Origin of the sequence: Vibrio sp. G-C-1 (assembly GCF_021728015.1) — a bacterium.
GTDB classification, from domain to species: domain Bacteria; phylum Pseudomonadota; class Gammaproteobacteria; order Enterobacterales; family Vibrionaceae; genus Vibrio; species Vibrio splendidus.
Genome location: NZ_JAKKCR010000007.1, coordinates 1 through 56,173 on the forward strand (window position 1 = coordinate 1; position 56,173 = coordinate 56,173).

General features: G+C 44.1%; 60 protein-coding genes and 1 other RNA gene (1 of these 61 cut by a window edge). 22 read left to right on the plus strand and 39 right to left on the minus strand.

Annotated features, from left to right (window positions below):
• Positions 1–646 precede the first annotated feature (646 nt).
• Positions 647–1,624 (plus strand): GIY-YIG nuclease family protein, encoded by a 978-nt coding sequence (locus L3V36_RS11695; protein ID WP_208775013.1) that lies wholly within the window; start codon positions 647–649, stop codon positions 1,622–1,624.
• Between the two features lie 231 nt (positions 1,625–1,855).
• On the opposite strand, the gene L3V36_RS11700 is transcribed toward L3V36_RS11695, so the two are convergent.
• The 6 genes from L3V36_RS11700 to L3V36_RS11725 form a co-directional block, all read right to left on the minus strand.
• Positions 1,856–2,059 (minus strand): hypothetical protein, encoded by a 204-nt coding sequence (locus L3V36_RS11700; protein WP_004736343.1) that lies wholly within the window; start codon positions 2,057–2,059, stop codon positions 1,856–1,858.
• Between the two features lie 381 nt (positions 2,060–2,440).
• The gene (locus L3V36_RS11705) at positions 2,441–2,893 is read right to left on the minus strand and encodes a hypothetical protein (RefSeq protein WP_050712177.1); all 453 of its coding nucleotides are present in this window, start codon (positions 2,891–2,893) and stop codon (positions 2,441–2,443) included.
• A gap of 354 nt (positions 2,894–3,247) precedes the next feature.
• Positions 3,248–4,261, minus strand: coding sequence for a manganese-dependent inorganic pyrophosphatase (locus L3V36_RS11710; RefSeq protein ID WP_102572624.1), 1,014 nt, complete (start codon positions 4,259–4,261; stop codon positions 3,248–3,250).
• Between the two features lie 478 nt (positions 4,262–4,739).
• Positions 4,740–5,192 carry a septal ring lytic transglycosylase RlpA family protein gene (locus tag L3V36_RS11715; protein WP_208775015.1) on the minus strand — a complete coding sequence of 151 codons (453 nt, stop codon included), beginning with the start codon at positions 5,190–5,192 and terminating at the stop codon, positions 4,740–4,742.
• Between the two features lie 349 nt (positions 5,193–5,541).
• Complete coding sequence (locus L3V36_RS11720; protein ID WP_102572622.1) at positions 5,542–6,918, minus strand: nucleobase:cation symporter-2 family protein; 1,377 nt, start codon at positions 6,916–6,918, stop codon at positions 5,542–5,544.
• A gap of 280 nt (positions 6,919–7,198) precedes the next feature.
• Complete coding sequence (locus L3V36_RS11725) at positions 7,199–7,690, minus strand: VOC family protein (protein ID WP_208775017.1); 492 nt, start codon at positions 7,688–7,690, stop codon at positions 7,199–7,201.
• Positions 7,691–8,156: 466 nt separating this feature from the next.
• Between L3V36_RS11725 and ahpC the strand changes: the two genes are divergently transcribed.
• Positions 8,157–8,714 (plus strand): alkyl hydroperoxide reductase subunit C, encoded by a 558-nt coding sequence (gene ahpC / locus L3V36_RS11730; protein ID WP_017078889.1) that lies wholly within the window; start codon positions 8,157–8,159, stop codon positions 8,712–8,714.
• Between the two features lie 227 nt (positions 8,715–8,941).
• On the plus strand, positions 8,942–10,534 hold the full coding sequence (gene ahpF / locus L3V36_RS11735) for an alkyl hydroperoxide reductase subunit F (RefSeq protein ID WP_208775019.1): 1,593 nt from the start codon (positions 8,942–8,944) through the stop codon (positions 10,532–10,534).
• 179 nt (positions 10,535–10,713) lie between these two features.
• Here ahpF and L3V36_RS11740 read toward each other — a convergent pair whose 3' ends face one another.
• Positions 10,714–11,313 (minus strand): LysE family translocator, encoded by a 600-nt coding sequence (locus tag L3V36_RS11740; protein WP_004736366.1) that lies wholly within the window; start codon positions 11,311–11,313, stop codon positions 10,714–10,716.
• Between the two features lie 122 nt (positions 11,314–11,435).
• Here L3V36_RS11740 and L3V36_RS11745 point away from each other — a divergent pair, with 122 nt between their 5' ends.
• Positions 11,436–11,921 carry an Lrp/AsnC family transcriptional regulator gene (locus L3V36_RS11745; RefSeq protein WP_208775021.1) on the plus strand — a complete coding sequence of 162 codons (486 nt, stop codon included), beginning with the start codon at positions 11,436–11,438 and terminating at the stop codon, positions 11,919–11,921.
• Positions 11,922–12,034: 113 nt separating this feature from the next.
• Here L3V36_RS11745 and L3V36_RS11750 read toward each other — a convergent pair whose 3' ends face one another.
• The gene (locus tag L3V36_RS11750; protein ID WP_208775023.1) at positions 12,035–13,405 is read right to left on the minus strand and encodes an L-serine ammonia-lyase; all 1,371 of its coding nucleotides are present in this window, start codon (positions 13,403–13,405) and stop codon (positions 12,035–12,037) included.
• 26 nt (positions 13,406–13,431) lie between these two features.
• Positions 13,432–14,973 carry a sodium/solute symporter gene (locus L3V36_RS11755; RefSeq protein ID WP_208775025.1) on the minus strand — a complete coding sequence of 514 codons (1,542 nt, stop codon included), beginning with the start codon at positions 14,971–14,973 and terminating at the stop codon, positions 13,432–13,434.
• A 348-nt stretch (positions 14,974–15,321) separates the two neighbouring features.
• Here L3V36_RS11755 and L3V36_RS11760 point away from each other — a divergent pair, with 348 nt between their 5' ends.
• The 4 genes from L3V36_RS11760 to L3V36_RS11775 all read left to right on the plus strand — a co-directional run bounded on the left by L3V36_RS11760 (position 15,322) and on the right by L3V36_RS11775 (position 20,385).
• Positions 15,322–16,617 (plus strand): MFS transporter, encoded by a 1,296-nt coding sequence (locus tag L3V36_RS11760; RefSeq protein WP_017092550.1) that lies wholly within the window; start codon positions 15,322–15,324, stop codon positions 16,615–16,617.
• A gap of 162 nt (positions 16,618–16,779) precedes the next feature.
• Positions 16,780–17,796, plus strand: coding sequence for a nuclear transport factor 2 family protein (locus L3V36_RS11765; RefSeq protein WP_208775026.1), 1,017 nt, complete (start codon positions 16,780–16,782; stop codon positions 17,794–17,796).
• Positions 17,797–17,995: 199 nt separating this feature from the next.
• Positions 17,996–19,090 (plus strand): porin, encoded by a 1,095-nt coding sequence (locus L3V36_RS11770; RefSeq protein WP_102462587.1) that lies wholly within the window; start codon positions 17,996–17,998, stop codon positions 19,088–19,090.
• A gap of 263 nt (positions 19,091–19,353) precedes the next feature.
• Entirely contained in the window at positions 19,354–20,385 is a 1,032-nt protein-coding gene (locus L3V36_RS11775; protein ID WP_050652338.1) for a LacI family DNA-binding transcriptional regulator, read from the plus strand.
• A 147-nt stretch (positions 20,386–20,532) separates the two neighbouring features.
• On the opposite strand, the gene L3V36_RS11780 is transcribed toward L3V36_RS11775, so the two are convergent.
• Both L3V36_RS11780 and L3V36_RS11785 read right to left on the minus strand, forming a co-directional pair.
• On the minus strand, positions 20,533–22,035 hold the full coding sequence (locus tag L3V36_RS11780; protein ID WP_017078883.1) for an arylsulfatase: 1,503 nt from the start codon (positions 22,033–22,035) through the stop codon (positions 20,533–20,535).
• Positions 22,036–22,044: 9 nt separating this feature from the next.
• Positions 22,045–22,434, minus strand: a complete 390-nt coding sequence (locus L3V36_RS11785) for a DUF4345 domain-containing protein (RefSeq protein WP_017087160.1) — start codon at positions 22,432–22,434, stop codon at positions 22,045–22,047.
• A 137-nt stretch (positions 22,435–22,571) separates the two neighbouring features.
• Between L3V36_RS11785 and L3V36_RS11790 the strand changes: the two genes are divergently transcribed.
• Complete coding sequence (locus L3V36_RS11790; protein ID WP_017095862.1) at positions 22,572–23,339, plus strand: hypothetical protein; 768 nt, start codon at positions 22,572–22,574, stop codon at positions 23,337–23,339.
• Between the two features lie 96 nt (positions 23,340–23,435).
• On the opposite strand, the gene L3V36_RS11795 is transcribed toward L3V36_RS11790, so the two are convergent.
• From L3V36_RS11795 to L3V36_RS11805, 3 genes are all read right to left on the minus strand, one after another.
• Positions 23,436–23,855 carry a globin gene (locus L3V36_RS11795; RefSeq protein WP_029406066.1) on the minus strand — a complete coding sequence of 140 codons (420 nt, stop codon included), beginning with the start codon at positions 23,853–23,855 and terminating at the stop codon, positions 23,436–23,438.
• 121 nt (positions 23,856–23,976) lie between these two features.
• Positions 23,977–24,357 carry a VOC family protein gene (locus tag L3V36_RS11800; protein WP_017092556.1) on the minus strand — a complete coding sequence of 127 codons (381 nt, stop codon included), beginning with the start codon at positions 24,355–24,357 and terminating at the stop codon, positions 23,977–23,979.
• Between the two features lie 76 nt (positions 24,358–24,433).
• Complete coding sequence (locus L3V36_RS11805; protein ID WP_208775028.1) at positions 24,434–25,318, minus strand: LysR substrate-binding domain-containing protein; 885 nt, start codon at positions 25,316–25,318, stop codon at positions 24,434–24,436.
• A 104-nt stretch (positions 25,319–25,422) separates the two neighbouring features.
• Here L3V36_RS11805 and L3V36_RS11810 point away from each other — a divergent pair, with 104 nt between their 5' ends.
• The gene (locus L3V36_RS11810; protein ID WP_208775030.1) at positions 25,423–26,751 is read left to right on the plus strand and encodes a 6-phospho-beta-glucosidase; all 1,329 of its coding nucleotides are present in this window, start codon (positions 25,423–25,425) and stop codon (positions 26,749–26,751) included.
• 131 nt (positions 26,752–26,882) lie between these two features.
• On the plus strand, positions 26,883–27,647 hold the full coding sequence (locus L3V36_RS11815; protein WP_208775113.1) for a carbohydrate deacetylase: 765 nt from the start codon (positions 26,883–26,885) through the stop codon (positions 27,645–27,647).
• Between the two features lie 16 nt (positions 27,648–27,663).
• Here the strand turns inward: L3V36_RS11815 and soxR are convergent, their stop codons facing one another.
• From soxR to L3V36_RS11835, 4 genes are all read right to left on the minus strand, one after another.
• Complete coding sequence (soxR, locus tag L3V36_RS11820; protein WP_017095859.1) at positions 27,664–28,104, minus strand: redox-sensitive transcriptional activator SoxR; 441 nt, start codon at positions 28,102–28,104, stop codon at positions 27,664–27,666.
• A 164-nt stretch (positions 28,105–28,268) separates the two neighbouring features.
• Complete coding sequence (locus tag L3V36_RS11825) at positions 28,269–28,790, minus strand: NAD(P)H-dependent oxidoreductase (RefSeq protein WP_102575173.1); 522 nt, start codon at positions 28,788–28,790, stop codon at positions 28,269–28,271.
• 325 nt (positions 28,791–29,115) lie between these two features.
• Positions 29,116–30,678 carry a glutamate synthase-related protein gene (locus tag L3V36_RS11830; protein WP_208775032.1) on the minus strand — a complete coding sequence of 521 codons (1,563 nt, stop codon included), beginning with the start codon at positions 30,676–30,678 and terminating at the stop codon, positions 29,116–29,118.
• 226 nt (positions 30,679–30,904) lie between these two features.
• A complete protein-coding gene (locus tag L3V36_RS11835) occupies positions 30,905–31,462 on the minus strand; it encodes a DUF1439 domain-containing protein (protein WP_102320548.1) in 558 nt (185 codons plus the stop codon).
• Between the two features lie 162 nt (positions 31,463–31,624).
• Here L3V36_RS11835 and L3V36_RS11840 point away from each other — a divergent pair, with 162 nt between their 5' ends.
• From L3V36_RS11840 to L3V36_RS11855, 4 genes are all read left to right on the plus strand, one after another.
• Complete coding sequence (locus L3V36_RS11840) at positions 31,625–32,011, plus strand: DUF393 domain-containing protein (protein ID WP_208775034.1); 387 nt, start codon at positions 31,625–31,627, stop codon at positions 32,009–32,011.
• 385 nt (positions 32,012–32,396) lie between these two features.
• A complete protein-coding gene (locus L3V36_RS11845; protein ID WP_208775035.1) occupies positions 32,397–33,716 on the plus strand; it encodes an AarF/ABC1/UbiB kinase family protein in 1,320 nt (439 codons plus the stop codon).
• Positions 33,717–33,838: 122 nt separating this feature from the next.
• Positions 33,839–34,384, plus strand: coding sequence for a glutathione peroxidase (locus L3V36_RS11850; RefSeq protein ID WP_208775037.1), 546 nt, complete (start codon positions 33,839–33,841; stop codon positions 34,382–34,384).
• Positions 34,381–34,848: a DUF3429 domain-containing protein gene (locus L3V36_RS11855; protein WP_208775039.1), complete on the plus strand. Its 468-nt coding sequence runs from the start codon at positions 34,381–34,383 to the stop codon at positions 34,846–34,848. The genes L3V36_RS11850 and L3V36_RS11855 overlap by 4 nt, the downstream gene beginning before the upstream one ends.
• Before the next feature lie 42 nt (positions 34,849–34,890).
• Here L3V36_RS11855 and L3V36_RS11860 read toward each other — a convergent pair whose 3' ends face one another.
• The 6 genes from L3V36_RS11860 to L3V36_RS11885 form a co-directional block, all read right to left on the minus strand.
• Positions 34,891–35,325, minus strand: coding sequence for an N-acetyltransferase (locus tag L3V36_RS11860; protein ID WP_108189049.1), 435 nt, complete (start codon positions 35,323–35,325; stop codon positions 34,891–34,893).
• A gap of 39 nt (positions 35,326–35,364) precedes the next feature.
• Positions 35,365–36,141, minus strand: a complete 777-nt coding sequence (locus L3V36_RS11865) for a phosphotransferase (RefSeq protein WP_208775040.1) — start codon at positions 36,139–36,141, stop codon at positions 35,365–35,367.
• A 37-nt stretch (positions 36,142–36,178) separates the two neighbouring features.
• The gene (locus L3V36_RS11870) at positions 36,179–36,793 is read right to left on the minus strand and encodes a LysE family translocator (RefSeq protein WP_208775042.1); all 615 of its coding nucleotides are present in this window, start codon (positions 36,791–36,793) and stop codon (positions 36,179–36,181) included.
• Positions 36,794–36,923: 130 nt separating this feature from the next.
• Positions 36,924–37,277, minus strand: coding sequence for a hypothetical protein (locus tag L3V36_RS11875; RefSeq protein ID WP_102450214.1), 354 nt, complete (start codon positions 37,275–37,277; stop codon positions 36,924–36,926).
• A 116-nt stretch (positions 37,278–37,393) separates the two neighbouring features.
• Positions 37,394–38,830, minus strand: coding sequence for an oligosaccharide flippase family protein (locus L3V36_RS11880; protein ID WP_102500413.1), 1,437 nt, complete (start codon positions 38,828–38,830; stop codon positions 37,394–37,396).
• Between the two features lie 16 nt (positions 38,831–38,846).
• A complete protein-coding gene (locus L3V36_RS11885; protein ID WP_208775045.1) occupies positions 38,847–39,773 on the minus strand; it encodes a glycosyltransferase in 927 nt (308 codons plus the stop codon).
• A gap of 295 nt (positions 39,774–40,068) precedes the next feature.
• On the opposite strand from L3V36_RS11885, the gene L3V36_RS11890 reads away from it, so the two are divergent.
• Entirely contained in the window at positions 40,069–41,217 is a 1,149-nt protein-coding gene (locus tag L3V36_RS11890; RefSeq protein ID WP_208775047.1) for a glycosyltransferase family 4 protein, read from the plus strand.
• Positions 41,218–41,401: 184 nt separating this feature from the next.
• On the opposite strand, the gene L3V36_RS11895 is transcribed toward L3V36_RS11890, so the two are convergent.
• The 5 genes from L3V36_RS11895 to L3V36_RS11915 form a co-directional block, all read right to left on the minus strand.
• Positions 41,402–42,175, minus strand: a complete 774-nt coding sequence (locus L3V36_RS11895) for a ribonuclease H family protein (RefSeq protein WP_208775049.1) — start codon at positions 42,173–42,175, stop codon at positions 41,402–41,404.
• A 192-nt stretch (positions 42,176–42,367) separates the two neighbouring features.
• Positions 42,368–42,859, minus strand: coding sequence for a DUF2059 domain-containing protein (locus L3V36_RS11900; RefSeq protein WP_017065236.1), 492 nt, complete (start codon positions 42,857–42,859; stop codon positions 42,368–42,370).
• A gap of 319 nt (positions 42,860–43,178) precedes the next feature.
• Positions 43,179–43,508, minus strand: a complete 330-nt coding sequence (locus tag L3V36_RS11905) for an AzlD domain-containing protein (RefSeq protein WP_017078861.1) — start codon at positions 43,506–43,508, stop codon at positions 43,179–43,181.
• Between the two features lie 2 nt (positions 43,509–43,510).
• On the minus strand, positions 43,511–44,239 hold the full coding sequence (locus L3V36_RS11910) for an AzlC family ABC transporter permease (RefSeq protein ID WP_004736409.1): 729 nt from the start codon (positions 44,237–44,239) through the stop codon (positions 43,511–43,513).
• A 177-nt stretch (positions 44,240–44,416) separates the two neighbouring features.
• Positions 44,417–45,250, minus strand: coding sequence for an AraC family transcriptional regulator (locus tag L3V36_RS11915; protein WP_004736410.1), 834 nt, complete (start codon positions 45,248–45,250; stop codon positions 44,417–44,419).
• 237 nt (positions 45,251–45,487) lie between these two features.
• On the opposite strand from L3V36_RS11915, the gene L3V36_RS11920 reads away from it, so the two are divergent.
• The gene (locus tag L3V36_RS11920) at positions 45,488–45,826 is read left to right on the plus strand and encodes a hypothetical protein (protein WP_017087188.1); all 339 of its coding nucleotides are present in this window, start codon (positions 45,488–45,490) and stop codon (positions 45,824–45,826) included.
• Between the two features lie 33 nt (positions 45,827–45,859).
• Here the strand turns inward: L3V36_RS11920 and L3V36_RS11925 are convergent, their stop codons facing one another.
• A complete protein-coding gene (locus L3V36_RS11925) occupies positions 45,860–46,777 on the minus strand; it encodes a LysR family transcriptional regulator (protein WP_102446980.1) in 918 nt (305 codons plus the stop codon).
• Positions 46,778–46,867: 90 nt separating this feature from the next.
• On the opposite strand from L3V36_RS11925, the gene L3V36_RS11930 reads away from it, so the two are divergent.
• Together L3V36_RS11930 and L3V36_RS11935 are read left to right on the plus strand one after the other, a co-directional pair.
• Positions 46,868–47,500 (plus strand): LysE family translocator, encoded by a 633-nt coding sequence (locus L3V36_RS11930; protein ID WP_102446979.1) that lies wholly within the window; start codon positions 46,868–46,870, stop codon positions 47,498–47,500.
• A gap of 253 nt (positions 47,501–47,753) precedes the next feature.
• The gene (locus L3V36_RS11935) at positions 47,754–48,515 is read left to right on the plus strand and encodes a transporter substrate-binding domain-containing protein (protein WP_004736414.1); all 762 of its coding nucleotides are present in this window, start codon (positions 47,754–47,756) and stop codon (positions 48,513–48,515) included.
• 104 nt (positions 48,516–48,619) lie between these two features.
• On the opposite strand, the gene ffs is transcribed toward L3V36_RS11935, so the two are convergent.
• Positions 48,620–48,716: signal recognition particle sRNA small type (gene ffs / locus L3V36_RS11940), an RNA gene on the minus strand.
• Between the two features lie 196 nt (positions 48,717–48,912).
• The gene (locus L3V36_RS11945) at positions 48,913–49,656 is read right to left on the minus strand and encodes a hypothetical protein (RefSeq protein WP_017080372.1); all 744 of its coding nucleotides are present in this window, start codon (positions 49,654–49,656) and stop codon (positions 48,913–48,915) included.
• Positions 49,657–49,707: 51 nt separating this feature from the next.
• Here L3V36_RS11945 and L3V36_RS11950 point away from each other — a divergent pair, with 51 nt between their 5' ends.
• The gene (locus L3V36_RS11950; protein WP_004736416.1) at positions 49,708–50,010 is read left to right on the plus strand and encodes an MGMT family protein; all 303 of its coding nucleotides are present in this window, start codon (positions 49,708–49,710) and stop codon (positions 50,008–50,010) included.
• Between the two features lie 75 nt (positions 50,011–50,085).
• Here L3V36_RS11950 and L3V36_RS11955 read toward each other — a convergent pair whose 3' ends face one another.
• A complete protein-coding gene (locus L3V36_RS11955; RefSeq protein ID WP_029222253.1) occupies positions 50,086–50,526 on the minus strand; it encodes a YbaY family lipoprotein in 441 nt (146 codons plus the stop codon).
• A gap of 168 nt (positions 50,527–50,694) precedes the next feature.
• On the opposite strand from L3V36_RS11955, the gene tesB reads away from it, so the two are divergent.
• Entirely contained in the window at positions 50,695–51,555 is an 861-nt protein-coding gene (gene tesB, locus L3V36_RS11960; RefSeq protein ID WP_026012255.1) for an acyl-CoA thioesterase II, read from the plus strand.
• 140 nt (positions 51,556–51,695) lie between these two features.
• Here tesB and L3V36_RS11965 read toward each other — a convergent pair whose 3' ends face one another.
• Both L3V36_RS11965 and L3V36_RS11970 read right to left on the minus strand, forming a co-directional pair.
• The gene (locus L3V36_RS11965) at positions 51,696–52,361 is read right to left on the minus strand and encodes a hypothetical protein (protein WP_102566359.1); all 666 of its coding nucleotides are present in this window, start codon (positions 52,359–52,361) and stop codon (positions 51,696–51,698) included.
• Positions 52,362–52,451: 90 nt separating this feature from the next.
• Positions 52,452–52,925, minus strand: a complete 474-nt coding sequence (locus tag L3V36_RS11970; RefSeq protein ID WP_017078855.1) for an Lrp/AsnC family transcriptional regulator — start codon at positions 52,923–52,925, stop codon at positions 52,452–52,454.
• Positions 52,926–53,054: 129 nt separating this feature from the next.
• Between L3V36_RS11970 and L3V36_RS11975 the strand changes: the two genes are divergently transcribed.
• Positions 53,055–54,122, plus strand: a complete 1,068-nt coding sequence (locus L3V36_RS11975; RefSeq protein WP_121603492.1) for a PLP-dependent cysteine synthase family protein — start codon at positions 53,055–53,057, stop codon at positions 54,120–54,122.
• Positions 54,123–54,221: 99 nt separating this feature from the next.
• Here L3V36_RS11975 and L3V36_RS11980 read toward each other — a convergent pair whose 3' ends face one another.
• The 4 genes from L3V36_RS11980 to L3V36_RS11995 all read right to left on the minus strand — a co-directional run.
• Entirely contained in the window at positions 54,222–54,494 is a 273-nt protein-coding gene (locus L3V36_RS11980; RefSeq protein ID WP_208775051.1) for a hypothetical protein, read from the minus strand.
• Between the two features lie 84 nt (positions 54,495–54,578).
• Positions 54,579–55,127 carry a DUF3332 family protein gene (locus tag L3V36_RS11985; RefSeq protein ID WP_208775053.1) on the minus strand — a complete coding sequence of 183 codons (549 nt, stop codon included), beginning with the start codon at positions 55,125–55,127 and terminating at the stop codon, positions 54,579–54,581.
• A 16-nt stretch (positions 55,128–55,143) separates the two neighbouring features.
• The gene (locus L3V36_RS11990) at positions 55,144–55,815 is read right to left on the minus strand and encodes a hypothetical protein (protein ID WP_102575187.1); all 672 of its coding nucleotides are present in this window, start codon (positions 55,813–55,815) and stop codon (positions 55,144–55,146) included.
• A 175-nt stretch (positions 55,816–55,990) separates the two neighbouring features.
• Positions 55,991–56,173: the end of a DUF302 domain-containing protein gene (locus tag L3V36_RS11995; RefSeq protein ID WP_102452864.1), read on the minus strand. It continues 684 nt past the right edge of the window; the window shows 183 of its 867 coding nt (coding positions 685–867); its start codon lies beyond the right edge, outside the window; it ends in the stop codon at positions 55,991–55,993.

The window sequence follows — 56,173 nt, forward strand, 5'->3', positions numbered from 1 at the left end:
GGCTTCACCCATACTAACGTGACTGATTAGAGATCTAAGACTCATTGTTCAACGTCGCCGTAGCAACCTCTCAGCTTTAAGGTTTCAAGATACTTTTTCTAATATCAGTTAAGTGAATTAGAGTTTTTGATCTAACGCGTTTTTGTCCAAAAGCTTCTCAGTTTGAATTTTTACCCGTGGCACTTTCTAACTCGAAAGTGCCACATTCTTCGTTAAAGTGGTTACTCCGTGGGAAATCGTACTCAATCAATAACAGTACATTTTCTATTGACTGCGCGGGCAGTATAGTGATTGTAAACTGCTGATATTGAGCTTTACGAAACAAAACTGTATCGAAGGTTTTGATGCTACACAAGCGATGGCATATGAGCCAATCTAGTCATTTTTATTCGCTTCTACGTAAAGTTTAATGATCTATAAGGAGTTACTTTGCCGCGAGTTCTAACACCTCACAGTAGCTAATTTAGAGGACTTGTTGAGCTAAGAGTACATTGACTTTGTGGCCATGACTTAAAGTACGGTTCTCCTTAACTAACTTATGAGCATGCTCCATCTAGTGTCTAGATTAAATTTTTTACGTAACCTGGACATTAAATGAAATCATGATGCCATCATTGCACGACGATCCTCAGATTTAAGTTTTAATGTGAAAAGCGTACCCACAGAGACCGTCATCAAAGCCCTTTTTCAAAGCATCACGTTTGCCGATATTTCAATGTTTGAACGCAATTCAATTGAAGAATGGCGTTGTTCAGCTTTAAAACCGATTTACCCGGCATTCTGTCCAGTGAGGTATCATGCTCCGAGTTATACGTGGAAACTTGATAAGAAACGAAGGGGTGAGATCAAAGAGAAGCTTGCAAAATCAGGGTTAGACCTAACTGAAAAGAAACAGTTGGGGGAATTTGCCGAGTACATGTCTACGTTAATCCCAATGCCGCTTTATCGCAAACCATACATGTCATCCATAATCGATGTGCATTTACAAAACGAGATCAAGCCACAAGAGGTGTTTGATTCATTAAGTGAACCGGGGCGGTATTATGTTTACGCTCATACATTCGACAAAAATACGTACATTGGCAGAACGAATGACCTCGTCAATCGTTGGTTTGAACATTTTGATGCGGCCTTCAATCCATTCCACTCAGATCACAATTACATTTTTAAATCGCTTATCCGACAGCATTACCGGAAATTCAAACACCATCTACTGTTTGTGACCAATTATAAAGCCGAAGCCATTGAGTATGAGGCACAAGCGATTGAATTTTACAAGCCGAACTTAAATGATAAAAATGAAATCGCACTTCATGACAAGTCATGTCATTTCACTGACATTGATGTGAGCGCACCCACTATTCCTATGTCTCGGCTTCGTCGAAACTGGTCGACGGCTGGGGAAAAATCCCCCGTCATGGCGGTGGCAAAATATGATACTCGGAGAGGGTACGTACGCATTTACTGCGATAACGGTCAGCAGTATCCAGAAGGCACTTTAATTACGTGTTCTAAGCCTCAGAGAGCAAACTTGCATCATGGTCAAAGGGTGATCATTAATGTTCGTTGGCAGGCGGCGGGGAAGTGTCTAAATGGGTTGTCTGAGGACCTAATTGCCGTGTAGCTGATAGCTAACACCTTAACAGCTCATAGATTGTCCAAGTGTGAACTAGTCACATCGGCTAACTCATAATTGTCCAGAAACGTTTTTAAAATTGATCAAACTCTATTGTCCTCCGACAACAATGGCTAGATATAGAGTGAGCATAGGGTCAGATAGAGTTTAAAAGTAGGTAGTGTTTAGGGGGGAATTGGTGATCTTAATTACACATCCCTGTGTAACGTATTCTGAATGTCAGCTGGCTTTAAAGCGCTTCATAAATTGACTAAAGCGTGGAATCAGGTTTTGCACAGTCGGCGCATCTGGAATCTCATTTACAAAAATCATAAAGCGCTGTGCTTTACTTTTATCACCTTGAGCAGTCCCTGCTAGTATTGCTTGAGCTAAAATCACATGCTCAGCGGTAACGTCCTTATTCGAAAATTCGTGAATCAACATAGAAAATCCTAATAAGTATAAATACGGATATAATAATACAATATATTGATGTTTATATCGATAGCTTATGGCATTCATCAATGTCAGGTTTGTGTAAAAACAATACTGGACAGTGAGCTTAGTGACTTTCCATACTTATGCTAATTCGTGATTTGCTAATACTTGGTTCTCCGAAACTCATTTATGTCCAGAAGCTTCGTAGGATGAATTTTTACCTTTGGTACTTCCTATCTCGAAAGTGCCCCAAACGTTTCATTAGGTATGGCACGAGTAATACAACTAGCTAATGTGAAAAACAGGTACATTGCTCACCAAACAGCGATAAAAAAATTCGTTTCCAAATTTTGAAATAGACCCAGTAAAGCGCAGTGTTATTTTTTGTTATTGTGGATCTACATGCCCAGAACAAGTATAGGACTGACCATCAACACCACGAATAGCGATCTGGTAGTTCAGCGCCAATCCATTGCCGACGATGTCTGACAGGCCCTCAGTTTCTGGATTGTTCATACGATCGTGGTACATCTGACAAACGTGTTCTTCACCATGCCATTTTGATTGCACCTCTTCGATTCCATCAGCTTCGATGTCTACGCGAGCAACTCCATTTGTGCGCTTTGCTGCTTTGGTCGTGATGATCGTCGTCGTCATTGATGTATAACGGATACCATCGATTTTCGAACTGGCTTCGGTAAGTTGGTCGTGGTCTGCGTGTGTGATAATTGGGTCAGACACGAATACGTTCGCAGCCTTTACCTTTAAGCTGGTACAGCCAGTAATTGTCATAAGTGCAAGTGCGATAGCTGTTAAACCAATGGTTTTGATTGAGGTCATTTCATTGTCCTGTTAGTCATTCTGTCTGAGATTTACTATAAACAATAAAACACTGTATTATTATTTCAAACTATGAATACTAACTTACCGATAATGGAAAGCCGCGACTAAGATTGGTTACTTGTTTAAGACTGCTCTAAGTCTAACTCTTCACGTGGTTGGTCGCGAATGCCCTTTGGGATTCGTATCATAAGGTCTATGTTAGATCTGGGTTATCCATAAACTTTGTCAAATTAGAAAAAAACGTAACTCAATTTTATCCAAATCCAGTTCAACACCACCCAAAAACAAAAAGGGATTGGTATCTCTACCAATCCCTTCACTACTCATTTATAAAGTAACGGCTCTTATTCTCTACAAACTCTCAATGGCTTTCTGTACCGCAGGGCCAATCTGACGCTTGCGAGAAGTTACACCTTCTAACGTCAACATGTCGCTTGTTGGTTCAGCGTTGAAAGCCGATTTAATCACTTGATAGTCGCTTTCATCTACCCAAAGTAAGTTTGCTTCTTTGTTCTTAGTGTCTGTGATTGAGAAGAACAGATGGTCCAAGCCGTTCTCTTCTTTGTAGGCTTTCATAGCCGCCAAAAGCTCGTCTTTACGGTCAATCAGTTGTTGAGCCGTTAGCGTTTCAGCCACACCGATACCCACCTGTTTGCCACCGTATTTAAAGTTTTTGTAATCCAGAGTCAGAATGGTTTCAGAAGAAAGATGGCTGAGATCCGACTTAGCAATCAGCATCTGTTGACCAAAATCTTCGATATCTGAAATACCTGCAACTTTTGCCAGCTTTTCAGCATATTCACGATCATGCTCAGTAGTGGTTGATGATTGGAATACCACAGTATCAGAAAGGATTGCGCCTAAGCCTACACAAGCAAGGTGCTTAGGTAAGGTCACATCCAACTTTTCAGCGTTGTCAGCAAGAATAGTTGCAGCCGATCCCCAACCTCGAATATCCATTTCGACAATCTGTGGGGTGTTAATCGGTGAGCCACCAATTGCGTGATGATCAACCACAGCAACAATCGATGCTTGGTCAATGGTTGGCGCTAGCTGAGTGACTTGATTGAAGTCTACCAGCCCCACTCGGTATGAAGAGTAATCTGTCTCTACGCGTGGAGATTCAGCATTACAGTAGTTCAAGATGAAGGTGGATTCTGGATTGATAGGCTCTGGTACTGTCGCTGTACCGCCATAGATATGAGCCGCGAGCATCGCAGACATTACCGTGTCGCTGTCTGGGCTTAGGTGCCCTGTCCATACGAGATCTTCACTGTTTTCATTGGCAGATTGTTGAAGACTGAAAGCATAGCTTGCTGAGCTAAAAGACATAATTAGGGCTGCAACGACAGGGGTTAGCTTCACGGGTATTTCCTTATTTGAATGCGATATAGAAGCCCATAAGCTAAACACCAAAAATTTCAGAACCGTGTCACTAATATTTCAGATTTACTTCAGTGAGTAACGAAATGTAATTTCCCTCACTTCGAGAGTCTTCTTCTCCCATCAATTGTACCTCCCCCTTTCTATTACACGCCCGCCACAACCAATCTTGGATTAGTTCAGCTTTTCATTATTTCACAATAAATTTCAATGAACCCTAATAATAAGAAAGCTAAGACACTGATTTATTGACCACATAACATCATCAACCCACATATTAACAATAAGATAATCTTATTAAAAATGGATTATCGAAAGGCACAAAAAAGGCTACAAAGCAGCCTTATTGAGTAAGCATAAATGAGCTATTGATTCACCGATATCGAGGTTCTGTTCCTCCCCTTTCCCACTACTGGTAAGGGATCGGAGATGTAAACCAAGGGGAGGTTAGGAGGGGATTCTAGTGTTTGTATCGAAAGGTATTACTATCATCAACAATCTCGATTTTAACAGGCACGGTGCCTTGTTTAACGTTACCGATTTTTGCAAATGCCTTGTGCGACAGGTCGATCACTCGGCCTTTTACATAAGGGCCTCGATCATTAATTTTCACATCAACAGACTTGTTATTGTCTGTATTGGTCACTCTCACGATAGTTCCGAATGGCAAGGTTTTATGAGCCGCAGTATTCGCATTCATATTATACGTCTCACCACTTGCTGTGAGCCTTCCATGGAATTTATCGCCATACCAAGAAGCTTTACCAGCAAGAGCATGTGACTTGGCATATTCCTTTGTTTTAGAACTGCCGACAGCCGACGTTGAGGTGCATCCGGCTAATATCATAAGGATAAGAGCGGTAAAGATAATATGTAATTTTTTCATGTAATTTGGGTGCGCTAATCTCTGCATGTTTCTCTATTTTCGTTGTTGTTGGTTAGCAATATAATTCTGAGTATAGTCACTGCTCAGCCAAGGCTACCATTCGGTATGATGACGGAATGTTTTCATGAACGACACTTTCTTCCGTCATATTCATGAAAGGTTTTATCGTCAAAACGTCAACTTTAACAACGTCTTAAATTTGTACATTTCTCAATCACCCGCATATAGATAAGCTACTGATCCAAAAAATCCAAACAAAAAAGGATTGGTACCTCTACCAATCCTCTCTATGGGATGTTTCGTTTTTCTGCCTATGGTAGGTAGATAACGCGATTACTCGTAATCAGTCACCTACGCTTCTGCTCGGCTGTATAAGTTACGCTTTACTGGTTTGTACCGAATTCGTCATCGATTTGGCTTTAGTTTCAGGCACCAAAGACATCAACCCGGTAATAACAAGAGCAGCAACACCCGACATCGTGACAGGTGAGCCAAATATGCTTTGCACTAGCTTGGGTGCTTCTTTCAATAAATCCGGTACCAGCATTACCCCCAGCCCTAAACCTAATGAGATAGCAATCGTCATGATTCTGCGACGATCCAGCTTCTCACTAGCGATAATCTTGATGCCCGCCGCAGCAACCGTACCAAACATCACCAATGTCGCTCCGCCTAATACTGGCTTTGGAATCGTCATTAATACCGCGCCTAAGATGGGAAATAGACCTAATAGAAAAAGAATTGCCGCAATGAAGTAGCCTATGTAACGACTCGCAATCCCAGTAAAATGGATCACGCCATTGTTCTGGCTGAAAGTCGTGTTCGGAAAAGTATTAAATACAGCGGCGATAAGCGAGTTCACGCCGTCACCTAGCACGCCAGCTTTGAGTCGATTGATGTATTTTGGCCCTTTAACTGGCTGCCCTGAAAACATACTGTTAGCGGTAAGGTCACCGGTTGTTTCAATAACAGTAATCAAGTAGATAAAAGCAATAGGGAGGAAGGCTTGCCAATCAAAAGCGAAGCCATATTTAAATGGGACTGGGATACTCAATAGCGGTTGAGATGCAAAAGAAACCATTGGCGCTTTGCCCATCAGAATAGCAACGCCCCACCCTACAACCAATCCGACTAAAATCGACGACAGCCTTACCATGGCGTTGTTGCTTAGGTTAAGTGCCACTATGGTTCCGAGCACAATCGCACCCAACATCAAATTACTTCCAGAACCAAAATCTTCTGCGCCAACACCACCCGCGATATCAGTGACGCCAACTTTAATCAAAGAGACACCAATCGTCGTGATAACGATGCCGGTCACAACGGGCGTGATCACTACTTTGAGTTTTTCGATAAAGCGCGATAGGACGATTTCGACAAATGCACCAAAGAAGCAGACACCAAAAATGGTGGCGAGCATTTCATCCGGCCCACCTCCATTTGCTTTAACAAGAAAACCCGCACCTAAGACAGAACCTAAGAACGCAAAGCTGGTCCCTTGGACACAGATCATCCCTGCGCCAACTGGCCCTATTTTTCTAGCTTGTATAAAAGTGCCAACCCCAGACACCATCAGTGCCATGCTGATCAAATAAGGGATGTGTTCACCCAACCCTAAAACACCGCCAATAATGAGCGTGGGTGTGATAATGCCAACAAAGCTGGCTAATACATGCTGCAGCGCCGCGTAACTGGCTGCTTTGACTGATGGTCGATCGTCTAATCCGTAGATCAATTCACTGTTCTGTTCCATGTGACTTCCTTTATGTATTTTTTATTGTATACAATTTACATAAAGGCAATAGAGCAACATATATGCCAATGGTTTAACATCATATTTATCAATCAGTTAAGTTTTCAATCAGTCCAACGTTGCACTATAGAGCAACAATGTCGGCTTGTTTTAGTGCAACCGATAGTTTATCCGATGTTCCTAAATTAAGCCCTACAGACACAAAAAAAGGACTGGTATCGCTACCAATCCTCTTTAGGGGGTGTTTCGGTTTTTCTACCTATGGAAGGCAGTAACGCGATTACTCGTAATCAGTCGCGTAGGTGTCTTCGTATGTGTGCGAGTAAAATTCGAATAGGTTGCCAAACGGGTCTTCTAGATAAACCATTTGCGCTTGTTTTAGTTCGTCTTCTGGGTGGTAACGCATGATGTCCATACGAACCTTACCGCCAAACTCTTCAACGCGCTTAATAGCTGAATGAAACTGCTCTTTTGGAAGTTGCAGACAGAAGTGGAAGATACCTAGGCGAGAGAAATCAACTTCGTGACGCTCTTGGCGATCTTTCATTTCGAACAGCTCAACACCGATACCATCAGAAGTTACTAGGTGTGCAATGTTGAAGCCTTTGAAGCCTTCGCCAAATACTGCGATACACATACGGCCGATTGCTGATTCGCGTTCTTCCATAACCTTAGTGTTGTTCATTACGATTCTTAGACCCAGAGCCTTAGTGTAAAACTCGACTGCTTTGTCCATATCGCCAACTATGATGCCTACGTGATTCATTTTCATAACTTGCTCCAAATTCGTTTTTAATTCTGTGCGTTTCGAAGACTGGCTTCGATGTTTCGTTTCGATGGAGAGAGTATATGGAGATGTGACGATTAACTGAAATTATCATAAATTATATTAATGATAATTTTTTGTTATTTACAGATTGGTATAACAACTCAACTCAACTCGCGTAAAGAAACCGTACTTCCCCTTACCTACATAGATACTGAACCAAATACTGCTTACCTAAATAGAGAACAACCTAAAAAGCATAGCTACTCAAATTGGGGTTGCTGATGTTTGATGGCTTTTGTTAATCGTTTTTGTTGATAGCTTTTACCGATAGTCCTTTCCTTTCGAAGATAGGATTTGCCTATTGAATCTATAGAAATGTCCGATTTCACTAATTTTCGGTGCGAATGCAATATATCTCCATCGACGCGGGATAGCGTTAAACACTACAAATTAGAAAGAGAGTCGAATCATGATCAACACAGAAATCAAACCATTCAACGCAACAGCATTCAAAAACGGCGAATTCGTAGAAATCACTGAGCAAGACGTTAAAGGCAAGTGGGCTGTATTCTTCTTCTACCCAGCAGACTTCACGTTTGTATGTCCAACTGAGCTAGTTGACCTACAAGACAAATACGCAGAGCTTCAATCTCGCGGCGTAGAAGTTTACTCAGTATCAACTGACACGCACTTCTCTCACAAAGCATGGCACGATACTTCTGACAAAATCGGCACTATCGAATACTTCATGGTAGGCGACCAAACAGGCAACATCACAAATAACTTCAACGTTATGCGTGAAGGTCAGGGCCTTGCAGACCGTGCAACTTTCCTAATCGACCCTGAAGGCGTTATCCAAGCAATGGAAATCACTGCTGAAGGTATCGGCCGTGACGCTGAAGACCTACTACGCAAGGTTAAAGCAGCGCAATACGTAGCCGCTCACCCAGGTGAAGTTTGCCCAGCTAAATGGAAAGAAGGCGAAGAGACTCTAGCGCCATCTCTAGACCTAGTAGGCAAGATTTAATCTAAGCCTAGTTCAAACAAGAACAGCTAAGAAATAACAAGTAAAACAGAACAGTTAAACAGTTCTACAGGCGCGCTTCGGCCCCCTCCTAAAGGGCAGTTGCGCGCCACCCTTTCAAAACATCAACACCACAATATTTGCCGACTTGCGCCCCCTTTTTATTTTCCTTTTTCAGCAAGAAGGTATTGGTCAATACCAAGACACAGAATTTAAGAGCAGGCACGATTATGTTAGATCAAGCAATGAAGCAGCAGCTAAAAGCATACCTAGAAAACCTAAAAACCAATGTTCAGTTAGTGCTGAGCCTGGATGACAGCGACACCGCGAACAAACTTCAAGATCTGGCGAATGACATCGCGTCTTTAACCGACAAAATTGAAGTGACTCGAGATGATAGCGCAAGCTCTCGCCGCCCTATCATGCAGGTCGTGAACCAAGAGAAAGGCACCGCGATCGGTTTTGCCGGTTTGCCAATGGGCCACGAATTTACGTCACTGGTTCTAGCACTGCTTCATAGTGGTGGTCACCCTATCAAGCTTGAAGCTGACGTAATCGAACAAATTAAAGAACTCGATCAAGAGCTTAATGTAGAGATTTTCATCTCGCTATCGTGCCAAAACTGTCCAGAAGTGGTTCAGGCATTCAACATGATGTCGGCGATTAACCCTCTAATTAAGACAACTATGATTGATGGCGCAGCATTCCAAGACGAAGTGAAGTCTCGCGACATCATGGCAGTTCCAAGCGTATTCGTTAATGGTGAGCTATTTGGTCAAGGCCGTATGTCACTGGCAGAGATCCTTAACAAAGTTGATTCAGGCGCTGCAGAAAAGAAAGCGGCAAACCTAAACCAACAAGCACCGTTTGATGTATTGGTTGTCGGCGGTGGCCCTGCAGGTTCTTCAGCCGCTATCTATGCTGCACGTAAAGGCATTCGCACTGGTGTGGTTGCTGACCGATTCGGTGGCCAAGTCATGGATACCATGGCGATTGAAAACTTTATCTCTGTGAAAGCGACAACTGGCCCTAAGCTAGTGGCAAGCCTTGAAGAGCACGTAAAAGAGTACGGTGTTGAAGTAATGACTGAGCAGCGCGCGGCTAACATCATTGCGGCAGAAGACACTGAAGACGGTTACATCCACGTTGAACTTGAGAGCGGCGCAACATTACGATCTCGCACGGTCATCACAAGTACTGGTGCTCGCTGGCGTGAAATGAACGTTCCGGGTGAGCAAGATTACCGCAATAAAGGCGTCGCTTACTGCCCACACTGTGACGGCCCTTTATTCAAAGGAAAGAAAACAGCGGTTATCGGTGGTGGTAACTCAGGCATTGAAGCGGCAATTGATTTAGCGGGTATCGTGGAACACGTAACCGTACTTGAATTTGCAGACACACTGCGTGCCGACCAAGTGCTTATCGATAAAGCAAACGCAACGCCAAACATCGAAATCATCAAGATGGCACAAACAACGCAGGTGATTGGTGATGGCAACCGTGTAACCGGTTTGGAATACAAAGACCGCAATACGGATGAACTTAAACAGATCGAACTAGCAGGTATCTTTGTTCAAATCGGCCTGATGCCAAACAGCGAATGGTTGAAGGGTTCGAAAATTGCGCTTTCACCACGCGGTGAAATTGAAATTAACGCTCATGGCGCAACATCAATGAAAGGTGTGTTCGCAGCGGGTGACGTAACAACCGTACCTTACAAACAGATCATCATTGCGATGGGTGAAGGTGCAAAAGCAAGCTTAGGTGCATTTGACCACCTAATCCGTAACTCAGCTCCAGTTAAAGAGACTGAAACGGCTTAATCTTTAAACCTAAAACTTAAAACTTAAAACTTAAAACTTAAAAGCTTCTAGGCATAAAAGCTTTTAACTCAAGTTCCTTAAATATTTGTTAACTTAATTCTTTACTGTTAACGACTTAGTCTATATTTAGACACCACTCCTATGGATTTAGGAGTGGTTTTTTTATTTGTAGAGGCGCTTTATGCAGGTTGATAAAGCATAAAGGCAACCACCATCGCTAAGCTTCCACCCAAGCAACGGTTCACAAACATCATCTGTTTTGGTGATTGCAGCAATTTTTTCAGCATGGTGCCGCAATACGCCCACACCAACATGCACGGCACACCGGTAATAACCATACCCGCGATAATGGTCACTACTTGAATCAAGTAATCTGCATTCGGAGTAATGAATTGCGAAAACACGGTTAATGAAGCTATCCAACCTTTAGGGTTTAACACCTGCACCAACACACCTGACATAAAACCTGAACGTTTATCTGTGGTGCTTTCTTCGATTTGCATGTTAGCAATCGACCACGCCATGAACAGCAAATAAGCCGCACCCGCGTATTTCAAAATGTTGTATAGCTCTGGGTAAAGAGTAAATAGGCTCACCAAACCGACACTGGAACCCGCCAGTACGATGATGATGCCAACAGCGTTTCCAGAGATAAAAGGTAAAGTCGCAGCAAACCCATAACGACTTGAAATCCCAAGTAATGCGATATTGCCTGCCCCAGGGGTAATTGCAATTGATGTTGAAAATAGCAAGAACGCCAGCATTAATTGAGAGCTCATTTCCTCTCACTCCTAATAAGTAAAGTATTTATACGGAGAGAGTTTACAGATTCGACTAGGAATTAAATTGCTATATAGGCTAATATTAATCCAAATTTGAGCAATACTTTCCTAGAAACACCATGAAACAGAAAGAATCCACCAAAGAAGTGTTAGATGACACAGATATCGCCATCTTAGAACATATCCAACAAAACGGACGCATGAGCAACAGCAAGCTCGCGGAGAAGGTTAACCTCAGCGAAACCCCATGCTGGCGTCGCTGGAAACGCATGGAAGAGACGGGCTATATCGATGGTTACGCCGCGAAGCTAAACCGCAAAAAGCTTGGTTTTCATGTAGCTGGTTTTACTCTTGTGACCTTGGGTAACCATGAAGTAGAAAACACGGAACCGTTTGAAGAGTTTGTCGAAGTAACCGATTGGATTCCTATGTGTCACTGTATTGCAGGCGGCGCCGACTATATGATTCAAGTGCTAGCGAAAGATTTGGAAGAGTACTTTGAGCGTATTAGCTCGATCAGACGAGTAAAAGGCGTGAGTGCGATTCAATCGAACATCTCGGTTAAAGAGTTGAAAAACAGCTATAAGTTGCCTCTTGGGGATTAGTTCACTTCTCCTGACAGCCCTTTTCTTTAAGCAAAATAAAAGCCCAGCTCCCTAGATTTCTAAAACTTAGGGGCAGGGCTTTGTTTGAAACAGATATCGTTTATTTACGCTTGCTATTCACAAGGGTGAGCTAAATGAATCAGCGCCAAACCACCTAGAGACGTTTCACGATACTTCTTATTCATGTCTTTACCCGTCTGATACATAGTAGCGATAACCTTATCCAATGAAATCAGGCTTTTGCTGTTACGTTTGAGTGCCATTCGTGAAGCATTAATCGCCTTCATGGAACCCATCGCATTTCGTTCAATACATGGCACTTGTACCAAGCCACCAATCGGGTCACACGTCATACCCAATGAATGCTCCATCGCAATTTCGGCCGCAATACAAATCTGTTCATTGCTGCCACCACGTAATGCCGTTAAACCCGCTGCCGCCATAGAAGACGACACGCCCACTTCACCTTGGCACCCTACTTCCGCACCCGAAATAGAAGCGTTGGTTTTGTACAAAATACCAATCGCACCCGATACGGCTAAGAAGTCTTTTAACTGCTTGGTATCCAACTCTTTAATGAAGCGATGGTAATACATCAATACGGCTGGAATAACGCCCGCAGCACCATTAGTGGGTGATGTCACCACTTGGCCACCAGCCGCATTTTCTTCACTCACCGCAAAGGCGAACAAGTTAATCCAATCCATGATTTCCATTGGATCGTTTTCAACGGCCGCATTCGCTTCCAGCTTTTTCAGCAAGTTTGGCGCACGACGAGTCACGTTCAAACCACCATCAAGAATGCCTTCGGTTTCAAATCCGCGTTCCATGCAGCGAGTCATTACTCGCCAGATTTGATCGGCCTTTTCTGAGATAACATCATCGCCTTGGAAAGCTGCTTCATTTTTCAGAATCATGCCACCCAAGCTCATGCCGCTGTCTTCTGCTTTTCTCAGCATTTCATCGGCATTTTTGAATGGAAACGGGACTTCTACTGTTTGGATTTTAGTTCCATTCTGCAGTTCATCCGCGGTTGCAATAAAGCCACCACCAATCGAATAATAGGTTTCATCAACAATTACGCTTCCGCTTTGGTCAAACGCGGTAATCATCATGCCGTTTTCATGCAAAGGCAGATTGTCTTCGTGGAACAGCATGTCGGTTTGGTAGCTAAAGCCAATGGTGTGACTGCCACTCAGCTGCATTTCACCACTGTCGATAGCAAGGCGCATCGCTTCATTAGCGCTGGTGATCTTAATCGTGTCTGGCTTATTGCCAAGCAAACCCAAGATGGTTGCTCTGTCGGTGTGGTGACCTATGCCAGTCAATGACAAAGAACCGTATAAATCCACCTGAACACGCGTCACTTCTGCGATTTTATCCGCGATTAATTGTGTGAAATGAAAACCCGCTATCATTGGGCCGTTGGTGTGAGAGCTCGATGGTCCCACACCAATTTTGTAGATATCAAAGATCGATAACATAGATATACCAGTAAAAAATCGGTCAATTAAGAAAGAGCGGCATAAAGCCAATCAGGGATAACAGTACAAGCAGCAATCGTCACAACAGCAAATACCAACAAGCCGTAATGACTCGCCGTAGGCTTAGCGAACAAATGCTTCTGCTTGGCAATAAATTCGCTTTGTTGCTCGGTTACTTCTCCCCAGAAGCGGCTCACAACAACGCCTAACACCAAGAAAACCACAGTGCCAACCAAGGCAAACCAAGGCCAAGCTATGCCGCTGTATTTAGCGATGAATACGACGGCCACACTGCCAATACTGCCTGCAATCACCCCTTTCTCATTTGCCTTTTTAAAGAACAAACCCAGGATAAAAGAGCCAAGGCGAATACCAACAAAAATAGAAGTCAGGCTCGCAATAGTTTTAAGCACTGATTCATTAGAAACCGCCATCAAAGCCGGTACTACAACTGAAGCCGCAGCAACCAAGCTCATCTTTCTTGCCACCGATTCATAATGTGCATCGGAAGCTTTCTTACGGAAAAAGCGCTTATAGAAATCGAACGTTGCGACTGTCGCCATTGAGTTATAAGTAGAATCCAGTGTCGACATCGCTGCTGCTGAGAGTGCGGAAATCACCAAGCCAACAATGATTGGGTTGGTATGGTTAAACACAAAATCAAGAATTACTTCGTTGCTGTTTTCAAAGCTTTGCTCTTGATAAAAGACACTCAATAGAACGCCCATTACCGAGAAAAACAGATAAATAAAGAACGCGCCGTAACCACAAAGCAGCATGGATTTTTGTGCTGTCTTCACGTTCTTTGTTGCCAACGTTCTTTGAATAATCAGTTGGTTAGTGCCATACACACTTAGATGTAAGAAGCTCACGGCAACCACACCCGCCCACAATGTAGTATCAACTCCCAAGTCGAAATCGAGATTGATGATGTTTAGATGTTCAGGAGACAACACCTCACCTGCATCAATCTTCATCAGCAATAAAGCAAAGATCGCAATGCTGCCGATGATCAGCACCGCCGACTGCAACATGTCTGTCCATATGACGGTTGAGATCCCACCCGCATAGGTATACAAAGCGGTAAATAAGCTGATGTAGATGATTGCCTCGGAGATACTCACCGGCAACACTTGCACCAAGATCAGTGCAACCGCATACAAAATCACACCTGCCGAAATACACTGAACCACAATAAACACGATAGAGTTGATCGTGCGAGCAACAACGCCAAAGCGGTGCTCTAGGTATTCATAAATCGAAGTCAGGCCGAGTTTGTAAAACACCGGGACAAAGAAAACCACAGCGAAAAAGATCACTATTGGGTAATTCAAATGGACGCTCATCGCTTCCATGCCTGAGCTATAAACCCAGCCCGGCATGCCCACGAACGTCATCGCACTGATGTAGGTTGCAAGAATCGACACACCTGCCGTAAACCAACCAAATTGTTTTCCGCCCGTTGAGAAATCGCCACCAACGCTATAACGATTATTCACTAAGTAACTGATAAATAGAGTAGTTAGTACATAAAGAGCAATAACCACAAAACTTGAGTACGTAACCATTTTTAGATTCCGTTTATTATATTTCGCAATTCATTCGCCGCTAATAGTACTCAAAAATGTATATTTTCCCTCAAAAACCCACAATAAGTGTGAGTATTGTCACTAAGATAGATGATTAAACACTCTAAATGGCCAAGAAGTCCCAAAACAACGATCTAATGAGATCAAGATCACTAAAATGCATAAAATGGGTACGCACTCATTTTAAAATTGACTTTGATCACGGATCTAATAACCACAAAAATTCTATTATCTCTCCCGAAATGAAGATGGTGTGGTGATATTCAATAAACGCCACACAATAATCGAAACTAAAAACACCCTATGAAAAATAAAGGTTTATCGGTCATGACTACTAAAAAACACATGAGCGAAGTTCCTATGATTCAAAGAGTAGCTGCTTATCTTGCAATTCTAGTTGGCTACTTTTTCTATTGTTATAACTTTGTAATTATTGACTACGTACGCCCATACATCGTTGATGCGTATGATGGTATTAACTTGGCGGATACCGCTCAGTTCTATACATGGCAGTCGGTTGGTGCACTTATTGGTGCTCTGAGCTGTGCATGGGTGGCATCAAACTTTGGTAAGAAATCGACTCTTATTGTCATCACTGCACTGAACGGTGGCGCAACCATCATCAACATGATGTTTACTGACTACGCGATGTGGGCAGCAATGCGTTTCATCATCGGTATTTCTTTAGGTGGCTACTTCACCGTAGCAGTAAGCCTGATGATCGGCCTATTCACACCAAGCGTTCGCGGTAAGTTAACCGCATTCGCTTCTTCTATGTTCTCGGTTGCTCTAATGGCAATGGGCGCGTACGCGGCATTCATTTCTAGCGTTGATGCACCTTGGCAGAGCCTAATGTGGGTGGGTGGTATTCCTCCTCTAGTTGCTGCAGCACTGATGATCTTCATCCTACCTAGCGACAAGAAAGTGATCGCTTACGGTGAAGAAGATCAAGCCGCAGCTGAAGCATCGAATAAACCAGCGAAGAAAGGTTCTTGGGGTGAAATGCTAAGCGCGCCTTACCGCAAGTTAACCATTACTTGTCTACTACTGGCTGGCCTTAACTTCTATGGCTACCAATTCTTCTCTGGCTTCGTGACAACGTACCTGAAAGAAGTTCGCCAATTTGACGGTTCAACTATCGGCATCATCTTCTCTATCTCAGCATTCGGTTCTCTATTCGGTGCTTGGGTATGGGGTGCAATCGCCGACAAATACGGCCGTAAAGTGAACGCGTTTGGTTTCATCCTTGCGGGTGTCATGGCTTCAGTATTCTTCGTAGCACCAAGCGACGTGATGATCGGCAGCCTAAACATGCTGGCTATCCTAGGTCTTATCTACAACTTCGGTCTGTCTGCTTCTGCGGTATGGGGTGGCTACTTCTCTGAGTTGTTCCCTGCTCACCTACGTAGCTTCGGTGCAGCTCTGTTCCACGGTGGTCGTATCATCGGCATGTGGGCACCAATGGTGTTGGTATTCATCCAAGAGCGCAGCGACCTTGCAACGGCAATGTGGGGCTCGCCAATCGTATGGATTCTAGCTGGCCTACTGTGGCTATCTCTACCAGAAACATTGAAAGGCGGCATTTTCGACAAGAGCAAAAAAGCGGAAACAGCAAAAGCTTAATCCCCTTTAGTTGAAGACTTCTAAAAGTTGAAAACCTCTAGAAGTTGAAGACCTCTAAAGACACGAAATAAACATCAATCCGGCTGAGAAGTCAGCCGGTAACAAAATCCAAATCGAGTCCTGTTCCGAATGTTGGCTCGACAACAAAAAAGAGAATTTACTATGTCTAAATATCAAGAAGCTAAACGCATTGTTCGCGATTACTTTGACGCTATCGAAAACGCAACACACGAGAACGTTGCTGAAGTTTTAAAAGCGCACACGTCTGAAGATTACTTGTGGCGCGGTGTTTACCCATTCCGCGAGCAAGAAGGCGCACAAGCAGCGGCTGACGTATTCTGGGCGCCAATGATGAAGTCAATGACTCGCATGCAGCGTCGTCAAGACATCTTCATCGGCGGTAACAACGAAGTTAACCCAGATGAGATTTGGGTAATGAGCATGGGTCACTTCATGGGTCTATTCGACGCTGAATACTTAGGCATGCGCCCTACTGGCAATATCATGAACGTTCGCTACGCAGAATTTAACTGTGTGGTTGACGGAAAAATCACTAAGACAGGCCTGTTCCTAGACCTTCTAGGCATGATGGATCAAGCGGGTTGCTACCCACTTCCACCATCAACCGGTAAGCACTTCGTATACCCTGGCCCACGTAACCACGATGGTCTGTTGTTTGAAGACGCGGCTCCAGAAGAAGGCGTTGCAACGCTTGCTCTAGTAAACAAAATGGTTGATGACCTGTCAGCTCTTAACGACAGCGGCGCGATGGGTTGCCCACCAGAAGTACTAGCGAAGAGCTGGTCAAAAGACATGATTTGGTACGGCCCATGTGGTATCGGCGCGTCTTACACAATTCCTCGCTACCAACAGCAACACCAACTTCCTTTCCGTAACAACCTGAAAGACAAGAAGTTCAACGGTCACGTTTGTCGTTTCGCTGAAGGTAACTTCTCTTGTTTCTTCGGTTGGCCAAACCTATCAAACACACCAACAGGTGGCTTCCTAGGTATGACTGGCGGCGAAGTACGCGCAAACATGCAAGTGGTTGACGTGTACTACCGTGACGGCGACAAACTGTCTGAGAACTGGGTTCTTATCGACCTTCCTTACTGGCTACAACAGCAAGGTCTGGACGTGTTCAAACGTACTTCATCTATCATGAATCCAACGCTGTAACCATGTCCTATTGTCTACCTAGTCCTTACCTACGCTAGGCAGGCATGACTGCCGAGGGCTCCTTCTCGCCCTCGGCAACTTGCTCCACCCAAGATAACCAACTTGTGCCTCACGGATGGGCACACCCTGCCAAACCATTACCTATATAACGGGCTTGAAAGCACGGTGGCTTTCTGCGGCCTGAATAAAGAGAACAACAATGAACAAGTCGATACTTTCTGCAGTGATCCTGACGGCACTTACATCAGGTTCAGCTTTTGCTGCACACACTTTTACCAATGACGCGGGCGATAGCCTTACTTTAGACGGTCGTTTCGACGTTCGTTACCAAGACAAAGGTGGCGATCATAATGGCGAATGGAACAGCGGTAGTTCTCGTTTCGGCCTTAAAGGTCAAATGGGCTTAGATAACGGTTGGACTGGCTTTGGCCATGCCGAATGGGGTTACAACTCAGGTGCTAACGGCGACAATATTTACGACCGACTTCTATACGCAGGCGTAGAGCACGACAAATACGGCAAGATTGCTGCGGGTACTAAACAGTGGTCTACCTTCTACGATGTGGCTTGGTTTACCGATATGGGTCGTGTGTTTGGTTCACGTGGTTCTGGTTACTACAACCTATCTGACTGGGGTATTTCATCAGGCACAGGCCGTGCTGAAAACTCGATAACTTACCGCAACAGCATTAACGACAACTGGAAATACGGCTTCACTTACCAAACAACTCGCGAAGATGTCGCTGTATCAACAAGATTCAACCAAACGAATTCAGATACTGTTACGCTGAAAAACGGTATCGGTGCTTCAACGCTGTACACCGTTATGGATGGCCTAACGATTGGCTTAGCGTACCATCAGAATGAGTTTGATGATGTGGATAGCACAGTTCAAAACATCAAAGATGGCGACACACAACGCATAGGTTTATTAGGTGTGAACTACACTAATGATGGACTATTTGTTGGTTTCACTTACAGCCAAGGTTCAAACTGGGAGACCACCAGCCAATCTGAATTCTACGACCACCGTGGTGCTGAATTCTTCACCTACTACCACTTTGAAAATGGTCTACGTCCAACCTTTAACGTTAACTACTTAACGGACACAGACGACAACGCAAATGGCTACGAACGTCAACTTATTATCCCTGGCCTTGAGTACCACTTTAAGAAGAACAAGTTCTTGGTGTGGACGGAATACCAATTCGACAACGGTAAAGATTCATACAATGGTGTGAAATACGAAAACAATGATGATCAGTTCGCTGCCGGTATTCGTTACTACTTCTAACGATGTAGCGGTATGTAATTCATTTTTGAGTAAATTCGTAATCTAAAGCTCTGCTTCTAAGCAGAGCTTTTTAGTCACTATTTATTTAAAGCTACATTTTTGTAAAGAGATTTGTAGCGACACCGTTAATGGGTTGTACCCAACATAGAATTCAAAATAACCATTATTCCTTATTTTTCATATCATTCCTTGGCATTACTTTATGAGTACGTACCTAATCATGTTACTCTGTGCGCAGTCAATTTGGTTCAAAAGTATGGTCTATGAACTCTCCAAAACACTCCACGGCGTCAAAGCCAACCGTCACCTCTAAAGATGTCGCTAAGCTTGCTGGCGTTTCTCAATCAACAGTATCTCGCGTATTTGTACCGGGCAGTTCAGTGTCTGAAAAGACCAAGCAGAAAGTGTTCGATGCAGCAAAATCGTTGAATTATCGTCCCAATGCCTTTGCCCGCAGTCTGACGACAAATGAATCCAAATTGATTGGCCTAGTTTTTCCTGATGCCGACTACCCTATTCACATGAAAACACTGCAGCTTATCTCTACTGAGCTACAAAAACAGGGGTACTCTGCGGTATTGATTCCTTGGCAAGTTGATGGAAACGATAACCACTCTATCCCTAATATCTTCCAATACCGAGTTGATGGCGTGATTGCCGCTTCTGCGACCTTTAATAAGTCGCTTTATGAAGAGTGTGAAGAGTTCGACATCCCTATCGTTCAGTTCGCGCGGGTTGTTGAAGGGACTAAGAGTAGCCATGTGGTGAGCGACAACTACGCTGCAGGTCAATTTGCTGCTCAGCACTTTCATAAACTTGGTATCAAGTCAGCCACTTACCTCACAGGTAACGTCCCGACATTTACTAATGGCGAGCGCCAAGTGGGTTTCTGCACAGAATTTGAAGACTTAACTGGCAAACAGGCTCGCGTGATTGAAGCTGACTACGATTACCTTGATTCACTCGAGATCATCAGAGCCATGTTCAAAGAAGCTTCTCACCCTGAAGCCATATTTTGTGCGACGGACAATCTCGCTATGGCAGTGATGGACGTGGCTCGTTTAGAGTTCGGGCTCCGTATCCCAGAAGATCTACAAGTGATTGGGTTTGATGACATCCCACAAACTCAGTGGCTGAACTACCAATTGACCACTTTCAAGCAGGATTTCCGACGCCTTGCACGTGAGTCCGTGAAGATTGTCGTTAGCCAGATTCAAGAGCAAGACACCAGCTTAGTGAAATTAATGGTGCCGGTTCAATTTGTAGAACGTAACACTACGTTGAAAGCAAAATAGCGTTTTATTCAGCCTTTTTTGCATGATTAAAACAGGCTTTTAAACAACCAAAATACAAAAACCCCGTTGGCGACGATTAGAGTCTCCAACGGGATTTTGTATTTCTACTCAGCCTTTTCTGCCCCAACTACTTGAGACAAGTGCGTATTAATTACCCACACCACCTGTTTTCTCAGCTGGTAAATCTGGTGTCACTGGGGGCCACTCTTGGAAGGTTGCTAGATGTTGTTGAACAGCAGCTTGAGCAGGACCAAATGCCCACATTTTCTGCCCCATCCATTTCAAGTACATGCCCGACTCTTCTGCCGCTCGCTCATACGGGTCACGACGTAAGTTAAAGAGTAACGGTGCGTTTAGCTCCTCTTTCGGACCACTCCAGCCATGGTTTTGGACCACAAAGTGCGCCTTCCAATCACCAATACGAACCGCTTGTAGCTTGTCTCGTTCGTAGTAGTAGATCTCTTTACGATTAGACTCGCCTTTCTCTGTCAGCATGTCCACTTGGTTGTAACCATCAAGGTGCGCTTTAAAGCCATCGTGACCTTTCAGCATTTTCTCTTTAAGATCCGTTGGACCACCAGCCGCAGCAACCAGAGTAGGTAACCAGTCCATACCATCAAAGATGCCATTGCCTACAGTACCTGCAGGAATTTTACCCGGCCAGCTCACAAGTGCAGGAGCGCGAACGCCGCCTTCCCAAGTTGTGCCTTTTTCGCCATGGAATGGTGTCATACCACCATCTGGCCACGTCATGATCTCAGGACCATTATCCGCAGTAAAGATGATGATGGTGTTATCGGCAATACCGAGTTCTTCCATTTTGGCCATCATTTCACCAACATGGTCATCAAGATCTTTCATGACCACTTCTTGAAGTCCCCAACCGTTTTGGCCAAGCATGGCTTCGTATTCAGGTGACAGGTGCGTCCAAACGTGACCACGTGATGGACAGTACCAAGTAAAGAATGGCTTATCCGCTTCAACCGCCCTTTCGATGAAGTTGATCGCGTGTTTATTAACTTCATCGTCGAGTGTACGCATACGCTCAATCGACAATGCACCATCATCTTCGATCGTTTGACCGCCTTTGCCATCTGATCTTGCGTAAATAACATTACGAGGTGCAAACGCATCCAAAGATCCATCTTTTGGCCAATCTGGATCTTCTGTGTATTCCATTGCATTCAAGTGATACAACCAACCCCAATACTCATCAAAACCGTGCATCGTCGGTAAGAATTCATCTCTATCACCAAGGTGGTTTTTACCAAACTGCCCCGTGACATAACCCATGGTTTTAAGAACCTCAGGAAGCGTTGGCGTGTCAGCACTTAAACCAACTGGGCCACCCGGTAACCCAACTGAGTGCATGCCTGTTCGAACAGGAAGTTGACCCGTTAAGAATGCGGAACGCCCCGCCGTACAAGAGGGTTGTGCGTAATAATCAGTCAGTAGCATGCCCTTTTCAGCAATACTATCGATGTTCGGTGTTTCGCTGCTCATCACACCATTGTGATAAGCACTCAGGTTTGAGATCCCAATATCATCCGTGAAGATAACAAAAATATTCGGTTGCTCTTGGGCTGACCATGCTGATAGCGAAAAGCTACTCAACACACTCAGAGTAACAAGGTGAAAAATCCTTTTCATAGAATGTCCTTATACTGTTTCAGATTGTTCTTTATGAATCATTTTTATTCCTACCAAACCAAAGCCAAGCTCCAATAGTAGATAGACGACAAGTAGCCAGTGAGGCATGCCATCTATCACCAAGCTAATGACTCGGCCGGCAGCCAAACCCAACATGAAGACCACCAAACTGTAAAGTGCTGGCAATCGATATTTCTTTAATAACGCTCCTGCTATCCAAAACAAAGCCAATGCTAAGTACAACCCCATCACTGCACGAAAGATATGTGTGACATTGATAGGGCTAGCATCGATTCCGAAAAGGTAATCCAGAGAAATAGCTGGTGCATACCCGTAAGACAATGCAATAGGCGTTAATCCCAAAACCGCGACGAACAAAAAAATACTCTGTAACTTCATATCCTCACTCTTTAAATTTGGCTCTTTTTAAAAAACATAGTCTACAATCAGAAATATACAAGTTGCATATATGAAAAATGGATAATGAATACATACATTTATAGTATGTTTTCTTCAAACCGGATAAGGATATCAATATGGCTAAATGGCATTACCTACTCGCATCAGCATTGGTCGCTAGCTCAACCGTAAATGCGCAACAGGCCGACTCACAAACAGACACTAAAAAATGGCAACACAGCATTGAAATTTACGCACTGGCGCTGAATATTCGTGGCGATACCACCATTGGTAATTTGTCCAGTGATGTTGATGTTGACCCAGCGTTCATCGTGGATCATTTGGATATGGGAGCGATGCTTCGACTAGAGGGGGTCTATAACAATCAATGGGGTTATTACGTTGACTACAGCTACATGAAACTGAGCGGAAAGTCAGATTCAATCATCGGCAACACAGGTATTCTTAATGGCAAGCTTGAGATCAGACAAGGCGTTTTAGAAGCAAAAGGCTTTAAACGCTATCAATACGACATTGGTACCATTGATTATATGGTTGGATTACGTTGGTGGGATAACGATATTGATTCCAAACTCTACACAAACAGCGGGACAACCCTGAATTCAAGATCTTTAGAAGAAGATTGGATTGATTATCTGATAGGCGTTCGCTGGACCAAAGAACTCAGTAAAGATTGGACAGTGCACACCAGCCTAGATATCGGCCTTGGTGCTGACACCGATTTTACTAGCTCGATATTAACCGGCGCTCGCTATCAAATTAACGACTGGTCGGATTTAAATCTGGCGTATAAATCGACCTGGGTTGATTACGAAAACAAGGGCACCTTTGAATACGATACCGCTTCGCAAGGGTTCCTGATTGGTTGGGCTGCTCACTTTTAATTAGAGAGTCAGGATGTTAGAAATTTAGGTAAGCCAGATTCATGGCTTACCTTTCAAACGAAGTCTACCTTTCACGAAAAGCTGCTGGTGACTTACCTATGGATTCACAGGGTGTGGCACAATACATTCTTTCTTCATGATAGTTAAGCCAGCTTCGAGAGTTTCTGTCCAAGCTTGTTCAACGCTTTCATCATAGTGAGGATCGTATTTTTTAACCGTATTGAGTAACGAATTGAACCACTCGTTGAGCTCAATCTCGGAAATATCCAGTCCTAAGTCTTTATGCCTTTTACCCAATTTCTTTACTGAGTTACGCACGCTCGGCAGACCAGCAGAATTATAGATAAGAATGATCGAGGCTTTAAGCATCTTGGTTTGCTGCTCTAACCCTATCTTTTCAAAACGTTCTGAAAACCTTGGATTATGCTCGCAAAAATCCGCCAGAAAGCTCTCCAAAAATTCTTGGTCAATCCGGCAGCGCTCAAAGCTTTCATAAAACAGTTCGTTCGGTTTCATCTAGCAAGTCCTTTGCAATAGTCAGCAGGTTTTTAAAATAACAGGTTAGTTCAGAGCAGCGATAAACTAACTCCAAACTATCAACACACTCTAATTATACGCCACCGTGGCATAACGTAAACTATGGCATAAAGTGAGTTGCACAGATCTTGTTTCCATCAGGATCTCGCAAATAAGCCATGTACAAGCGGCGCTCATCAGAACCTCTCGCTCCGGGGCCATTTTCAATGCTGGTACCGCCATTTTCGACGCCAACTCGATGCCAGTCATCTACAACTTCAGGAGAAGACGCAAGAAAACCCACCGTCATGCCGTTGCCGTGAGTCGCAGGCTGACCATCAATCGGCTTCGTTAAGCCCAACACACCCGTTTGGCTAACGTAAACACAGCGCCCTTTAGGGTCAACAGAACCTTCGCTATAACCAAGCACTTTCATGATTGGGTCATAAAAAGCCTTCGCGCGTTCAATATCTTCGGTACCGAGAAAAACATGGCTGAACATAACTAACCTCTTCTTTTATTGAAAGAACCACCTAAACTAGACCTATAATTCGTGTTTGTCTAGGCACGCTATTCGGTCACAACTGTTGCTTAACCCATTGAGCAAACACCTGAAACTTAGTTCGCTGCTCCATGCCTTTCGGACACACTAAATCATACCCTTTGCCCGATTCAATGCTCATAAGAGGCGCGACCAATAAGCCTTGTTCAATCTGCGGTGTCATAAACTCTAACCGCCCTAGTGCCAGCCCCATCGATAATATCGCCGCATCCATCGCCAAGCGATTATCACTGTAATAGTCACACTGAAGTGCGCAGTTGGTATCACTTTGAGCTTCATACAACCAACGCTGCCACGCAGTGATATCGCCACTGTGAATGAAGCGAACATCGTCTAAGTGTTGAATGCCTTGGTCTAGTTTGAAGTGTTTCGCGTATTCAGGGCTGCACACAGGAGTTCTTACTCCACTGAATAATCGCTCGCTGTAATGGTTTGGGTAATGGCCTTCGCTATAGAAAATTGCCACGTCATAAGGTTCAAACTGGAAGTCTGACTGGCTCTGTTTGGTTTGCAGTTTGATGCTTAGATTCGGATACAAGCGTCTGAATTCTGACAAACGTGGCATTAACCACGAGGAAGCAAAATAAGGCGATGTCGCGATGTACAACTCCCCACTTAGCTCACCCGTTTGAATATCCATGAGTTCGGAAAAGATAGACTCAAACGAGACGTTCAACATGGATAACACGCGCTGACCTTCTGGCGTCAGTTCGAGCTTTCTTGTCTTGCGCACAAACAGGTTGAACTTCAATTGTTGCTCCAGTTTTTTGATGCGATGGCTGACCCCTCCCTGAGTTAAGAAGAGCTCGTCGGCGGCAAGCGTAAAGCTTAAATGTTTAGCCGCAACACTAAAGGTGTGCAGCAGTGACAGCGTTTGTTGGCGATTTTCGAACAGCCCCATGCATTAACCTCACTAATTCATAAGTCGTCATAACTGGTTTGTCGGTGTATGTAACCATCATATAAATTAAACCAAGTAATCTACAACATTAAATGGTGAACAGCATGCAACAGAATCAAAAACTCAAAGTAACCGTGATTGGTGGTGGCTCAAGTTACACCCCAGAGCTCATTGAAGGACTGCTCAAGCGCCATCACGAATTACCTATCTCTGATCTGTGGTTAGTCGATATCGAAGAAGGTATGGAAAAAGCAGAGATAATCGCGGCGCTCACCAAGCGAATGATAAACAAAGCAGGCTGTGAGATTAATGTTCACCTCACCACAGATCGAAAATCAGCCCTGAAAGACGCTAATTTTGTCTGCTCACAATTTCGCGCAGGAAGAATGGAAGCAAGATTACGTGACGAAAGGATTGCTCTGAAGTATCGCATGATCGGCCAAGAGACCAATGGCTTGGGTGGCTTCTCTAATGCGTGCCGAACCATTCCGATTGCACTCGATATAGCGAAAGAGATGGAAGAACTGTGTCCGAATGCGTGGTTACTCAACTTCACCAACCCATCAGGCATGGTAACGGAAGCACTGATTAAGCACTCAACCATTAAAACCGTTGGTCTATGTAACGTTCCCGTCAACATGGAGCTAGGCGCGGCGAAAATGCTCGACGCAGAACGTAAAGATATCACGATGCAAATTGCCGGATTAAATCACCTAGTGTGGGCTCGTAAGGTGCTTCATAAAGGTGAAGACAAGTTGGGAGAACTCATCGAACAACTCCTTGGTGGTAACGATCAAATGATGCCAAAGAACATCCCTCCCTTTGAGTGGGACGCAGAATTGATTCGTTCTCTGAACATCGTTCCTTGTGCTTACCTACGTTACTACTACCAATCCAGAGACATCTTAGACAAAGAGTTTGCTGCGTCTGAAAACAGCACCAATCGCGCAGATTTAGTTGCCAAGGTTGAACAGCAGTTGTTAGAAATCTACAAAGATCCCATGCTCGATACCAAGCCTAAATTGTTAGAAGAACGAGGCGGTGCTTACTACTCTGAAGCGGCCTGTGAGCTGATGAGCAGTATTCACAATAACAAACGTTCTATCATGCACGTCAACACTCGCAACAATGGTGCGATTCAAGGATTACCCGATGATTGTGCGGTCGAAGTAAGTTCGGTAATCACCAGCAGTGCAATCCTGCCACTGAACGTTGAACCTTTTGATAGCGACACGCTGCGCTTGATTCAGCAGATGAAAGAGTTTGAAACCTTGACCGTTAAAGCGGCGATGACGGGTGACATCGCAACAGCAAAACGTGCTCTGATCTTAAACCCTATCGTCGATAGTGGTTCGCATATAGACGAAGCTTTGCAAGAAACCATTCGCGAGAACTTAGACTTCATGCCTGCGTTTGCTCATCGACTCGCTTAATGTGGCCTTTGTTAGCCGCTAATAAGCTCGGTGATAACAGCTAATAAGCTCGGTGACAACAAACTAATGAGCTCAGTGACAGCAGAACTCATTCAAGATATTGAATCCAAATGCATTAATAAGAGGTCATGATGAAATTGATACTCAACGCCGATGATTTCGGCCTCACTGAAAGCGTGAACCATGGCATCGTCGACTGCTTTAAGGCAGGCTTGGTTAAGTCGACCACCATCATGATGAATCAACCGGGTACACAGCACGCGATTGAGCTCTATCATCAAGGTTTAGTCCCTGAAGTTGGCTTGCACTTTACGGTCACCGCAGGAAAACCACTGACTTCACCAGAGCAGGTTCCGAGCTTAGTCGACGAACACGGACACTTCTTTTGCAACGTCACCCTGTTCGATAAATCAGATGTGGATGAAGGTGAGGTGATGCTCGAACTCAACGCGCAATATCAAGCCGCTGTCGATGCCGGTTTAAAGATTAACCATATCGACAGCCATCACTTTGGTGGTGTATTTAAATCTCTAAAAGCAGCGTTTACCCGCACAGTGAATCGCATTGGTCTTCCAGTTAGACGAATCGATAACATCCTAAGTGGCCAAGATGCACTGCGAGTGCCAACGCCAGACGCTTTCGATATGCGTTTCTTTGACGAAGGCGTATCGCTGAATGGCCTGCAAGATTTATTGCTGAGCTACCAAGCTATGATGCCTGACGGTGTGCTTGAGTTAATGTGCCACCCTTCATCAGTGGCAAGTGAACAGCTTAAGTCCCTATCAAGCTATAGTGATAAACGCGTCGAAGAGCATCAACTTCTCACTAGCCCTGCGCTAAAACAGTGGTTGGCTGAGCATCAGATTGAGTGCATTGGATTCAACGATCTCAGATAGTTTTTTTAATTCAGGGCTACTCAACGATCCGTTGTGCGCCCTGTCCTTGGTCATGCAGAATATCTTCAGGGTTCAACAAGTGGCATTTCTGCATACTCAAACACCCACAGCCGATACAGCCTGTTAAGTTCTCTTGTAGCGATTTAATCTGCGCCATTTTACTGTCGAGTTGCCCCTGCCACTTCTTAGCAACGCACGCCCAATCTCGCTTAGTCGCGGTATGGTTCATCGGCAGTGTCGATAATTCTTCGGTGATCTCTTCCAGCGTAAAGCCTATCGACTGCGCGACTTGGATCAACGCAATTCGTCTCAACATCGCCGACTGATAACGGCGCTGATTTCCATTAGTACGAATCGAAGCAATCAACCCCTTGGTTTCGTAAAAACGTAAGGCGGAAGGAGCCACGCCACTGCGCTCTGCCAACTGGCCTATGGTGAGGTATACGATGTTTCTCATTGTTACACTATCCCTGAGATCATAAATATTTAAAGCTTACTTTAACTTTAGAATAGCGACCTATTGTTACCTTAACCAGTTAATGTCCTTAAACTTTGACAACGGGCGCAATGAAAAGAAACCACGCAAATAGCTGCTTTGTTTTATTGTGGTGTTCTCGCTCTCTAAATCTGACTCATGATCGATTTCAAGTTCTCTGCTATTTCGGCATTGATGATCTCACCCGTTTCTACATTAAAGTTGTCGTAGAAACTTGGTACCGACATCGAGCCCTTCACATCAGCATCAAAGTAAGGTGCCGAATTTACCGCAGACGACAACACAGAGCTTGCGCCGCCTGGGCCTGGTGATGTGGAGAGCATAACAACAGGTTTGCCTTGGTACACTTTCATGTCGATTCGTGATGTCCAATCAAACACATTCTTAAAGGCTGCGGTGTATGAGCCGTTGTACTCTGCAAAAGAGATGACAATAGCATCTGCTTCGCTAATCTTGCTGAAAAAGCGCTGTGCGTGTTGATGAACGCCGGACTCTTTTTCTCTGTCTTCACTGTAAATGGGCATCTCGAAATCATTAAGATCGAGCACCTCTACTTGCGCGCCCTCAACTAAGCTTGCGGTGTACGCTGCCAATTGTTGGTTAATCGATGCTTTACTGTTGGTCGCGCCAATCGCTAATACTTTCATTATTGATCCCTGTTCATTTTTCTCACCTTTATGCACTCATGACTTCAATTACGGAGCTCAAAGTTCATAACTGAAGATTCGTAACGTCTGTTTGATAACATCAAAACCTGCACTAGGCGACAAGGTGATAGATTGTGTTTTTAGATTGGGGACGATGATAAAACCTCAAGTTAACTTGAGGTAAAGCGATATTTTCAAAAAAGAGGAAATAATTTAAAAATACTTATAAAGCAGTTAATTACGAAAGGTTAAACATAGATTGGCATTACACAGACAAAAATAAGCACATCCAAAATACAGTGAGTGTGCTCTATCGAAGTATTATTTACTTAAGTTGATTTAATGGACTGACACCAGAGTAAGCGACACCGGATAGCTCGGCCATTTCGCGATTCCATGTAGCCAAATCGTGAGGATTAAACTGATTCAAATGGTCATGACCGCACGCTCTCGCCATCACTTGCATCAATTCAGTCGAAGCTTCGAAGAAGTTCTTCAATTGGTTCGATGCCTTCTCGACATTTAACCGTTGGCGTAAATCGGCTTTTTGAGTCGCGATGCCCGCCGGGCAATTATTGGTGTTGCACATTCGGGCGGCAACACACCCTATCGACTGCATGGCACTGTTCGAGATAGCGACACCATCAGCGCCAAGCGCCATCGCTTTTACAAAGTCCATTGGAACACGAAGCCCACCAGTAATGATTAAGGTGACTCTGTCACTGACACCTTGCTTGTCTAGATAGGCTCTGGCACGAGCAAGCGCTGGAATAGTGGGCACGCTAATATGGTCACGGAACATTTCTGGCGCCGCCCCAGTACCACCGCCTCGACCATCCAAAATGATGTAATCGGCACTGGCATCCAATGCGAACTGAATATCCTCTTCAATATGATTGGCACTCAACTTGAAGCCAATTGGGATCCCGCCCGTCACTTCTCGAACTCGGTCGGCGAAATTTTTGAAATCCTCGACGGTTTTTAGATCAACAAAGGTGGGTGGAGAAATCGCGGCTGTACCTTCTTCAATACCACGCACCTTAGCTATCTTGCCAATGTTCTTCGCCCCAGGTAGGTGACCACCTGTTCCGGTTTTAGCCCCCTGCCCACCTTTAAAATGAAAGGCCTGGACATTTTTGAGCTTAGATTCATCGTAACCAAATTGTGCGCTGGCTAGTTCGTAAAAGTAACGTGAGTTTGCCGCTTGCTCTTCGGGCAACATGCCGCCCTCACCCGAGCAGATCCCCGTTCCCGCAAGCTCCGCGCCCGTCGCTAAAGAGATTTTCGCTTCTTCAGATAACGACCCAAAACTCATATCAGACACAAATAAAGAGATGTTCAATTTGAGCGGCTTTTTCGCTTTTGGCCCAATAATAAGCTCAGTACCGACGGGCACATGTTCCAACAGAGGTTTGGTCGCCATTTGAGCAACCATCACTTGAATATCATCCCAGTGAGGCAATAGATATCTTGGAACGCCCATCGAAGTCATTGGCCCATGGTGACCCACTTTGGATAAGCCATCTCGTGCTAATTGATGAATGAATTCGACCGTGGGCTCTTCTTTGGTTGCAGAAGCCGCAGGTGAGAGATCGGGTGTTGCCGCTTGGATGTGAACATCGGGGCCTTCTTGGCCCACTTGCTCAGCCGTAAACTGTTTATGGGTGCCATCACAGAAAGGGAGATTGTTCGAATACTTACAGCGGCACAGGTAAGCGTCGCCGGTTTCTTCGGCCACGAAACTCTTCGGTTTGAAGCCCGTTCCTGCATGAGAACCATCACAAAACGGTTGGTTTTTCGATTTCCCACAGGTACAGAAGTAATATTCTTCCCCTTCTGTTAGTTCCACTTTGATTGGCTTGTTATCCGCTATTACTGGATTATTCATAGTTCGTTCACCTTTTCTTTCTTATGATTTGATGACTGAAGCGATGACTTGCTCACAAGAGTAAAGTAAAGGTGAGATACGCGGCTAATTCAATAAATGAGCCAGAGAAAACAAGCTGGATAGACAGCCTAAAAACAGAAATCTTGCTGATTCAACACAAACAAAAATGGCCACCAAATCGGCAGCCATTGTGTTTTAAATCTGAGTCTAAGCTAAACGTGAAAGGTTAATCGAATAACTCGATGACCAGCTTGTTGTCTTTAATCACTAGATTAGGTTCCGAGGACTTGATCAATGACTCTTGAACCTTATTGCTGTCCAGTTTGTAAACCGGTGACTGGGACAAAGCAAAGCCAATCATAGAAACGGCAGGCTTAAGTAGTTTGGCGACCTCAGGCGACAGTTGTTTATCTTTTTCTTCAAAGCGCTCTAAACGCAGTGATTTCAAATAAATCTCGCCACTCTCTTTGTCATATTCAGGAATCGCACTGAACTCGATATCAAGATCCAACCTCATATTCGGCACGTTAAACACCTGAACTTGTGCATTGGTATTCGCCAGAACAGACACGCGCTCGGCATCAGCTCGGCCAATTTGCACCGCTAAGTCATCGACAGCGACTTGCGCATACATAACGTTTTGTACACCCACTTCTTGCTCTAACATCACCGAATCTTGAAGGTAGTTCGTCATTTCTTGCTCGGTCACGCTGTAGCTAACACAACCACTTAGCATTAGGGCTATGAAGGCTATAATGAAGCGGCTCATTGATTTCGTTGTCATTGGGGATCGACTCTTAATATGTAATTGCATGGAACGGATTTTACCTCGAGATGGTACTGTAAAATAGTCGTCACAATTACAGTGTCGGATAACTGAGCAAAATGATCCACCTAATCGGTGATTGCGTATAGTTGGGAATTGGTAAAAATAGTAAGGGAAGCAATGACTTCATTAACGATATTCTACGATGGGACATGTCCATTGTGCGCAAAAGAGATGGCGGCACTTGCCAAGCATGATACCGAGAATAAGATTCAAACCATCGATATCTACAGTGAAGCCTTTTCAGACTACCCTCAGATTGAGGCCGACGCAGCCAACACCGTTTTGCATGCACTGGATGAGAATGGAAAACTGCTGCTAGGTTTAGACGTGACCTACCAAGCGTGGCGCTTAGTAGGAAAAGGTTGGCTATACGCCCCTTTACGTTGGGCGATATTCAAGCCAGTGGCCGACTGGTGTTATCTTCGGTTTGCCAAGAACCGATACAAAGTCTCTTTCTGGCTAACTGGAAAGTCACGCTGCGATGGTAACAGCTGCACAAAATAGTACTTGGTTAAGACATACCACTCGCGACTTTGTAATACACCACACCAAACAGCGCAGCAAAAACTAAAACGGTAACCGCGACTTTTAACCAAATAAACTTCATGTTTTGTCCTTTAAATTCTGTTTACTGTTTCGCGAGACAAGTTACCACAACAAAACATTCGGTTGGGTAATGATTTATAGAACTTTGTAGTCATACCAATCACAGTAAGTAAGTGGTCAAAAATAGCGCAGGGAAAAAGCTGGAGAACAAGGCGGATTTTTTCGATAAGTAGTTATTCTACAATCAAAAAATCTAACGACGTTATCGAGATTTTTAACAAGCTAGGGTGAACAGTTATTTACTACGATTGGTATCAATCTTGATAACTAAGTGAGAACCTTTATGTCGGCAAAAGAAAGAAATCTACCTACCCATCGCATTTCAAGATTCAGTAAGTTCGCGTCTCTCGCCACTCGAGTAGCCGGAAGTGTCATCACTGAAGGCACGAAACAGCTCGCGCAGGGAAACAGACCCAAAGCAAAAGACTTGGTATTAACACCTCAAAACATTGCTCGGCTCACCGATCAACTGGCACATTTACGCGGGGCAGCGATGAAGCTCGGCCAAATGCTGTCGATGGATGCGGGTGATATTCTTGAACCCGAGTTAGCCAACATTCTCGCTCGCCTGCGTTCAGACGCTGACCCTCTGCCAGCAAAACAGCTCAGCCAAGTGTTAGAAAATTCACTCGGACTGAACTGGAAGGCGGAGTTTATCTCCTTCAACTTTAATCCCATCGCCAGTGCGTCCATCGGTCAGGTTCACCAAGCGTATAGCGACTCTGGAGACAAACTTGCCATCAAAGTCCAATACCCAGGCATTCGAAAAAGCATCGACAGTGATGTGGACAACGTTGGTACATTGCTCAATATTGTTGGGTTGATACCAAAGTCAGTCGATTACAAAGGCTTGTTAGAAGAGGCGAAAAAACAACTACATGATGAAGCCGACTATGCTCGCGAGGCTGACTACGCGACTCGTTACTATCATGCGCTTAAAGAGCACTCTCACTTCGTCGTGCCTAAAATTCATACGCAAATCTCATCAGAATCGGTGATCGCCATGGACTTCATTGAGGGCATCTCGATAGAGCAAATTGAAGGTTATGATCAAAGTACTCGAGATTTTGTGATGCACAGCTTGCTCGAGTTAATGTTCAAAGAGCTGTTTGACTTCAAGATGGTGCAAACCGATCCCAACTTCGCCAACTATCTTTACGTTGAAAACACGCGACAGATTGGGCTTTTAGACTTTGGAGCAACCCGAGAATACAGCGGCCGCTTCAGTGATGGCTATCGTTTGGCTTTTACCTCTGTGATTACTCACGATGAACAAGGACTCAACAAGGCGTTAGAGCAGATTGGATTTTTTAGCGAGACCATCCTCCCAGACCAGCGCCAAGCGATTCTTAACTTGGTGACAATGGCGTGTGAACCCATGCTTGTCGATGAAGATTACGACTTCAAAGCCAGTGGTTTAGCACAAAGGCTTCGTGAAGCAGGAACCATACTCAGCATGGAACAAGAGTATTGGCACACGCCACCAGCAGACGCTCTATTCCTCCACCGAAAGATTGGAGGCATGTACCTACTGGCATCTCGCCTTGGAGCCAAGGTAAACATCAGGCGCTTGGTGGTGCCCTATTTGCTAAGCGACAATTGACACTTAAGCGACAATTGACACTTAAGCGATAGCTGATACTTAAGCGATTCTGGTCTTTAAAGTGATCATTTTAAGTCGTTGAACAGTAATAACAGTTACGCCAACTAAAATGAGTCAGACTTATGAAACATTCACTGCTGTGCTCCACCGCCCTGCTCGCGAGCCTAACAAGTTCATTCGCATTTTCAGCTAGCTGCCCTGAGATACTCAACGGCAAACAAAGGCTGTTAAATTCAAACGAAGAGATTGAGCTGTGTGAAGAGTTTCAAGGTAAAACTTTATTGATCGTGAACACGGCAAGTCAGTGCGGTTTCACCCCACAGTTCGAGCAACTTGAGCAGCTTCACCAAACGTATAAAGATCAAGGATTCACGGTTGTTGGTTTCCCAAGTAATGATTTTCGCCAAGACAGAGGAAGCGAGAAGCAATCCGCTAAAATCTGCTACCTAGATTATGGTGTGACCTTTCCGATGATGGCGCGCGCTTCACTCTCTGGGCCTGACGCAAATCCAGTCTTTGCCGAAATTCAACAACAAGCCGGTATCAAACCGAAATGGAATTTCTACAAGTTCTTGGTCAGCAAAGAAGGCAAAGTGATAGCAACCTTCCCGAGTTCTACATCGCCAACCAGTAGTACCCTCAAAAATGCAATAGAGCAACAGTTATGAGGTCAGATTACTTGGACACAACTCAAACACGCAACACCATGGCCAAGCTCGGTTATATGGGTTTAATCCCCTTTTTATTCGGCCTACTGTTATCACTCACCGACAGCCAATTCTTTAGCTTGAGCGGCGAAACACTCTTCATCACCTACAGCGTGGTTATCTTGAGCTTTTTGTCGGGCATCTTGTGGGGAAATGGGATAGAAAACTTCGAAAGCCAATCCAGCAACAAGGCTCTGATTCTAAGCAATGTTATTGTGTTGGCAGCGTGGCTAGCGGTGCTACTCGGTGAGCAGCAAGAGTTCCTCACCACACTGATTCTGATCTTAGGCTACATTGCGGTTTGGCGAGCGGAAAGGTCCATGAGAGAAGAGAACCAAAGTGAAGGCCCCGATGGCTATTTTGATATGCGAACCCGACTGACCTCTAGCGTGGTGTTGATGCACGGTATCGTGATGTTGACCTAAGCGCGTGATGCCTGCATCTAAATAGACACAGTGAAACGGGAACTAGACGATGAGCTGCATGACCAGACGAGGCTCATCGTCTCCGAAATAATTGCCCTCTTCCTTGATGGTCACGAACCCCATCGACAAGTACAGCTCACAAGCCGAGCTGTTATTTGGATCAACAGTAAGCAACAGCTTGGAATCTTGTGGCAATGTTTCTATCGCCTGCTGCATCAATGAACGGCCAATCCCCATGCCTCGGTAAGCAGTATCAACAGCCAGTGACAACACCCAATACTCTTGTTGTTTATCGGTTGGCGTCATTAACACATAGCCCGCAACCTGCGAATCCTGTTTCGCCACCAACAAGCCCTTCCCCCAGCAATCAAATGCCTGACGAAAGAAAAACAACGGATAGGCGTGATCGCCAAACAAAGCATGTTCAAGCTGGTAGATATCAGCCAGTTCTTGTTTTTCCGCACAAACAACATTCATACATCGACCTTAAATAGATTAACTACAACCGCGATTCGGCTACAACTGACCTTCAACTGAAGCCAGCCAAGTTGGCAATTGCTCTCTAAACCAATTGATGTACTTGGAAGCTTGTGGGTTGTTACGCGTGACTAATATATTCGTCACTTCCACTACGATCCAGCTTTTAGCGATGATCAATTGCTTTATTAATTCTTCACGCGGAATCAAGGTGTTATGGCAAAGATACTGTTCAACAATCAGCTCATAATCTTTCAGAGTACCCATTTGAGAAACGAGTGGCGCCAAGTCTATCGCGGGGCTACCAAAGCCAAACCTCTCCCAATCAAACAGCACGAGCTGACCGTTATCTCTTCTTCCCCAATTCCCTTCATTGGAGTCACCCGAAATTAATGTGTCATGATTAAAAAGAACATCACTCTGCGATTGAATGTACTTAAGACTGTCTTGCGTAACTTGAGGCAACTGTAGGGAAGATAAAGCCGATGTGGTGTCATCTAAACTCCATTGATGGCGCTTAACTTCAAATGTTGGTCGATATTGAGAACGATGAATACTCGCGAGCTGCTGAAATACGTCACTTGTTGTTTGTAGCTCGGTAAGGCAAACCGAATTAGGAATGTATTCGAGAAAAAGCTCACAACCATCGGCCGCAAAAAGTCGAGGCGTATTCACTCCATCAAGATGCTGCGCTGCGTGTTGGTAAAAAGCGACTTCAACCTCGCCAGCCCCTTGTTTATGTATACAAGAAGCGCCATTACGCTGAGTTAAAGAAACCTGCGCAGCGCCCATTTGTGAAAGGTCTTGATTACTCATCGCATTCCTTCTATCCGTGTAAACAGCAGAACGAACCCTACTGACGGCTCACTAACAAATTCGCACCAGATAAGGCAAGAAACACAGAACATGCTTTATTGAAGCGCTTGGCCATTTGAGGTTTTGAAAACCAATTTCGTAGATATAAACCAAAGGCGGCATAGATAGAAATCGCGAGCATTTCTAATACTAAGAATGTGCTTCCCAACACAAAGAATTGAGTATTTACGTTCGCTGAAACATCGACAAATTGAGGAAGGAATGCAGTGAAAATGAGTATCGCTTTTGGATTGCCCGCCGCGAGCGCGAACTCTTGTTTAACAAGAGCAAACCAATTCTTATTTTGCTCGACGTCCCCGATTGGGCTAGCTTGTGAGCGCCATAGGTTGAACGCAATCCATAATAGATACATCGCGCCAAATAGCTTAATAAGGAAAAACAAAGTTTCAGAGGTATAAAGCACGACAGCCAAGCCGGATGCAGCCAAAGCAATCATGCCAGAAAAAGCGAGGATTCGTCCCAGGCCCGCTACAAAGGCGGCCTGAAACCCATAACAACGGGCGTTGTTCATTGATAACAAATTGTTTGGGCCCGGTGTCATGTTGAGCGCAAAACAAGCGGGGATGAACAGCAGTAACTTCCAGATTTCCATTGGTGCTTCCTAATTGCCAGATGCCGCGGTGATTGAATCGTTGAACGAGACTTTACCTTTTATAACAGCATTTAATATCTTTGGTAGCAACATTTGAAAGCAGTAACCATTCTCTGGCGCACCGTGCTAATTAGTTCTCAAAAAATTTCTCATATTCTGGCGTAGACAAATTTTCCGCGACGCCAATTTCACCGACAATATAGATAGCACTCGCAAGGGTTTCGATGGTTTGATTAAGCTCTCTATCGGGCACTTCACCAACAACAGGAACCGACGGGCGTGCAGACGTTGATTTGCAGACCACGCTTTCACAAACGATATTGTGCTGTTCCTGCTGAGAAACTTCTGGCGGCTTGAAATCTGGTGAATTGAAGTCGGGAACAGTAATACCCTCACTTGAAAAATCAGAGGCGCTGTATGAGGCCGCTGAAAACAGAGAAAGGAGCAGCATCCACTTATTCATATATCTTTCCATCGTTAGCATTCGTTATATTTATAAATACTATCTAATTAAAATAATTATGAACAGTGTTTTATTATCAATAATTCATATATTTCTAAACGCTTATCAGGATACCCCGCACTCTAGATGAAGTGAGTTCAACTTACATGTGACTGCTTACCTAGCGTAAACTTATCGAGCAGCGCCTGCGGAACAGGAATAACAGAGTATCGAACAAAGACGACTAACGTCACTATTGCCACAAAACTGCCTAAAACAAAGTCATGAACATCAATCAACACCCAACCAAGAAGCCTGTCACTGGTAATCGCAAGTATGGCGATACTCAACGCTGCCATCCATTTACGGTGATCATAAGGTAAATATTCCATTTTTTGGCTCACGATATAGAGCAGTGACAGCCTCACGGCATAAGTACCACAAAGCACCACCACCACGGCCCACACGCCATAAATCGGTGTCACAACAAGATAGCCAATGGTTGCTAAGATCGCACAACCACCCTGTATCCACATTTGCGACTGACTTGAGTCACCGCTAAAACAACCGAGGTTAAGGTAATCCCCTGCATTCTTAATCACGCCGATGGCCAAGAGTGCCACGACGATGGTACCTGCATATTGATAACTGCTGGGCAAAATCAATGTAATAAAACCGGGTACAGTGAGGATCATCAAACAACCCAACACAATGGCCAGATTAACGCCGACTAGCGCTCTGTCCGCACACTCTTTCTTACCATCAGATTGTTGCAGCATGGCCACCCGATTTGGAAACCACCACAGAGCATAAGGCTGTAGTAGTAAGCCAAGCAGCAACGCAAACTTACCACTGACCGCGTAAATCGCCAGTTCTTCAACGCCCACAAAGCTCGCCATCACCCAGCGGTCTAGGCCTGTAATCATGTAAATAGAAGCACCACCGACTAACGTGGGCAATCCAAACTTTAGGATCTTAGCGGAGTACTTGAGGCTGCCAAATGAGCCCATCTCCTGCCATTGATAACGCAGTAAACACAGCATCAATAACACACTCGAAACAGCGGCAGATATTAGTACACCATCAATGCCATAACCCGCTTCAAGCAATGCAAACGTCATAGCAGCTTGCACACTCGCCTTCATTACATTGAGCATGCAAAAGCGCTTAGCCATCGCATTCATTCGCATCAATGTTAACGGGATAGAAATCGCACCATCTAACATGGTCGGTATTAGCAAAAGTAGGATTTGATAAGGTTGGAACTCGACGGGAAGCATCAGTAACAACAACGGCATACTAAGAGCAATTAAAGCCCCACCTAGCACACAGACCAAGACACTCAACGTGAAACAGTTCGAGACAAGCTTTCTCTTTTCTTCACCCTCAGCGACGCCCACATACCGGTACATTGCCTCAACAATCCCAAAGCTAAATAGGATCGTCCCGATGTCAGCCAATAAGACAATGGCTTCTAAAGAACCGTATTCAACCAACGTCATCTTATGGGTGATATAGGGGATCATCACGAGCGAGATCCCTTTCATCATCACGATGCCAATGGCGTAATAGGCAGACTGTTTTAGTGACCCCATAGCAGACACCTATTCCTTACAATGCAGGCATTAGGAAACTCTTACAGTCTCCAATTAGATGTCGTAACGTTCGTTTTTGCGGAGCCAAAACTAACGAGCGGATACTGTATGAGATAGCCAATCGGTTTTTTTGTAAGCCTCGATAATAGTCAGCGTAGCCTTCCAGTATTCTCGCCTTTGCGATTTTGAAGCTGGAAGTGGGTAGATTCCATCGTTGACTGTCATTTTGGTAATGTTGAAGAATAGTCTCTATAGACTGCAAATTTCTCAATTTAAGACTTTCAGTTTGGGTAACAGAGCTGGCTCTCATCAAGTAGCCAACCTGCACAGAGTTCAACACACCAATCTGATGGCTTTCACTCATTCGAAGCCACAGTTCCCAATCTTCCCCATACTTGATGTCAGCATTGAAACTGTCTGTTTGAGAAAACACATCCGCTTTTACCATGACCGTCGATGTTCCAATTACATTGTTTTCAATGATGAACTCCAACGGGTTCTCTATATTGATGAACAGCTCGTCTTGGTCTTGAAACTGCGACCAGTAACTAAAGCAGTCGACTATCACTTGGTAATCTTCAGTAAGGTGTTCGTAGTTAGTAAAGCTCATCGCGAGATCTGGGTATCGTTGATGAAATTCGAGTTGGCGTTCGAGTTTTTCAGGAAACCAGAAGTCGTCTGCGTCTAAAAAAGCGATGTATTCTCCGGTCGCTTTTTCAATCCCTAGGTTTCTCGCTTGAGGCGCCCCGACACCCAATGTGGATAAGGTAATAATGCGTTCATCGTCTATCGAAGCGAGATACGTCGACGTTCCATCGTTGCTGTTATCGTCAATGACAATGAGCTCAACATCTTGATGAGTCTGCTTCAGTACGCTGCCAATTGCCTTCGGCAGGTAATCCAAACAATTGTAGGTAGGAATAACAACACTTACTTTAGCCATAATGACGCCCTCAGATTTATACGTTATATAGCTGACGTTGCAGGTTCTATGCCGAGAGTGTATTGCTATGAAATCACTTTTAGATCAGTCGCCTACGCAGACACTCTCAAAATGACGAACAGGGTGATCAGACATGAGCGTCAAAACTCCAATTTGATTATCAATTTGAGAAAATGAGCGACTTCTTGGGGGATAACCTTCGGAAAACCATCGAAAAGCCCTCCAAAACTACGATTTTATCTTGGTTCGTATTTTGCTTATTTGACTTTAATAGCATTAGTCAAAGGAGCAAAAAATGAAGAAAGTAGCATTTGTGGCGCCAACCTACCCTGTACTCAGTGAGACCTTCATTCAAACAGAAGTCGACTCGGTGAAAGCTTGTGGACACGATGTTTGCGTGATGGCATTTGAGATAGAAGAGAGTGAAAAGTCATTTGACTATGACATCATAAAAATTGGTAAGGATGTTCGGGCGGATAAGATAGCCAGCATCAATTGGTTTGGCTTTCTCCGGGCGGTATCCTTTGTTTCCAAGCAAACCAGTATGCCCAAAAAATCACTGTTCGCTTATGGATTCAAACTGGCGCTGCAACTCGCCGAGAACGACGTCGAACACGTTCATGCGCATTTCTGTCAGCACACTACAGCTCACGCCATCGTCGCGGCAAAGCTGCTGAACATAACCTGCTCGTTCGTTGCTCACGGTCATGATGTTTACGAGTTCGCTTATGATATTGAACAGAAGATTTCGTCGAGTGATTTTGTGGTCGCAGTGTGCAAAGACATGCTCACCGACTTCAATACCATGGCTAAAGGCAACATTAAACTCTTGCACTGTGGGGTAAATACCAAACAATTTCAACTACACCCAAAAACCGAAGCTAAGCAACTTCGTCTCGTTTTTCTTGGCCGATTAGTGGAGCAAAAAGGCATCCACCATCTTATTGATGCATTAGCGCCGATTGCCGAACCTCTCGATATTCATCTCGATATCATCGGTACTGGCGATTTAGAGCAACAGTTAAAATTGCAGGTCAAAGAGCAAGGGCTCACTCGAAACGTGACATTTCTTGGCGCTAAACCTCACGAGTGGGTGAAAGAGAAACTATCGAATTATGACAGCCTAATCGCGCCCTTCTGTTTTTCAGAAACTGGATGTGTGGATACAGGTCCACTGGTTTTAAAAGAAGCGATGGCCGTGGGCACACCCGTCATTACCACCAACATCATGGGATGCAAAGAGATCGTCTCACCAGAGACAGGTTTTGTGGTTAGCGAAAAGAACGTGGAAGAATTAAGAGAAGCGATTGAGCGTTTCGCGCAGCTAAGCAGTAACGATAAAGCATCGATGGGGTTAAAGGCACGTGAGAGAGTGAAAGACAGTTTTAATTCGATCAAACAAGCTCAGCAATTATCTCGTTGGATAGAGAACCCAGCTCAATAAGGATTAACTCAAACAGCTGAGCATCACAAGAACAACTCAGCACCATTAAAAACTAAGCACCATAAGAAAACGGAGCACCACAAAAACAAAAGAGCGCTACATTGATTTGAAATGTAACGCTCGTCTTAGCACTGCCCATTGGTGGCGCCTTAGGCTTTCAGTAACTTTCCATTAAGAAGCCTAGCTAGCCTGCTCGCAGCGCCAAAATAGACTCAAGATCTTCGATATCACGATATTGAGCGAGTTGTTGCTCTTTCGATGAAATAGCCACAATCGACATTCTATCGGCCAATTCGTTACCTTCAATACCAACGTGTCCGTTCACATGGTAGATGGTAATTTTTGAAGCCAGTTCTTGGTAGAGAGCATACGCAGGCTTAATAATATCGAGGTTTTTGATCTCGCCGCCCGACTTGGTCCAGCCCTTTTTCTCCCAGCCCGTTGCCCACTTAGTAATACAATCAATTGAGTACTTAGAGTCACAATAAATCGCAACAGACAGACCCGCGTTTAACTTCTCTTTCGCGAGAATAAACGCTTGCTTAAGCCCATGTAACTCGGCGGTATTGTTGGTACCAACAGGCTGATACAAGCCATACCACAATTCTGTTAATTGGTTGTTTTGGTATACCGCTAAACCCGTCCCCGCTTCACCAGGATTTGGCTCACAAGCACCATCGGTAAAGATCTTGATATCAAAAGGCATATCTGTGATTTGCTGCTCCGAAAGAGGCGGCACCTTCACTTTCGTCGCCTTACCCGCAGAGCTTGGCTTTGTCGCTGTAGAACCTGACGCAGACGACGTTTTACCACCGAAAGCAAACTCAGCCTCGCCTAGTGTTGGAAACGATTTATATCTCGCACCAGCAAAGCCATCGACTTGCGCTTTACACTCGTTCCAAGTGGTAAAAATACCCGGTGTGCGACCTTTCCAAACCACATAATATTTCTTAGCCAAACTAACTCCTTACCAAAACCTAAATACACAATACCCACACCTAAAATGATTCAGCTATGGGGTAGTAATTATGCCTGATTACGCTTGAAACACATAAATCATTGCATGAAATGCAGCGTGTGTTTCAAGAATATCTACGTTATCGACCAAGTATAGAGCGTTATTTCTAATCACAAACCTAACGGCTTCTGATCAAGAACCTCTATGTGCTTCAAGGTCTTGTTTTAGTTTGGTCGTTAACTTTTGAACTTTTGGGAGAACTTGTTGCATTAACGACTGAGTCATGATCATTGACTCTGTTGTCACGGTTGGCATTTTTTTCAGAATGCTTTTTCCATGTTCTGTTTTGTAGAAATCGATCATTGCACTGAGCTCTTCTTCAGTGAATTGATTGCTGTAAATCGTTACAATTCCTGGCTCTAGCTTTTGCCAGCTAACCTCCTCTTTCATTAAGTCGTTCATGCCCTGATAGTAATCATCAAAAATAGCTTGTTCTGACTCTGAAACCCCTAGGTCTTTAGACATATTAGCCATCATGCTATCCATTTGAACGTATACCGCGTCCAATGTGGAATCGACATCCATAATCTGAAGAAGCTCTTTTATCAGAGCTTGCCTATCATCTTGTGCCGCTGATAATTGCAGCGGTACGAGTAGAAATAAAATTGCGAAAAATCTATACATTTTGAGGTCCCTTTAGCTTTGTAAAACAGCTGAAATATCTTTCCAAACATCTCAACACATTGAATTATTTGCAAATTTACTCACTTTTTATCCATAAGTAAAACGAATTAAACAGTACAAAATAATATAAAATCAATTGCATTTGAATGTGAGGAATTTATTGGACAGATATGAGGAAGGCGAAGAGAGGAACAGAGCGCTTTTGAATAAAGAACCACAAGAGAACTAGAGCCTAAAAGCACTCGTTTCAAGTAATGAGTCATACACTTGAAACGAGGATAACTAATGGCGTGACACGACGTATCAATTGAGCTACGTATCAGTTAAAAAGGTAATCAACCGCAACGAGGTTATAGAACAAAAACACCGCCATGCTGACGCCGATAGTAAGTAGCACATTGCCTGTTTTCCAAATCAACAGACCTGTGACCAGCGCGCCTATCAAGTATGGGTTTTCAAAGCTTGGCCAAAATGTCTGCTCTGGTGCAAATACAATCGGCCCCCAAATTGCGGTAAGCACAGCGGGGCTTGAATAGCGTAACAGTCGACGCGTGGTTTGATTTAATCGAAGCGGGATTGCAGGCTCTAGAAACAGATACCGACTAAAGAAAACAATCGCTGTCATAAGGAATATCGTTAACCAAATCATCTCTATTTCCCCTCCACAATTGTCTTGTTGCCGTTGTTTCGCTCTTGGAACGATTCGCTGATAAAGCCCGCTAACATACCGGCAATCGCTGCAATCATTAGCCCGCCCTCAATATTGTTAACCGACATGGCAACCGAAGTGACCAGTGAAACAACCACACACACCACGACGGGTAGAGTTCGGATTAATGGGAACACCAAGGCGATAAAGGTTGCTGCGACCGCGAAGTCGAGCCCAATTTCATTAAGCGAAGGAATTTGGCTTCCCGCGACAATGCCAACGAAGCTCGCGATATTCCAAACGAGGTAAAAACCACCACCTACACCCGCAGCGTACCAACGATTAAATTCTTTCTGAGACTGCCCACTACAAATCGCAAACAACTCATCGGTGAGCCAAAATCCGAGTAATAGACGCCAACGCGCAGGAAGATGGCTGATTTTGTCACGCATCGATACGCTATACAGAAAGTGTCTAGACGTGATGAATAAGGTAGTCAACAACATGGTGCCTAGACCAATACCTGCTTTAAACATACCCGCGGCGACAAGTTGCGCTGAGCCAGCAAACAAAATAGCCGACATCGCTTGCGCTTGAAGCTGACTCAATCCAGCATCTATCGCATATGAGCCCGCTAGAATTCCCCAAGGGATTACCGCAATGCTCAAGGGCATTCCCGCTAAAACGCCCTTCCATAACTGTGTTCGTCTATCCATTGTTTCACTATCCATATAGTTCTTTTCTCTCTTAACATTGGCTATTCAATGTAAGAGGAGTTGAGTCGGTTCGATTGTACAAACTTGCTCGATTTCACGCCCCTCTGCTTGCCGCACTTAACCGTACTTAACCGCACTTAACCGCACTTAACCGCACTTAACACAAGTTAGCCATGCCTTAGCCACGCAAGTTTAGAGCATTTTGATGTATTGCCCTGGCGTGTATCCATTGGCCTTTTTGAAGTGTCGATGAAAATGGCTTTGATCATGAAAGCCACACTCTTGCGCGGTATCAGAAATGGTATGCCCTTGTTTCAATAACTTACGCGAAAGCCTTAACCGAGATTGGATTTGATACGCATGCGGCGGAAGACCAAATTCTTTCTGAAAAGAACGCACTAAGTGAAACGGGCTCAATGCCGCTAGCTTAGATAGCTCCTCTAGGGACACATCGGCTTGTGGAAAGTCATCTAAGAACTCTTTCACTAAGACAAGTTGGCGTTGAGTTTTCCCATCGAGTTGAGGGTTAAGCGGCGATTTTCCGTGTCGACTAATCAGTTTAACCAACATCCCGTACATCAAGGTTTCTCTTAACAAGCGATTGTCAGATTCATCAATCGTGTTAAAGACTAATCTCAATTGATTAGCGAGTTCAGGGTCTTCAACAACCGCTCTTGGGAAGTAAGGCGCGCCGTAGTTCGGTAGGTTAAGCTCTTGAGTGATCTTGGCAAGTTGCTCTGGGAGAGGATACATGGCTCGATATGCCCAACCACCTTCAGTGGCAGAGTGACCGCTATGAACTTCGTCGGCATTGACCAGAATAATCGCATCTTGTGGTGCTATATGATGCCCGCCCGTTCGATAGAAACGCTGAGCGCCCTGCTCAATAACACCAAGTGTGTAGCCCTCATGGCTATGGCGCGAGAAGTTCTGCTTTTCGTATTCAGCATTAAGGGTTTCAAGGCCACCGAGCTCTTCTGTGATCTTATATTCGGCCTTTTCTTTAGAGCGTTTCTTGTTCTCCATAACAATTCCCAAGCCTGTTAATTATCGAGCGACTTATCAGTCTACTCTATAGGCTCTTTCAGCTTTTGTACAAAATTGCGCTTTTGTTTGTTAATACTGTTTTTATCGTTGGCTTAATAACGCTTTCTAACTGGGAGGAAAGTCTTGGTCTATAACTAGTTGGCGAGAAATTGACAAATTAGTGTGGCAATCATGGCAATACTCTCTTCAAATCATCGGCAATAGACCTGATACACCATGAAAAATACGCTAATCCTTTTCTTTTTCCTGAGCCTAACTGGGTGCACTCATAACCAATCAAAAGCACTGAGCATGAACTCCTCGTCGGTCAATACGTACCCTCAATCGATGTCGAACCTGCAACTGTGCGACACCTTGTATTACGGGCGCTCAAGCAACCAGACACTCGCAGCAATTGGCAGTGAGTTTAATCGAAGAGGATTATCAAAACATTGGTGTGATACCGAAACCAATAAGCTTTACCTAACAAAGACGATTGATTGGGTTGCTGACCAAGTAGAAGACAAAGAAGATTCGGAGGAAGAAGCGTCTGCCGTTGTGTTGCCTGCGAATTAAATGAGGCAATGATAGATAAACGTCTGCTCGCACTTAATGACCTCGTTTGCTTAGGTAACTGTGTGACCTATTTTTACTCAAAAAGTCCCAAGTTAACCTGGCTGCGTTCGAAGAAAAACAACCGCTTCTTTTCGCTACACAAATATTACGAGGGTACTCGGGCGCAAGAGGAATAACATTTACGCTGGGATGAGATTCTGGAACGGCAAGCTCTGCAACAATAGAAACACCTAAGCCCGCTCTAATCAAAGCAAGTATCGAGGTCAATTGAACAATGGTGTGTTTTTCTCTAAGGCGAGATTTTGATAGCTTAAACCATTCTCTAATGAGCGCCTCGCTGCCCCCTTTACTCAATATAAAATCTCGATCTTCGATATCCACAGCCGACAAAACTGGCAGCTGGGATAAAGGGTCATCTTCATGAACTAAAGCCACCATACGGTCATTAAAAACTGGGATGATATCTAGATCCAAATACTCTTTATCAACCGCGATTGCAAAATCTACGCGCCCCTCTCGCAATGCCAATAATGCTCCTTCGTCAGTAAACTCGCCTATTTCAATTTTAACTTGAGGTAAGTGTTGGCTGATCGCATGAATTAGGCTGGGTAAAATATGTGTGGAAGCGGATGCGCCAAAAGAAGCCACTTTCACCTGTCCAGCGCCATCTTTTTGAATAAGTCGAAGCTGTCTCAATAACACCTCTCCCTGCAATTCCTGCTTTTTAGCGAACTCAGCAATCAACCTCCCTTCCTCTGTTAACAATAAGGGGCGACTGTCTCTTCGGACTAAAGCGAAACCTAACACATCTTCAGCACGTCGAAGAGCTTTGCTTGCTGCGGGTTGGCTGACTCCTAATACCAGAGCGGCATCAGTGATACTTCCGAGCGCTAGTAACTGCAGAAGTAATTTGGGAACTAATGATGGGATGCTTTCCAAGTCTTCAACCATTTATATAACCTCAGGTTATTTTGATATCTATCTCTATGCTAGCAGACTACTTTTTCCGAAAAATAGATACCAGTCACCCGGAGAAAACAAATGACTATAGAAACATGGCTAACCTTCTGCCTCGCTTCACTTATCTTAACCATGACGCCAGGTCCCAGCATTTTGTTGGGCGTCATTCATTCAATGAAATATGGCGTTAATAAAGCTATTTTTACGGCACTAGGCGATATCTCAGCAAACTTCATACAGATGATCATTGTTGCAGTTGGACTTGGCATCATAATGTCAACGTCTGAACTAGCGTTCGCCGTTATCAAGTGGCTTGGAGTCACAACATTGCTGTATATGGGTATCAAGATTTTGCGTGATAAACCTGAGTGTGATGCACAAATAACCACCAATTCACCCACCGCGATTTCAGGCCACAGACTCTATTTAAGTGGTTTCTTCGTTGCAGCGGGTAACCCCAAGGCGATTGTCTTTTTCACTGCATTCTTCCCCCAGTTCATAGACCCAACCAAGCCCCTGTTATCACAAATGTTGGTGATGTGCCCCACAATGGCAGTGTTGGATTTTACGTGGGTGATGATTTACGCCATCTCTGCCAAGAAGCTTCTTGGGTTTATGCAAGATCACCCAACGTACCTGAATAAAATCGGTGGCTCAGCGCTTTTAACTGCAGCCATCGCACTCGCAGTAACAAGTCACAGCTCCAACCTATAGTCGAGCCAGTAAAGGGAAAAACAATAAATTGAGTTTCATTCGAGGGGAAAAATCGTCTGCTGTAACGCTACCTGCGGATTAATCGGATAAGTATTGTTAACGTCCTTAAATACGCTAACAGTACTTCTGGCAATAAAACTGGAGCAAACTAATTGATCTGCATGCCTTTGCTCACATCAATATGCATTTGCATTGATAAATGTTAACAATTGGTTAATTATCCATATCCATTATTACTATAAGGAAATAACCAATGAAATGGATACTTGTTGCATTCGTCAGTGTTTTCTCTGTGTTCACATACGCAAAAGATTGGAAACAAATTCGCTTTACTGTTGAAGGGGCCTACCCACCGTTCAGTTGGACAACGCAAGATGGTGAATTAGAGGGGTTTGAAGTCGATTTAGCCAACGCCTTGTGTATCGAATTAGAAGTAAAATGTATCATCTCAAAAACTGATTGGGACGGTATTATCCCATCACTTTTAAGCCGTAAAAACGATGCAATTATAGCGGCTATGACCATTACCGAAGAACGTGAAAAGAAAGTTAATTTCACTATGCCTTACGCTAAAGTTCCCACTCGTTTTGTCATGGAAAAGGGGCGTGAAATCAATATGGATGACGGCAGCTTAAATGAACTAACAATTGGGGTTCAACGAGCAACTATTGGTGACAAGTACCTTTCTGAGATCTATCCAGATGTAGATATCAAACGTTACGGCTCATTCGATGAAGCCTTTACCGACTTACTCAACGGCCGCTTAGATAGCGTGTTTGGTGGTTCAATGGGGCTCAACGCAGGCTTTCTTGAAACGGATCAGGGTAAGGACTATCACTTTACAGGCCCTAAATTCACAGAAGAGAAGTGGTTTGGTCGTGGTATTGGAGTCGCTGTTAGAAAACAAGATGACGAATTAAAAGATCTTATCGATAGTGGAATACAAAGACTGATCGACAATGGTCAACATCAAAAAATCGCAAGTAAATACTTTTCATACAGCATTTACGAATAGGCTGATGTACAGAGTGAACACCACCAATCACGAACTGTTGTTCACTTTTTGAAAGTTTCAGATAGCAAAAAGCCGCTCATAAAGAGCGGCTTTTTTAAGGGGTGGGAACCCAGCCACATCCCGGCACACAAGTCACTCGCTGCGGCTGCTCCCTTCCAGGCCTGACCGAGTTCACGAGTTATTGTTGCGGGAGGACCAGGCCCCCATAGATTCGTTTTCTAAGAGGCTTGCCTCAAAGAGTGATTGGATTATTAAGCATCACAGCAACCATTGCAAGCCCTTCCACCCTATTTTTGAACAATTGCTGTCTAAGTGCTTATCCTTTATTCAAACCACTAGAAAATCGCAGGTAAATTCACCATTTACCTGCATTTGTAAGGTTCGGGTTATCTACGTACTAGATATCGATGTCTTCGTTATCTTCTGTACGAATGATGTAGTCTGTCATCCACGCGGTGCCTAATAGACATAACCACACCACAAAGACTGGACTAGGCACTTCGATGCTTGGGGTAATCACCAGTGCCGCAAAACCAACCGTCGGCAATGTCCAACACAATAGTTTATTCCAGCGGAAGGTTTTCAAGCGCGTCAGTGTTTCCATCGATGCCATGATGCCCGTTACACACAAAGCAACCAAAGCGGCATAAGGTAAATCGGCCATCCATAATGGAAGTATCAAGCCTAATGACCACCAGCTGTGTCGGCTGGCTGGCTTAAGATGATTTGCCGCCCACCAAATAACGATGATTGACAAGGTTTGTAGTGTGGTAACCCAAGGAACGCCTTCAAGCTTACCTGCAGATTGCGTGACCATAATCCCGACTTGTAGCGTTGCGACGATCAAGCCAGAAATAATCACGACCGACAAACTGCTGCGTTTTGAAAAGACCACCATCAATAGTGGGAATAATACCCATACACTGACTGAGAGCGTTATGGGTTGTAGCGGTAGCGTTAATCCATAAGTGGTCATGGAGACAAGCAAAGCTAATCCTGCGATGCCTCCTTGCGGCAAAATCCATAAAGCAGGAATGACCATTGCAAGTACTGGGATATCTCCCTCACTTAAACTGATTGCTCTCGCGCAGACAACCGCTAATAATGTGGTTATCAAGAACTGAAACGTTGTAAATACCATAGCCCTCTCCTTCTACCGATCCGTGGTATTAATGAACTAGGAACATTTAGTATGGACCAATTTTTGCCTCAAATCTTTGCTGTGATTCACCAAATTCCATATGGGAAAGTAACAACTTATGGAGACATCGCACGTTTTTCAGGATTTCCGGGCTATGCGCGCCATGTTGGTAAAGCGCTGGGTAACCTGCCAGAAGGTAGCAAACTGCCTTGGTATCGGGTAATCAACAGCAAGGGTGAAATATCTTTAAAGGGTGATTCGTTCGACCGACAAAAGCAGCATTTGGTTAAAGAAGGGGTTGAGGTGAGTGATGCAGGAAAGATTAAACTCAGAATATACAAATGGCAGCCCTAGAGCTGCCACTAATCGCTAGTTCAACTGGCTAAGTTAAGCCAATCAAGATGCCTTAACAGTGGCATCGATTTCTTGTTAACGAACACCAACTAAACGTAGGTCTGCTTGCTGTGTATTTTCTACATCAGTAATTACTGACTTAATAGTGTCAGTAGTGAAGCGCAGTTTACCGTCAACGTGAATCGTTGCGCGCATGTTGTAACGGTGGTTAGCTTTAATCTTGTTATTGTCGTAGCTCAGCTCGAATGCGAACGGCACTTGCTTACCGTCAGTGGTGAACTCTTGAGTTGCGATAACCGTCGATGGTGCGTCAGCCAGTGAGATGTCTTCTAGCGTAACAGTCACCACGGCATTCTCTGGCAATGCAATTCTTTCACGGTAGCTTACTGTTCCTGAAATCACTTGAGTGTTCTCTGCAACCACTTCCTGAGAAGCGTTCGTTTCTGATGTTGCTTGGCAACCAACAAGTAGGCCAAACGATACTAAAGACGTAATAAGAATTAGAGCCTTTTTCATATTCAATTTCTCTCAACATGTTTGCCGGACTCGGCAAATCTACCCACCAATTATAAGAGAGCTTTCATATTCTGTCTTGAAACCCTATGATTTATTGACAGATATCTGACTAAGCTGAATGATTAACACAATAATCTGACATCCATTTTACCAAGAGGCATGCTGGCGATGAGTCAACCTTTACAAGAATTATTAAGTTTACTTCAGCTAGAGAAGCTGGAAGAAGGTCTGTTCCGCGGGCAAAGTGAGAACCTAGGTCTACCACAGGTTTATGGTGGTCAAGTATTAGGGCAAGCACTTTCTGCCGCTCGTTATACCGTTCAAGACGACCGTAGTGTGCACTCGTTCCACAGTTACTTTCTATTTCCTGGCGATCCTGAAAAGCCAATTATCTACGATGTTGAGAACCTAAGAGATGGACGAAGCTTCAGCACACGTCGTGTTAAAGCGATTCAAAATGGCCGCCCTATTTTCTATCTCACGGCTTCTTATCACGGTGATGCTCCAGGCTTTGAGCACCAGATTTCAATGCCTGATATTCCTGGGCCAGAGAACTTTGCATCTGAAACCGAGTTAGCGAGCCACATTGCGGAGTTCCTACCAGAGAAACTGCGTAAAACCTTCTGTGGTGAAAAGCCAATTGAGATGCGCCCTGTGACGGTCGTGAATCCACTCAATCCTAAGAAGGCGGAAGCGAAGCAGTACCTTTGGGTAAGAGCAAATGGCGCAATGCCAGACAACCAATTGATTCACCAATATTTGCTGGCTTACGCGTCCGATTGGGGATTCTTGGTGACAGCACTTCACCCACATGAAGTGTCAATCATGACGCCCAACTTCCAAGTGGCGACGATTGACCACTCAATCTGGTTCCATCGCCCGTTCAAAATGGATGAGTGGCTGCTTTATGCGATTGAAAGCCCGACGGCGGCGAACACTCGTGGCCTAGTGCGTGGTGAAATTTTCAATCAGAAAGGTGAGCTCGTAGCGACAGCAGTACAAGAAGGTGTGATGCGCTTTACTAAATAGCGCTCAAATAAATAGCGATCAAGCGCTGTTTTAAAAGCCCCAAATATGTACGAGAAAACAAAAAGAGAGGCTAGGTTTAATACCTAGCCTCTCTTTTTTATAACACTAACGAAAATCCGTCACTTAAGAGTGACTAAAATCTATTCTGCATCTAGCGTAGGCTCAAACTCGCTCTGTACTCGTGTTTTGATGCCATCTCCGGCATCTCGCAGAAGGTTAAATGGTGATAGCACCACACCTTTCACAGCGCCTTCTGCAGCGTCCTGAGCCAAAGCTTGACTCTTATCTGCCAACAAATTAGCTTGCACCAAAATATTCGGCACTTCCGCTCTTAGCATTTCAGATTCAGTAACAACGGCGGGGATAGTTTGCTCGCGGTACGATTTACTTTCAGCGAGCATCGGTGGCATGACATCCACACGGTATCGTTTCAGCTCAGTTAATGTTGGTGGAATAACATCGGTTCTGACCTGCTCAACTTCCGTTCGAACATTTTTTACTTCATCTAATATCGCAGGGATTTTGTTGTCGACCGATGAAACGGTTTGATTCACGTCATCTATCGTCTTTCTGACCTCTTCGACTGTGTTCAAAACTTGAGGAGCAAGCTCGCTGACATGTTCAGCAAACGCTAGCAGCTCTTCCACTTTTAGCCCTTTCGTGAGACCGGATAAATCTTCGATAACCTGCGGATAAGTATCGACGATCTCCCCTACTTTATTAGTAAACGAGTAGATGGTGTAACCCAAGTAAAAAATGGCGACCGCCAATACCAGCTGGATAGCGGTAGATACTTTTGCAAACATGAATAATCCTTTTCTTTTATCGCAGAGGCGATATCTAAACTGAGACGATAGTTAAACTCAGACGATTGTTAATGCGTAACTAGGCGTAGCTTAAAGCGGCAATGCTGTCGTGTACTTCAATGGTTCCATCGCAAATGTCGAGGTCACATTAGAGATACCGTCAATGCTATTCACCAAGCGCTTGTAGAAATCATCAAAGCACTTCATGTCTTTCACCTGAACCTTCATCATATAGTCATATTCGCCAGCCATACGATAAAACTCCATCACTTCTGGAAACTCCGACACAGTATTCACAAAACGACCATACCACTCGTGAGAATGATCACTGGTTTTAATCAATACGAACGCGGTAAAAGAAAGATCGAGCTTTTCTGGGTTCAGCAGCGCGACTCTTTTCTCAATAATGCCGTTCTCTTCGAGGCGCTTAAGCCTTTTCCAGCAAGGCGTTGTGGTGAGATTGACCGCTTCAGAAATGTCATTCAGTGACAGGGTGCTGTCTTCTTGCAGTAATCCTAATATTTTTTTATCTACGGCATCTATCACACTTTCACCAAATCGCATTTAAAGAGAATTATTTTCTACAATTTAAGCAAAACAAAGCAAATATGGCAAAGTTTTTCTCTCTGATTGTAGCTAAATTAGAACCATACCAATTACAAAGAATTCCTACACTCGATCAGGAGAACGCTTATGTGCACTGACCATCAATGGATTAACAATGCGATTCGTAAAATTGAAGCGGACTACCAACGCTCAGCGGATACGCACCTTATCAAGCTCGAACTACCAAGTATCGAAGGCATTGATGTTTACCTTAAAGATGAAAGCACACACCCAACGGGCTCTTTGAAGCACCGCTTAGCGCGTTCTCTGTTCTTATACGCTATCTGTAACGGTTGGGTTGGCCCAGAAACAACGATCATTGAATCTTCATCGGGTAGCACTGCGGTATCTGAAGCGTACTTTGCTCGCCTACTAGGTCTTCCGTTTATCGCAGTGATGCCAAAGTGCACAGCGAAGAAGAAAATTGAGCAGATTGAATTCTACGGAGGCCAAGCGCATCTTGTTGACCGCTCAGATGAAATTTACGATGAGTCTCGCCGTTTAGCAGAAGAGCTGAATGGCCATTACATGGACCAATTTACTTACGCTGAGCGCGCAACCGACTGGCGTGGTAACAACAACATCGCGAACTCAATTTTCAATCAAATGCAGATGGAAGATCACCCAGTTCCAGCTTGGGTTGTAATGAGCCCAGGTACTGGCGGTACTTCTGCAACTATCGGCCGCTTCATTCGCTACCAACAGCATGAAACTAAGCTTTGTGTTGTCGACCCTGAAAACTCTGTATTCCACGAATACTTCCAAACAGGCAATGTGAATGTGAAAGGCAGTACATTCAGCAAGATTGAAGGTATTGGTCGCCCACGAGCAGAGCCAAGCTTCATTCCTGGTGTGGTTGACGAAATGCGTAAAATTCCAGATGCAGCAAGTATCGCAACGACGCATTGGTTATCTGACATTCTTGGCCGCAAGGTTGGCGCATCAACCGGTACTAACATGTACGGTGTGCTTCAGCTAGCCAGTGAGATGAAAGCGCGCGGAGAAAAAGGGTCTATCGTGACTTTATTATGTGACAGTGGCGAACGTTACTTAGATACTTACTTTAATGACGAGTGGGTAAATCTAAATATTGGTGACCTACAACCTTACGCGGCGAAGTTAGAGGCTTTCTCGCAAACGGGTGAGTTAGCTTAAGTTCATTAACTAACAAGTTTACAATGACAAAAAAGGACGAAGTTAACTTCGTCCTTTTTCTTTATAACAAGCCCCTATTAAGAAGCTTATTAATCGCTATTACTGTGTTATTTTTGTCACTACAGACAAAGACGCATTATCACTATAAGTATCTACAAACAAAAACCCTTCCAGTTTAACTTTACCTTTTGTGTTGAACAGAGTTTCAAACGCATTATGAATATATTTATCTAATGAATAACATGACACTAGAAAGTTATCTGTTTGCACTAAAAAACTACACCCTGGATAAGACATATCATCGACAGGTTGAATATTCTTTTTAGTAAGGCTACTTTTCACAATAAAACCAGTCACGCCAAATTGATTCATATTAATATCCTGAAAGCTTGATTATTAATCGTAAATATTTAGAAATAATAGGCGAACAATAAAGTTCACTTTAACAATGGATGATTATGAGCTCACTTCAAATGCTTCTGATAACGCCTCTACAGAAGTTTCAGAGACAAACTCACCATCAACAAAGTACTTAACGTTTGCACCTTCCTTCACGCCGGTTACCGTTGAAGAAGTGCCGTCAACATAAGTCACTTCCATCTCAATAGTATTTTCGTCAATGGTTCTTATGTGACTGTCTTCAATGTTGTGGTACGTCAGAGGATCAATCGGTGCATCACGCAGTGAAGGATCAAGATCACCGTTAATATCAATCATTGTCTCGACTTTACTATCAAAGATATGTGGAGTGCCGTCGAAAGGGTTTGACCCCGTCCAGAACTCGATTGAGTTAACAACGAAGTAATCTGCCAATGTTGTAAAGCCATAAACGGGTACCAATAAAAAGTTAACACCGCCACGTGCATAGCGGTTATCAACAACCTTTACGTTGAATTCCATTAACTTTTTAGTCGTGAAATTGCTACCGACACAACCGCTAAGAACTGGGGCAAGTAACAGGATACCCGCAAGCTTGATCGTGCTATTTTTACTGAAGATTTTCATTTCATCTACCTACGACTTAGAAATAGTAACCGAATTCAATACCAACAGAGGTATCGTCAAATTCATACATAGTTACGGATGCATTCACATCAACATTGCCGTTAGTCCAACCCAGAGCATTTTCAAACACAGTGTCGACATCAGAATCCAAGAAGTAAGTAAAATCACCGCGGTAATACATGTTACCAAATGGCACTAAGACACCAGCCTCAACATCAAGGCCATCGCTCACATCGCCACTCGAGTAGTTTGCACCCACATTCCACACACCAAAACCTGTATCAGCAACATAATTACCACCAATAGTGAGATTGTCGAAGTGTTCAGAAGTATTCCATTCACCGTCAAGAACAATGTTATCAGAAAGGTTATACTGACCAGAAAGCGTTACTACGTCATAATCTTCATCGCTAACATTATCAGAACCAAATGCACTATAGCTCAAGCCGACACTGGCTTTATCATTAATACCATATGTTCCTTCAATTGATAGTTGCTCTCCATATTCATTACTATCATACCCAGTCTTAATATTACTCTGAACATTTCTAATATCTTGGTTGTGATATTTTGTTTCAGCTTGTACCCCTTGCTCTACATTTTCTTTATTCGTTGTATCGTTTGCAGATACTACACTAGAAAAAGAAATAACAAATAAAGAAGATAATGTTATAAGTTGTTTTTTCATGATATTCCAATGGTTAAACTTCAATGCCAAAATGGTAGTGTTAAAATTAGGCTATTAAATTAGCCGTTGTTTTTAGGTAATAAAAAGCCATGCCATAATTTAAAAAAAACCATGGCTTGTTATTAATATAAATTAATTAGATGTTAATTATCGATACAAATAGTAAGGCGATAGATTATTTTCCTACCGCACCGCCGAGAGTTTTACCTAATCGAAAGTTGATGACCTTATGAGAAATTGCATTGTCCTGATAATGGAGTTCAGACATGTCGACAATATTATTGTAAGCAACCGTCACTTGACCATTTTCTTCAGTCACTAATACTTTTTGGCCAAAAGCATCCAATCCAATACTTGG

Excerpts from the sequence above, each read along its gene's own strand:
- L3V36_RS11700 (WP_004736343.1), bottom strand. The coding sequence starts at position 2,059 with ATGTTGATTCACGAATTTTCGAATAAGGACGTTACCGCTGAGCATGTG.
- L3V36_RS11705 (WP_050712177.1), bottom strand. The coding sequence starts at position 2,893 with ATGACCTCAATCAAAACCATTGGTTTAACAGCTATCGCACTTGCACTT.
- L3V36_RS11715 (WP_208775015.1), bottom strand. The coding sequence starts at position 5,192 with ATGCAGAGATTAGCGCACCCAAATTACATGAAAAAATTACATATTATC.
- L3V36_RS11720 (WP_102572622.1), bottom strand. The coding sequence starts at position 6,918 with ATGGAACAGAACAGTGAATTGATCTACGGATTAGACGATCGACCATCA.
- L3V36_RS11725 (WP_208775017.1), bottom strand. The coding sequence starts at position 7,690 with ATGAAAATGAATCACGTAGGCATCATAGTTGGCGATATGGACAAAGCA.
- ahpC (WP_017078889.1), top strand. The coding sequence starts at position 8,157 with ATGATCAACACAGAAATCAAACCATTCAACGCAACAGCATTCAAAAAC.
- ahpF (WP_208775019.1), top strand. The coding sequence starts at position 8,942 with ATGTTAGATCAAGCAATGAAGCAGCAGCTAAAAGCATACCTAGAAAAC.
- L3V36_RS11740 (WP_004736366.1), bottom strand. The coding sequence starts at position 11,313 with ATGAGCTCTCAATTAATGCTGGCGTTCTTGCTATTTTCAACATCAATT.
- L3V36_RS11745 (WP_208775021.1), top strand. The coding sequence starts at position 11,436 with ATGAAACAGAAAGAATCCACCAAAGAAGTGTTAGATGACACAGATATC.
- L3V36_RS11750 (WP_208775023.1), bottom strand. The coding sequence starts at position 13,405 with ATGTTATCGATCTTTGATATCTACAAAATTGGTGTGGGACCATCGAGC.
- L3V36_RS11755 (WP_208775025.1), bottom strand. The coding sequence starts at position 14,973 with ATGGTTACGTACTCAAGTTTTGTGGTTATTGCTCTTTATGTACTAACT.
- L3V36_RS11760 (WP_017092550.1), top strand. The coding sequence starts at position 15,322 with ATGACTACTAAAAAACACATGAGCGAAGTTCCTATGATTCAAAGAGTA.
- L3V36_RS11765 (WP_208775026.1), top strand. The coding sequence starts at position 16,780 with ATGTCTAAATATCAAGAAGCTAAACGCATTGTTCGCGATTACTTTGAC.
- L3V36_RS11770 (WP_102462587.1), top strand. The coding sequence starts at position 17,996 with ATGAACAAGTCGATACTTTCTGCAGTGATCCTGACGGCACTTACATCA.
- L3V36_RS11775 (WP_050652338.1), top strand. The coding sequence starts at position 19,354 with ATGAACTCTCCAAAACACTCCACGGCGTCAAAGCCAACCGTCACCTCT.
- L3V36_RS11780 (WP_017078883.1), bottom strand. The coding sequence starts at position 22,035 with ATGAAAAGGATTTTTCACCTTGTTACTCTGAGTGTGTTGAGTAGCTTT.
- L3V36_RS11785 (WP_017087160.1), bottom strand. The coding sequence starts at position 22,434 with ATGAAGTTACAGAGTATTTTTTTGTTCGTCGCGGTTTTGGGATTAACG.
- L3V36_RS11790 (WP_017095862.1), top strand. The coding sequence starts at position 22,572 with ATGGCTAAATGGCATTACCTACTCGCATCAGCATTGGTCGCTAGCTCA.
- L3V36_RS11795 (WP_029406066.1), bottom strand. The coding sequence starts at position 23,855 with ATGAAACCGAACGAACTGTTTTATGAAAGCTTTGAGCGCTGCCGGATT.
- L3V36_RS11800 (WP_017092556.1), bottom strand. The coding sequence starts at position 24,357 with ATGTTCAGCCATGTTTTTCTCGGTACCGAAGATATTGAACGCGCGAAG.
- L3V36_RS11805 (WP_208775028.1), bottom strand. The coding sequence starts at position 25,318 with ATGGGGCTGTTCGAAAATCGCCAACAAACGCTGTCACTGCTGCACACC.
- L3V36_RS11810 (WP_208775030.1), top strand. The coding sequence starts at position 25,423 with ATGCAACAGAATCAAAAACTCAAAGTAACCGTGATTGGTGGTGGCTCA.
- L3V36_RS11815 (WP_208775113.1), top strand. The coding sequence starts at position 26,883 with ATGAAATTGATACTCAACGCCGATGATTTCGGCCTCACTGAAAGCGTG.
- soxR (WP_017095859.1), bottom strand. The coding sequence starts at position 28,104 with ATGAGAAACATCGTATACCTCACCATAGGCCAGTTGGCAGAGCGCAGT.
- L3V36_RS11825 (WP_102575173.1), bottom strand. The coding sequence starts at position 28,790 with ATGAAAGTATTAGCGATTGGCGCGACCAACAGTAAAGCATCGATTAAC.
- L3V36_RS11830 (WP_208775032.1), bottom strand. The coding sequence starts at position 30,678 with ATGAATAATCCAGTAATAGCGGATAACAAGCCAATCAAAGTGGAACTA.
- L3V36_RS11835 (WP_102320548.1), bottom strand. The coding sequence starts at position 31,462 with ATGACAACGAAATCAATGAGCCGCTTCATTATAGCCTTCATAGCCCTA.
- L3V36_RS11840 (WP_208775034.1), top strand. The coding sequence starts at position 31,625 with ATGACTTCATTAACGATATTCTACGATGGGACATGTCCATTGTGCGCA.
- L3V36_RS11845 (WP_208775035.1), top strand. The coding sequence starts at position 32,397 with ATGTCGGCAAAAGAAAGAAATCTACCTACCCATCGCATTTCAAGATTC.
- L3V36_RS11850 (WP_208775037.1), top strand. The coding sequence starts at position 33,839 with ATGAAACATTCACTGCTGTGCTCCACCGCCCTGCTCGCGAGCCTAACA.
- L3V36_RS11855 (WP_208775039.1), top strand. The coding sequence starts at position 34,381 with ATGAGGTCAGATTACTTGGACACAACTCAAACACGCAACACCATGGCC.
- L3V36_RS11860 (WP_108189049.1), bottom strand. The coding sequence starts at position 35,325 with ATGAATGTTGTTTGTGCGGAAAAACAAGAACTGGCTGATATCTACCAG.
- L3V36_RS11865 (WP_208775040.1), bottom strand. The coding sequence starts at position 36,141 with ATGAGTAATCAAGACCTTTCACAAATGGGCGCTGCGCAGGTTTCTTTA.
- L3V36_RS11870 (WP_208775042.1), bottom strand. The coding sequence starts at position 36,793 with ATGGAAATCTGGAAGTTACTGCTGTTCATCCCCGCTTGTTTTGCGCTC.
- L3V36_RS11875 (WP_102450214.1), bottom strand. The coding sequence starts at position 37,277 with ATGCTAACGATGGAAAGATATATGAATAAGTGGATGCTGCTCCTTTCT.
- L3V36_RS11880 (WP_102500413.1), bottom strand. The coding sequence starts at position 38,830 with ATGGGGTCACTAAAACAGTCTGCCTATTACGCCATTGGCATCGTGATG.
- L3V36_RS11885 (WP_208775045.1), bottom strand. The coding sequence starts at position 39,773 with ATGGCTAAAGTAAGTGTTGTTATTCCTACCTACAATTGTTTGGATTAC.
- L3V36_RS11890 (WP_208775047.1), top strand. The coding sequence starts at position 40,069 with ATGAAGAAAGTAGCATTTGTGGCGCCAACCTACCCTGTACTCAGTGAG.
- L3V36_RS11900 (WP_017065236.1), bottom strand. The coding sequence starts at position 42,859 with ATGTATAGATTTTTCGCAATTTTATTTCTACTCGTACCGCTGCAATTA.
- L3V36_RS11905 (WP_017078861.1), bottom strand. The coding sequence starts at position 43,508 with ATGATTTGGTTAACGATATTCCTTATGACAGCGATTGTTTTCTTTAGT.
- L3V36_RS11910 (WP_004736409.1), bottom strand. The coding sequence starts at position 44,239 with ATGGATAGTGAAACAATGGATAGACGAACACAGTTATGGAAGGGCGTT.
- L3V36_RS11915 (WP_004736410.1), bottom strand. The coding sequence starts at position 45,250 with ATGGAGAACAAGAAACGCTCTAAAGAAAAGGCCGAATATAAGATCACA.
- L3V36_RS11920 (WP_017087188.1), top strand. The coding sequence starts at position 45,488 with ATGAAAAATACGCTAATCCTTTTCTTTTTCCTGAGCCTAACTGGGTGC.
- L3V36_RS11925 (WP_102446980.1), bottom strand. The coding sequence starts at position 46,777 with ATGGTTGAAGACTTGGAAAGCATCCCATCATTAGTTCCCAAATTACTT.
- L3V36_RS11930 (WP_102446979.1), top strand. The coding sequence starts at position 46,868 with ATGACTATAGAAACATGGCTAACCTTCTGCCTCGCTTCACTTATCTTA.
- L3V36_RS11935 (WP_004736414.1), top strand. The coding sequence starts at position 47,754 with ATGAAATGGATACTTGTTGCATTCGTCAGTGTTTTCTCTGTGTTCACA.
- L3V36_RS11945 (WP_017080372.1), bottom strand. The coding sequence starts at position 49,656 with ATGGTATTTACAACGTTTCAGTTCTTGATAACCACATTATTAGCGGTT.
- L3V36_RS11950 (WP_004736416.1), top strand. The coding sequence starts at position 49,708 with ATGGACCAATTTTTGCCTCAAATCTTTGCTGTGATTCACCAAATTCCA.
- L3V36_RS11955 (WP_029222253.1), bottom strand. The coding sequence starts at position 50,526 with ATGAAAAAGGCTCTAATTCTTATTACGTCTTTAGTATCGTTTGGCCTA.
- tesB (WP_026012255.1), top strand. The coding sequence starts at position 50,695 with ATGAGTCAACCTTTACAAGAATTATTAAGTTTACTTCAGCTAGAGAAG.
- L3V36_RS11965 (WP_102566359.1), bottom strand. The coding sequence starts at position 52,361 with ATGTTTGCAAAAGTATCTACCGCTATCCAGCTGGTATTGGCGGTCGCC.
- L3V36_RS11970 (WP_017078855.1), bottom strand. The coding sequence starts at position 52,925 with ATGCGATTTGGTGAAAGTGTGATAGATGCCGTAGATAAAAAAATATTA.
- L3V36_RS11975 (WP_121603492.1), top strand. The coding sequence starts at position 53,055 with ATGTGCACTGACCATCAATGGATTAACAATGCGATTCGTAAAATTGAA.
- L3V36_RS11980 (WP_208775051.1), bottom strand. The coding sequence starts at position 54,494 with ATGAATCAATTTGGCGTGACTGGTTTTATTGTGAAAAGTAGCCTTACT.
- L3V36_RS11985 (WP_208775053.1), bottom strand. The coding sequence starts at position 55,127 with ATGAAAATCTTCAGTAAAAATAGCACGATCAAGCTTGCGGGTATCCTG.
- L3V36_RS11990 (WP_102575187.1), bottom strand. The coding sequence starts at position 55,815 with ATGAAAAAACAACTTATAACATTATCTTCTTTATTTGTTATTTCTTTT.